Raw genomic sequence first — 57,671 nt, 5'->3', positions numbered from 1 at the left:
GTCCCGTACGGCCAGGGCGATGCAGAACGGCACCGAGGACGTGAAGGACGAGCCCGGGTTGCAGTCCGTGGAGAGGGCCACCGTCGCGCCCGCGTCCAGGAGGCGGCGGGCGTCGGGCCACTCGGCGCGGGTCGAGAACTCCGCGCCGGGGAGGAGCGTCGCGACCGTGTTGCCGTTCGCGAGGGCGTCGACGTCCGCGTCCGTCAGGTGCGTGCAGTGGTCCGCCGATGCGGCGTCCAGTTCTACCGCGAGTTGCACTCCCGGGCCGTAGGACAGCTGGTTCGCGTGGATGCGGGGGTGCAGGCCCTTCGCCTTGCCCGCCGTCAGGATCGCGCGGGCCTGGTCGCCGTCGAACGCGCCCTTCTCGCAGAAGACGTCGATCCAGCGGGCGTGGGGCGCGCAGGCCTCCAGCATCTCGCCCGTCACCAGGTCCACGTACGCCGCCGGGTCCTCCGCGTAGTCCGGGGAGACGATGTGCGCGCCGAGGAAGGTGACCTCGTCGGTGTGGCGTGCCGCGATGCGCAGGGCGCGGGACTCGTCCTCGGTGTTCAGGCCGTAGCCCGACTTCGTCTCGAACGTGGTCGTGCCCTGGCGGAGGGCCTCTGCGAGGTAGTGGGTGAGGTTCGCTTCGAGGGCCTCGTCCGTGGCGGCCCGGGTCGCCGCGACCGTTGTACGGATGCCTCCCGCGGAGTAGGCGCGGCCCGACATGCGGGCGTTGAACTCCTGGGTGCGGTCGCCCGCGAAGACGAGGTGGGAGTGGGAGTCGACGAAGCCGGGGATCGCGGCGCGGCCCTGCGCGTCGTGGGTCTCGTCCGCCGACGGGGCCTTGGCTGCCGGGCCCACCCAGGCGATGGTCTCGCCGTCCAGGACGACGGCGGCGTCCGTCAGGAGGCCCAGCGGGGTGCCGTCGCCCTGTTCCGGGTCGTTCGTGACGAGGCTGGTGATGTTGGTGATGAGGGTGGTGGGCATGGGGTCCTCTGCGAGTGAGTGGGGGGTGAGCGTCTTGCCTCCGGCGGTTCCTTCCCCGATCCCGCCCCTTCCCGAAGCCGGGGCTCCGCCCCGGACCCCGCTCCTCAAACGCCGGAGGGGCTGGATCTGTTGCCGGAAGGGCTGAAACAGATGGGCGGGGGCGGGGAAAGAGTCAGTCTCTTAGCGCCGCCACCGCCTCCGTCAGCGCCGCGGGGACGTCCGGGACCAGGGCGTGTTCTCCGTCTCGTACGACGTGTACGCCCCCGGCCACCGTATGGCGCACGTCCGCCGCCGTCGCCGCGAACACCGCCGTCTCCGCCGCCAGGCGCGGGACCGGGCCCGCCGTGCGGACGGAGTCCAGGGCGATCGTGGTGAGGTCCGCCAGGGCCCCCGGCTCGATGACGCCCGCGTCGGGCCAGCCCAGTGCCGCGTGGCCGTCCGCCGTCGCCGCGCGCAGCAGCGCCGCCGCGGTCCAGTGGCCGCGTGTGTGGGAGCGGAGGCGTTCGTTCAGCTCCATCGCGCGCGCCTCTTCGAGGATGTCGATCACCGCGTGGCTGTCGCTGCCCAGCGAGAGGGGGCTGCCCGCGCGCTGGAGGCGGACCGCGGGACCGATGCCGTCCGCCAGGTCGCGTTCCGTGGTCGGGCACATGCACGTGCCCGTCGTCGTGCCGCCGAGCAGCGCGATGTCCTGGTCCGTGAGGTGCGTGTTGTGGACGCCTGTCGTGCGTGGGCCGAGGACTCCGTGGTCCGAGAGGAGCTGCGTCGGTGTGCGGCCGTGGACCGCCCGGCACGCGTCGTTCTCCGCCGTCTGCTCGGAGAGGTGCACGTGGAGGGGGGAACGGCGGGCCGTCGCCCATTCCACCACCGTGCCCAGTTGCCGTGCCGGGACCGCTCGTACGGAGTGGATCGCCGCCCCGATCCGGGCGTGCGGGCGGTCCTTGAGGAGCGAGGCCCGCTCCGCCCACGCCTCCGTCGTGCCGTCGGAGAAGCGCAGCTGATGGCGGTCGGGCTGCTTGCCGCGCTCGGCGTCGAGCAACCCGGCGGCGACGTACGCCGTGTCGAGGAGCGTGATGCGCACGCCCGCGTCCGCCGCCGCCTGGATCAGCGCCTCGCCCATCGCGTTCGGGTCGGCGTACGGGGTGCCGCCGGGGCCGTGGTGGAGGTAGTGGAACTCGCCCACCGTGGTGATGCCCGCGAGGGCCATCTCCGCGTACACCGCCCGCGCCAGCGCGTGGTACGACTCCGGCGTCAAACGGTCCGCCACCGAGTACATGACCTCGCGCCACGTCCAGAACGTGCCGGAGCCGACCTGGACGGTGCCGCGCAGCGCGCGGTGGAAGGCGTGCGAGTGGGCGTTCGCGAGGCCGGGGAGCGTCAGGCCGCGCAGGACCGTCGCGCCCGGCGGGGGCGCGTCGACGCCCTTGCGGACGGCCGTGATCCGGTCGCCCGCCACGTCGACCGCGACCCCCGGCTCGACGTTCGTGTCCAGCCAGGCCTGCTCCAGCCAGTAGGTCTCCGTCGTCACCTGCACGCCAGCCCTTCCAGTACGTCGGCCAGTGCGGTCACCCCGGCCAGGCAGTCGTCCTCGGCGGCGTACTCGGCCGGGGAGTGCGAGACGCCCGTGGGGTTCCGTACGAACAGCATGGCGGTGGGGATCGAGCCGGACAAAATACCCGCGTCGTGTCCGGCACCCGTACCGAGGACGGGCAGGCTCCTCTCCTTGCCCGCGCCGAGGATCGCGCCCAGCTCGTCCCGGAGCGCGTCCTCGAACTCGACCACCGGCGTGAACGACTCGCGGACCACGTCGAGGTCGATGCCGTGCCGCTCCGCGTACTCGCGGGCCGCCTTCTCGATGCCCGTGACGACCGTGTCGAGGGTGGCCTGGTCGGCCGCCCGCGAGTCCAGCCAGCCGCGCACCAGCGACGGGATCGCGTTGACGCCGTTCGGTTCGACGGAGATCTTGCCGAAGGTGGCCACCGCGCCCGCGAGTTCGGCCTCGCGGCGCGCCGCGAGGACCGTCTCCGCGTACGACAGCATCGGGTCGCGGCGGTCGACGAGACGCGTGGTGCCCGCGTGGTTGGCCTCGCCGCGGAAGTCGAAGCGCCAGCGGCCGTGCGGCCAGATGGCGGACGCGATGCCGACGGGGTCGCCGGACAGGTCCAGGGCCCGGCCCTGTTCCACGTGCAGCTCGACGAACGCGCCGATGCGGGCCAGGCGTTCGGGGTCGGGGCCGATGCCGTACGGGTCGTAGCCCGCCGCCTCCATCGCCCGCGGCAGCGTCACGCCGTCGCCGTCCGTGAGCCGGTGCGCGGCCTCGACGGTCAGCTGTCCCGCGGTGAGCCGGGAGCCGACGCAGGCCAGGCCGAACCGGGCGCCCTCCTCGTCGCCGAAGTTGACGATGGCGAGGGGGCGGGTGAACTTCGCCTTGCGCGCCCGGAGTTCGTCCAGGGCGGCGAAGGAGGAGACGACGCCTAGCGGGCCGTCGAACGCGCCGCCGTCCGGGACCGAGTCCAGGTGGGAGCCGGTGACGACGGCGTCACCGGCCGCGGGGTCGCCGAGCCAGGCCCACTGGTTGCCGTTGCGGTCCAGTTCGTAGGCGAGCCCGCGGGTCTCCGCCTGCGCCTTGAACCAGGCGCGGCAGTCCGTGTCGGCGCCCGTCCAGGCGTAGCGGCGGTATCCGCGAGAACTGGCGTCCCGCCCGATGGGGGCCAGGTCGCGCCACATCTCCTGGAAGGACGGGGCCGAGGGCTCGGGGCTCCGCCCCGGACCCCGCTCCTCGAACGCCGGAGGGGCTGAATCTGTACCCGGAGAAACTGAACCTGTACCGGGAGAAGCTGGATTGCTCACGCCTCGCCCTCTCGCATGGGAACCCGCACACCCTTCTCGTCCGCCACCGACTCCGCGATGTCGTACCCGGCGTCGACGTGCCGGATGACGCCCATGCCGGGGTCGTTCGTGAGGACGCGGCGGATCTTCTCGCCCGCGAGCTGCGTGCCGTCGGCGACCGAGACCTGGCCCGCGTGGATGGAGCGGCCCATGCCGACGCCGCCGCCGTGGTGGATGGAGACCCAGGAGGCGCCCGACGCCACGTTGACCATGGCGTTCAGGAGCGGCCAGTCGGCGATCGCGTCGGAGCCGTCGAGCATGGCCTCCGTCTCGCGGTACGGGGAGGCGACGGAACCGCAGTCCAGGTGGTCGCGGCCGATCGCGAGCGGGGCGGCGAGGGTGCCGTTGCCGACCATGTCGTTGAACATGTCGCCCGCCTTGTCGCGCTCGCCCTGGCCGAGCCAGCAGATGCGGGCGGGCAGGCCCTGGAAGTGGACGCGCTCGCCCGCCATCTTGATCCAGCGGCGCAGGGACTCGTTCTCCGGGAAGAGCTCCAGGAGCGCCTTGTCCGTCTTGTGGATGTCGGAGGCCTCGCCGGAGAGCGCCGCCCAGCGGAACGGGCCCTTGCCCTCGCAGAAAAGCGGGCGGATGTAGGCGGGGACGAAGCCAGGGAAGGCGAAGGCGCGGTCGTAGCCCGCGAGTTGGGCCTCGCCGCGGATCGAGTTGCCGTAGTCGAAGACCTCGGCGCCCGCGTCCATGAAGCCGACCATGGCCTCGACGTGCTGGGCCATCGACTCGCGGGCGCGGGTGGTGAAGCCCGCCGGGTCCTTCGTCGCGTACGTCTGCATGTCGTCGAAGTCGACGCCCGTCGGCAGGTACGACAGCGGGTCGTGGGCGGAGGTCTGGTCCGTCACGATGTCGATGGGCGCGCCCTCGGCGAGCATGCGCGGGAGCAGGTCGGCGGCGTTGCCGAGGAGGCCGATGGAGAGGGGCTTCCTCGCGTCGCGGGCCTCGACCGCCAGCCGGAGCGCGTGCTCCAGGGAGTCCGCCTTCACGTCCAGGTACTTGTGCTCGATGCGGCGCTCGATGGCGCGCGGATCGACGTCGATACAGATCGCGACGCCGTCGTTCATGGTGACGGCGAGCGGCTGGGCGCCGCCCATGCCGCCGAGCCCGGCGGTGAGGGTGATCGTCCCGGCGAGCGTGCCGTTGAACCGCTTCGCGGCGACGGCGGCGAACGTCTCGTACGTGCCCTGGAGGATGCCCTGCGTGCCGATGTAGATCCAGGAGCCCGCGGTCATCTGCCCGTACATGGTGAGGCCGAGCTGCTCCAGGCGGCGGAACTCCTCCCAGTTCGCCCAGTCGCCCACCAGGTTGGAGTTGGCGATCAGGACACGCGGCGCCCACTCGTGGGTCTGCATGACGCCGACGGGGCGACCGGACTGGACGAGCATCGTCTCGTCCTGCTTGAGGGTCTTCAGCGTGCGGACCATCGCGTCGAAGGAGCGCCAGTCGCGGGCCGCCTTGCCCGTGCCGCCGTAGACGACGAGCTTGTCGGGGTGCTCGGCGACCTCGGGGTCGAGGTTGTTCTGCAGCATGCGGAGGGCGGCTTCCTGCTGCCATCCCAGGGCGCTCAGTTCCGTACCGCGCGGTGCCCGTACGGGGCGGGGTCCTGACATGGCGATGCCTCCTCGTTGCTGTGACCTCGTTGCTGTGACCTTGTTATTCACATCCTGGAGGCCTGAATAGAGCTAGTCAATAGCGAACGAATGCACGAGTACGCCAGCGGGGTCCCGCCTCGGATGATTGGCTGGATCGCATGGGCCACGACGAGGACAACGACAAGACCCAGGTGCTCCACGGGAACGCGGTACCGGGCTCCCCCCACGACACCGTGCCCGGCACCACCCCGAGCGTCACCCCGGGCGCCGACGCCGCCGCCCGCCGCGACCGGGCCGTCGCCGCCGCCGTCGAGCAGGGCGTCGTCGGCCCCGCCGCCCCCGTCGCGGGCCTGCTCGACGTCGACGGCATCCGCGCGAGCTGCGCCGCCCTGCACGCCGCCTTCCACGCCGTGACCCCGCCCGGCACCCCCGTCCTGCACGCCTTCGCGGTGAAGGCCACCCCGCTCGTCCCGGTCCTGCGGCTGCTGCGCGGGGCGGGGATCGGCGCCGAGGTGGCGAGCCCCGGCGAGCTGGCCCTGGCGCGGGCCGCCGGGATGCCGCCCGCCGAGACCGTCCTCGACTCGCCCGCCAAGACCCCGGCCGAGCTGCGCGAGGCCCTGGCCCTCGGCATCGCCGTGAACGCGGACAACCCGCAGGAGCTGGCCCGCATCGACGCCATGACCCGGTCGGCGCTGACCGGCTCCCCCATCGGCATCCGTGTGAACCCGCAGATCGGCGGCGGCGCGATCGGCGCCCTCTCGACGGCGACGGCCACCTCCAAGTTCGGGGTGCCGCTGCGCGACGAGGACGCCAGGGAGTGGGTGGTCCGGGCCTTCCTCGACCGCCCGTGGCTGACCCGCCTGCACGCGCACTCCGGGTCGCAGGGCATGCCCCTGGAGATGATGGTGCGGGGCGTCGCGGCGACGTACGAACTGGCCGAGGAGATCAACGAACGCGCCGGGCGGCACCAGGTCGACACCGTCGACATCGGCGGCGGCCTGCCCGTGAACTTCGGCTCGGACGACGAGACCCCGACCCACGCGCAGTACGCGCGCCGCCTCAAGGCCCGGGTGCCTGGACTGCTCGACGGGCGGTACGGCATCGTCACCGAGTTCGGCCGCTCGCTGCTCGCCAAGCACGGCACGATCCTCGCCCGCGTCGAGTACGCGAAGCGGGCGGGCGGGCGGCCCATCGCCGTGACGCACGCGGGCGTCCAGGTGGCGACCAGGACCGTGTACGCGCCCGCGTCATGGCCGCTGCGGATCGCCGCGTTCGACGCGAAGGGCCGGCCCAAGAGCGGGCCCACCGTCGGCCAGGACATCGCGGGCCCCGCCTGCTTCGCGGGCGACCTGCTCGCCGAGAACCGCCCGCTGCCGCTGCTCGAACCGGGCGACCACGTCGCCGCGCTGGACACCGGCGCCTACTACTTCGCCCAGCACTACTCGTACAACAGCCTGATCAGGCCGGGCGTCCACGGCTTCGCCGCGCACGGTGACGAGATGCGCTTCGCGGTGGTGCGCGAGCCGCAGACGCTGGACGAGATCGTGGCGGAGGCGGGCGGCGGCGCGGAACGCGACGCGCTGCGCAGCCTGTGAGCCACTGCCACTGCGACTGCGACTGCGACTGCGACTGCGACTGCGACTGCGACTGCCGGATGCTCTGACCTTCCTCAACTCCCGCATAGTGACCTGGATCACGGGCAGACCATCCCTCGACCCGTACCCGGTCTCGGGGGAGGCACCTGTGACGACGTCCGACACGTCCACCACCACATCACCACCCGTCGAAGAGGGCGCGCTGCACCGCGCCATCGGTCCCAGGCTGCTGATCCTCTTCGTGATCGGCGACATCCTCGGCACCGGCATCTACGCCACCACCGGCAAGGTCGCGGGGAAGGTCGGCGGCGCGCTGTGGGTGCCGTTCGCGATCGGCTTCGTGGTGGCGATCCTGACGGCGGCGTCGTACGTCGAACTGGTCGGCAAGTACCCGAAGGCGGCCGGTGCCGCGCTCTACACCCAGAAGGCGTTCAAGACGCCGTTCCTGACCTTCATCATCGCCTTCATGGTGATGTGCTCCGGGCTCTCGTCCGCCAGCGCCGCCGCCCGCGCCTTCAGCGGCGACTACCTCGCCGAGCTGACGGACGACGCGCTGCCGCCCACCCTGATCGCCATCACCTTCATCGTGCTGCTCGCGGCGCTGAACATGCGGGGCGTCTCGGAGTCGGTGAAGACGAACGTGGTGCTCACGCTGGTCGAGCTCACCGGTCTCGCGATCATCCTCGCGATCGGTGCGTACGCCGTGCTGACCGGGGACGGCGAACCCTCGCGGCTCACCCAGTTCGAGTCCGACGGCACGGGATACGCCCTGATGACCGGGGTGCTGGGGGCCACGGCCCTCGGCTTCTTCGCCTTCGTCGGCTTCGAGGACTCGGTCAACATGGCCGAGGAGACGAAGGATCCGGTGCGCACCTTCCCCCGCGCGATCTTCATCGGCGTCGCGGTGACCGGCACGATCTACGTCCTGGTCGCGCTCGTCTCGTCGCTCCTCGTCGACCACCGGACCCTGGAGGGTTCGAGCGGCCCGCTCCTGGAGGTCGTCAAGGCGGGCGGCGTCGACTTCCCGCACGAACTCTTCGCCCTCATCGCCCTGTTCGCGGTCACCAACTCGGCGCTGATCAACATCATGATGGCCTCCCGGCTCTGTTACGGCATGGCCAACGAACGCATCCTGCCGCGCGCCATGGGCCGGGTCCTCGCCGGACGCCGCACCCCGGTCGTCGGCATCGTCTTCGTCTCGCTCCTCGCGATCGGCCTGGTCTCCACGGGCGAGATCGAGGGCCTCGGCGACACCACGGCGTTCCTGCTGCTGTGCGTGTTCGCGGTGGTCAACGTGGCGGTCCTGGTGCTGCGCCGCGACCCCGTCGAGCACCGGCACTTCCGCGCGCCGACCGTCCTCCCGGTGCTCGGCGCGATCAGCGCCCTGATCCTCGCGAGCCCGCTCGCGGACCGCCCCGCCGAGGTGTACATCCGCGCCGGCGTACTCATCGCCATCGGCATCGCGCTCTGGGGCGTGAACAAGGTGGCACTCAAGGCCCGCTCCGAGGACTGACACCGCCTGACACCGCGGCTGACACCTTCCCGGGGGATGCCTCGATCGCGTGACCGGCACATTCGGTCAGCGATGGGCCGCCCCCGGCCATGACCGAACGCGTCCCGTCGACCTCGGACGCCTTCCCGCGGAATATGCCCATTCACCGCGGAACTCCGGCTTCCCTGCGTACTTTCCTCTGCACCAGGTGGCGTGAGCCGCCCGGTCGGGTGGTGGGGACCACCCGGTTCCACCTTGGGGAAGGGGAGGCCGCGTGCCCGGAATCGACGAGTGTCTGTACGAAGCCATGACACTGCCCGGTGCCCGTGGAGCCGCGATCGTCGACTGGACCAGCGGGCTCGCCCTCGGCTCGGTCGGCGATTCCCCCAACGGTGACTACGAAGCGACCGCCGCCGAGACCGCCGAGGTGGCCCGCGCAGCCGCCGAGTACCAGGCCTTCGCCCCGGTAGAGGATCCGGACGCCGACGGCCTCGGCCTCGGCCTCGACGGAGCCGCCGACGCCGACGAAGACGCCGAGGGCCTGGACCACAAAGGGCTCCCCGTCGAGGACCTCATGCTCACCACGCGCACCGGATTCCATCTGATCCGGTACGTGGAGACGACCTTCGACAGCAGCGTCTTCCTCTATCTCTGGCTCGACCGGCACTCCGGGAACCTCGCCATGGCGCGAATACGGCTGCGCAGCCTGGCCGAACGTCTGGTGCTGGTGTGAACACCCTGCGGGCCGCGGAGCCCGCCGTCGTCCCGCAGGCCATCAGCGCGCCCGCCATCTCGCCCCTGCTCACGCGGCTCGCCACCGAGCGGGCCACCGGCGCCTTCCTGCGCGCCCAGGGCACCCTCTACCTCGTGGAGGGGCGCGTCGTGCACGCCGAGAGTCCCGCGGCGCCCGGCATCGACGTCCTGCTCACGGCGGGCGGCGCCCTGGCCGCGCAGGGCTGGCAGGACGCCCTCTCGTCGGCGGGGAGGCGCCACGAGGTGGGGCGGGAGCTGGTCGCCACCGGCCGGGTCACCACGGGCGAGCTGGAGATGTGCCACCTCGGCGCGCTCTTCGACGCCGCGTTCTTCGTCCTCGGGGCGGCCAGCGGACCCACCCGGTTCCGCTACGGCGTCGCGCACTGGCTCGGCCGGGTCCGCCCGGTGCCCGCCGCGGCGGTCGAGCGCGAGACCCTGCGCCGCCGGGCCCTCCTGGACAGCATCTGGCCCCGCCCGGAGGTCGACACCGCACCGGTCGTGCCCCGGCAGCCCGCGCGGGGGCAGGCGGTCACCGTGCGCCAGCGCGCGCTGCTGCGGCTCGCGGACGGCGTCCGGACGCCGACGGCCATCGCCTGGGCGCTGGGCCGCCCGTCGTTCCACACCCTGATCGAGGTCAGGCGGCTGGCGGCCGCCGGTCTCGTGGAGGCCCCCGGGACACCGGAAGGGGAACCGGGGTCATCCACCAGACCGACAGCCCTTCCCTTTCCGGACCCGGCGGACTGCGCCGAGCCCGACATCGCCCTGCTGCGCCGGGTCCGCGACGCGCTGGAGGCGCTGTGAATCTCCCTGCCGCCCCCTGGGCCGGGACCTCGTCCACATGAAGTTCTTCGCGCCCTGGAGGCGCGCAGGGAGGAGAGAGCTGGTGGCTGCCGAAGCCGACGTACTCGGCGAACTGAAACGGCTGCGGACCCGGATGCCCCAGCTCCGCGGCGCCCTGACGGCCAGCGTCGACGGGCTCCTGCTGGCGCAGGACGCCACGGACGTGGAGGCGGAGGGCGTCTGCGCGCTCACCGCGGCGGCGCTCGGCGTGGCCCTGCGGCTCTCCGACGCCACGCACCAGGGCGGCTTCCGCGAACTGCTCATCCGCGGCGAACAGGGCTATGTGGCCACCTATGCGGCCGGCTCGTCCGCCGTGCTCACGCTGCTCGCCGAGCCCCGCATCAACGTGGGCCGGCTGCACCTGGAGGCCCGCCGTTCCAGCGCGCTCATCGGACAGCTGGTCGACGCCGCCGTCGATCGAGCGGAGGAAACCTGACCCATGCCCCCCACCACACCCTCGTCGTCCTCTTCAGCACGGACGCCCGGCAGACGGAAAGGAAGCACGAAGCACATGACCGACACGGAGACCGCACTCAAGGAAGCCACCACCACGATCGAGGGCGTCATCGGCGCCGCTCTGGTCGACTACACGAGCGGAATGGCCCTCGGCACCATCGGGGGCGGGAAGGACCTGGACCTGTCGGTGGCGGCGGCCGGGAACACGGACGTCGTGCGCGCCAAGCTGCGCACGATGGAGATGCTCGGGCTCAAGGACGAGATCGAGGACATCCTGATCTCGCTGGGCTCGCAGTACCACCTGATCCGGCTGATGAAGGGGCGCAACAACAACGGCCTCTTCCTCTACCTGGCCCTCGACAAGGACCGCGCCAATCTGGCGATGGCCCGCCACCAGCTGAAACGCATCGAGACGGGCCTGGACGTCTGACGTCCGGCCGACCGACCGGCGGCGCCGCGCTCCCCCCGGGCGTGGCGTCGCCTTCGTGTCCGTCCGCTCCGGGCACCGGCCTACTCCACGAACAGCCCCCGCGCCGCCGCCCGCACGTCGAACTCCTCCAGGCGGGCCTGGGCGTCCGGCAGGTTGTCGCACATGGCCTCCAGGAGGACACGGCCGAGCAGCATCGGGGCGCAGGCCGTGTCGAAGGCGAGGCCGGTGCCGACGGCCGCCGGGAGGAGGAGGTCGGAGTGGGCGGCGACCGGGGCGAAGGCCGAGTCGGCGACGGTGACCACGGTCAGGCCCGCCGACTGCGCGTAGGCGAGGGCGTCGACGACCTCGCGGGGGTGGCGGGGCAGCGCGAAGCAGAGGAGGGCCGTGGCACCGGCCCGGACCGCGGCGTCGACGCGGTCGGCCAGCATGGTGCCGCCCTCGTCGAGGAGGCGTACGTCGGGATGGACCTTCGCGGCGAAGTACGAGAAGCCGTACGCCTGGGAGGCGGCGGCCCGCAGTCCGAGGACGGGGAGGGGCCGGGACGCGGCGAGGACCCGTCCCGCGCGCTCGACCGGCGCCGGGTCGGCGAGGACCTCCGCCAGGTGCCGGAGGTTCTCGATCTCCGCGTCGACCGCCTGCTGGTACTCGTTGGCGGCCGTCGCCCCCGACTCCTCGGCGGGCGCCACGTCCCGCAGGTGCCTGCGCAGCGCCGGATAGCCGTCGAAGCCGAGGGCGACCGCGAAACGGGTGACCGAGGGCTGGCTGACGCCGGCGAGTTCGGCCAGCTCCACGCTGGAGAGGAAGGGCGCGTCGGCGGCCCTGCGCACCATGCAGTGCGCGATGCGCCGCTGGGTGGGCGTGAGCCGGTGGCCCTCGAAGAGCACTTGCAGTCGCGCGGCAGGGCTGTCACTCATGCCGTCCCCCTCAGGATGTCCGTACCCGCTGTCGTTCCGGCGCCGAGCTCCGACCACAGGATGGTGAACCGGTCGAGCAGCCCCGCCGCCGCCGTCACATCATCCGTCAGCGGCCGGTCCGCGAGCTCCGCTTCGAGGACGGAGTCGGCGAGTTCGAAGGCCCGCGCGAGCGGTGTGTCCGGATCGAGACGCATGTCCCGCTGCCGCAACGCCCTGACCGCGGCGACCAGTTCGCATCCGACCACCATGCGGAACGCCTCGCAGGCGCGCAGGGTCTGGCGGGCGGCGAGCGAGGCGAAGCTGGCCTGTTCCTCGACGCCGCGGGAGAGCACCGCGTGGCCGAGGGAGGCGGGCGCGGAGAAGGCCCGCAGGTCACCCAGGGCGGCCCCGGCGGCGTATTCGAGGATCATGACGCCGGACGAGGCGGGTTCGCCGTCCGCGAGGAAGGGCCGCAGGCGGGTGAAGGCCGGTTCGTTGAGGGTGGAGAGGCGGGAGGTGGACAGCCGCGCCGCCTGGGTCACGGCCAGCCTGAAGTGGTCGAGCGCCAGGGCGAGTTGAGCCAGGTAGAAGCCGCCGTGGTGGTACGCGGCCAGATCGTCGGGCGAGATCAGGGGGTTCTCGGCGGCCGCGTTGATCTCGACGGCGAGGACCCCTTCCAGGGCGTCCGCCGCGTCGTGCGCGGGACCGTGGATCTGCGGCACGCAGCGGAAGCCGTAGGGGTCCTGGATGCGGCCGAGGGGCGGGGTGGGGCGGTCGGGGGCGCCCAGCAGACGGCGCATGCGCTCGGCGACCGCGTACGAGCCCGGGTGGCGCCGCGCCTCGTGCACGGGCAGCGCGTACGCCTCGTACGAACCGTCGACCGCCATCAGTGACAGCGCGGCGACCACCTGCGTGGCGCCGATCAGTCCGCGCAGCTCGTGCAGGGCGAGCGCGGACTGGCCAAGGGTGAGGGCGTTGCTGCTGATCAGGGCGAGGGCGTCGTTGTTGTCGAGGGGCTGCGACTCGGGCGGGCGACCGGGGCCCTGCCAGGGGTGTTCACCGGCGAGCGCGAGGCCCATCTGGGAGAGGGCGGCGATGTCGCCGGTGCCGACCGAGCCGAATTCGTTGACGGTGGGGTACGCGCCGGTCTCCAGGGCCTCGCAGAGCGCGGTGACGACGGTGGGGCGCAGTCCGGCGCCGCCCGCGAGGAGCTGGTTGGCGCGGACCGCGAGCATCGCGCGGACCTGGGTGGCGGGGAGTTCGGCGCCGATGGCTCCGGCGTGCGAGCGCAGCAGTCTGAGGCCGTGGTCGGCGGCGGCCTCGGTGGGCACGTTCTCGTTCCGGTTGGCGCCGACGCCGGTGGAGCGGCCGTACACGCGGCCCCAGGCGGCGATCTCCCTGGCGGCGTTCCAGGAGTCCTCGGCGCGCTTCATTCCGTCGGTCGCGGGCACCGGCCGGGCATGCGATTCGGCCAACCGTACGACGTCTGCGACCATCAGTCCCCGGCCGTCGAGGACGACGACCGATTTCCTGTCGCCGGTCGCCCTGTCCGCGATACGAGACGACTTCACTCGCATTCCTCCTCAATCGGACGCCCTGTCTTGCCTGTCGGCCGGTAATCGCGAGCGATTTCCACTGAAGCGGCGACCAACTATTGACAACCTATTCAGACAACGAGAACTCTGCATGACGATATACAGCCGGGCAAGGGACTCCTCATGATCCAGTTCGACACGGTCCACAAACGCTTCCCGAACGGCACGACAGCAGTCCACGACCTCACCCTGGAGATGCCCGAAGGCGGCGTGACCGTCCTCGTCGGATCTTCCGGTTGTGGCAAGACGACGACCCTCCGCATGATCAACCGGATGGTCGACCCGAGCTCGGGAACCATCCGGGTCGGCGGCCGCGACATCCTGGAGCAGGACGCGGCGGAACTGCGCCGCTCCATCGGCTACGTGATCCAGCAGGCCGGTCTCTTCCCGCACCGCACGGTCCTCGACAACGTCGCCACGGTGCCGCTGCTGCTCGGCTGGGGCCGCAGGAAGGCGCGGGCGCGGGCGGCGGAGCTCCTGGAGACGGTCGGCCTCGCCCCGGACGCGGGACGCCGCTATCCCCACCAGCTCTCCGGCGGTCAGCAGCAGCGCGTCGGCGTGGCCCGCGCGCTCGCCGCGGACCCGCCGGTCCTCCTCATGGACGAGCCGTTCGGCGCGGTCGACCCGGTGGTCCGCACCCAACTGCAGGACGAACTGCTGCGACTGCAAAGGGAGTTGAGCAAGACCATCGTCTTCGTCACGCACGACATCGACGAGGCGGTGCGGCTCGGCGACCGGATAGCCGTCTTCCGCACCGGCGGGCATCTCGTGCAGTGCGCCGAGCCCGCCGAACTCCTCGCCCGCCCCGCGGACGACTTCGTCGCGGACTTCCTGGGCGCGGAGCGCGGCCTGAAGCTGCTTTCCCTTGCCACGCTCTCGGGCGTTCCGCTGGGGCCCGCGCCGGAGGGCGGCGCGTGGACGCTCCGCCTGGACGCGGCGGGGGCTCCCCTGGCCTGGCGGCACAAGGACGGGGAGTCCGCGGACGTCCCCGTACGGCCGCTGCGCGACTCCGACTCGCTGCTTTCCGCCCTCAACGAGTCGATATCCGCTCCGACGGGGCTGGTGGTCCGCGTCGACGCGGAGGGCCGCCTGACGGGGGTCTCGTCCCGGGAGGACATCCACGACGGCGCGGGCGCCGCCCACGAGAGAGGCCGTTCCGTCCGCGGGCCGGTGGGGGCTGATCGCGCGGTTCCGCGCGCCCCTGAGTCGTCCACCTCGACCCGCACCGAGGCGTCCCCGGAAGGGGCGCGGGGAACCGCGCGACAAGCCCCCACCGGGCCGCGGGCACAGGACGACCTCACCGGCCCCGCGGAGCGCACCTCATGACCGTCGACTGGTCGTGGATCGGCGACCACACCGACGATCTCACCCGCCTCACCCTCTCCCACCTCCAGGCCGCCCTCTCCGCCGTCGCCCTGGGACTGCTGATCTCACTGCCGCTGGCCGTCGTCGCGCACCGCGTCCGGCCCCTGCGCGGGCTCCTCCTCGGGCTGTCGAACGTCCTCTTCACCATTCCTTCCATCGCCGTCTTCGTGCTGCTCCTGCCGGTCAGCGGGCTCACCCGCACCACCACCGTCATCGGCCTGACGATCTACACGCTCGTGGTGCTCCTGCGGAACACCGTCGAGGGCCTGGACTCCGTGCCCGCGAAGACGAAGGAAGCGGCCAAGGCCATGGGCACCCGGCCGCTGCGCACGCTGCTCACCGTCGAACTCCCCCTCGCCCTGCCGGTGATCATGGCGGGCGTACGGATCGCGACGGTCATGTCGATCTCCCTGGTCTCCGTCGCGACGTACATCGGCGACGGCGGTCTGGGACAGCTCTTCACCGACGGCTTCCAGCGCAACTTCCCCACCCCCGTGATCGTCGGCGTGGTCCTCACGCTGCTCCTCGCGCTCGTCGCGGACGCGCTGCTCGTCACGCTCCAGTACGTCCTGACGCCCTGGACCCGTCGCCAAAGGAGCGCCTGACATGTACGAACTCTTCAAGGACCTCGGCGCCTGGCTGGTCAGCGGCGAACAGTGGACCGGGCCCGACGGCATCGGGCACCGCCTCGTCGAGCACCTCCAGTACTCGCTGCTCGCGACGCTCATCGCCGCCGTCATCGCGCTGCCGGTCGGCCTGCTCATCGGGCACACCGGACGCGGCGCCTTCGTCGCGATCAACCTCTCCTCCTTCGGCCGGGCGCTGCCCACCGTCGGACTCGTCGTGCTGGTCTTCCTGGCCAGCGGCCTGTCGATGTGGCCCGTCTACATCGCGCTCGTCGCGCTCGCCGTGCCCTCCATCGTCACCAACACGTACGCGGGCATGACCGCCGTCGACCCCGAGGTGCGGGACGCGGCGCGCGGCCAGGGCATGCGGGCCCACCAGGTGCTCCTCCAGGTCGAGTTGCCGCTCGCGCTGCCGCTGATCATGACCGGGCTCCGGCTCGCGCTGATCCAGGTCGTCGCGACGGCGACCATCGCCGCCTACGTCTCGTTCGGCGGCCTCGGCCGGTACGTCTTCGACGGACTCGCCCAGCGCGACCTCGTCCAGGTGCTCGGCGGCGCCGTGCTCGTGGCCGTCGTCGCCGTCGTCCTCGACCTGGCGCTGTCCGGCCTCCAGCGCGCCCTCTTCAGCCACCGTCCGGCCAAGCAGGCCTAGGAGCGATCCCCATGAACCGCAGAACTCTCCTCGGCGGACTCCTCGCCACCGCGTCCGTGCCCACGCTCGCCGCCTGCAGCGGCGGCATCACCTCCCTCGACGGCGGGGGCTCCGGCGGCGGTGGAGGGGGCTCCAGCAAGAACGGCGTCACCATCGGCACCGCCAACTTCACCGAGAACCAGGTCCTCGGATACCTGTACGCGGCCGCCCTGGAGGCGGCAGGCGTGAAGACGAGCGTCCGGCCCAACCTCGGCACCCGCGAGATCCTCATCCCCGCGCTCAAGGGCGGCGACATCGACCTGCTCCCCGAGTACCAGGGCGCGCTCCTGCACTACCTGGACCCCAAGGCGAAGGCCACGGAGGAGGGCGAGATGCAGAACGCCCTCGCCGTGGCGCTCCCGCGCGGGCTGCAGATCCTGCCGTACGGGCGGGCCGAGGACTCCGACGCGTTCGTCGTCACGCGCGACACCGCCGAGGAGTACGGCCTCAAGTCCCTCGCCGACCTGGCGAAGCACAACGGCAAGCTGGTCATCGGCGCCGCCGCCGAGGTGAAGAAGCGCACGGTGGGAGCGGTCGGCCTCAAGGACGTCTACGGAGTCGAGTTCAAGGAGTTCAAGTCGCTCGACTCGTCCGGGCCGCTGGTCAAGGGCGCCCTGCGCAAGGGCGACGTCGACGTCGCGAACCTCTTCACCACCGACACCGACATCGCCGCCGAGGGCTGGGTCGTCCTCACCGACCCCAAGAACCTCGTCCCCGGCCAGCACGTCGTCCCGCTCATCGCCGACCGCAAGGCCGACTCGACGGTGCGCAAGGCGCTCGCCCGCCTGGGCGCGCTCCTGACGACGGCCCAGCTCACCGAGCTCAACCGCCTGGTGGACAAGGACAAGAAGGACCCGGAGGACGTCGCGCAGGACTGGGCGGAACAGCACGGACTGGCGAAGAAGGACGCGTAACAAGACGTGTGACAAGAGGGGGTTTCGATCGGCATGGCAGCTGAAGACCTGGTGGAGCGGCGCTCCATCGACGTCGTCCCGGACGACGAACGGCACGGCACGGCGTTCAGCCAGTTCACGCTCTGGCTCGGCGCCAATCTGCAGATCACCGCGGTCGTGACGGGCGCGCTCGCCGTCGTCTTCGGCGGCGACGTGGTGTGGTCGCTGGTCGGCCTCGTCCTCGGCAACCTCCTCGGCGGCGCCGTCATGGCGCTGCACTCGGCGCAGGGGCCGAAGCTGGGGCTGCCGCAGATGATCCAGTCGCGGGCCCAGTTCGGGGTGAAGGGTGCGGTCGTCCCGCTGCTCCTCGTCATCCTCATGTACGTCGGCTTCTTCGCGAGCGGCAGCGTCCTTGCCGGACAGGCCACGGCCGAGCTGACGCACACGAACGACACCACCGGCATCGTCGTCTTCGCCGTCGTCACGGCGGTCATGGCGGCGGTCGGCTACCGCGTCATCCATGTGCTCGGCCGGGTGGCCAGCGTGATCTGCGCGCTCGCCTTCGTCTATCTGGGCATCCGGCTCCTGGACCGCGTGGATCTGTCGGCGCTGCTCGGCGACGCCCGCTTCGACCTGCCGATGTTCCTGCTCGCCGTCTCCCTGTCGGCGTCCTGGCAGCTCGCCTTCGGTCCGTACGTCGCCGACTACTCGCGCTATCTGCCGCGCACCACGTCGGCGAAGGCCACGTTCTGGTGGACGCTGTCGGGGTCGGCGATCGGCTCGCAGTGGTCGATGACGTTCGGGGTGCTCGTGGCGGCGAGCGCGGGGGACGCCTTCCTCGCCAACCAGGTCGGCTACGTCGTGGGCCTCGGCGGCACCGGCCTGATCGCCTCCTTCCTGTACTTCGTGATCGCGCTCGGCAAGCTGACCATCAACGTCCTCAACACCTACGGCGGCTTCATGTCGATGGTCACGAGCATCAGCGGCTTCCGCGGCCAGAAGGTGCTCGGGCCGCGCGGGCGGGCCGCGTACATCGCCGTGATCATGGTGGCGGGCACGGCGGTCGCGCTGCTCGGCAAGGACAGCTTCCTGTCGTCCTTCAAGGACTTCCTGCTGTTCCTGCTGACGTTCTTCACGCCCTGGTCGGCCATCAACCTGGTCGACTACTACCTGATCTCCCGCGAGCGCTACGACATCCCCGCGCTCTTCGACCCGCACGGCCGCTACGGCGCCTGGCGCTGGGACGCCCTGGTCGTCTACGGCGTGGGACTCCTCGCCCAGCTGCCCTTCCTGGTCACCCACTTCTACACGGGCCCGCTGGTCGATCCGCTGGGCGGCGCCGACATCTCCTGGATCGTGGGGCTCGTGGTGCCCGCGGTGCTGTACTGGGCGCTGGCCCGCCGGAACCCGCCCGGCCCTGGGGATGGGCCCCGGGCGGAAAGGGGGGTTAGCCCCACCGCCGAAGAGGCGCCGGCACCGTAACGTACACGGGTATGGAAGCCCGTGACGCCGAACTCAAGAAGGAACTCGACGCCACTCTGCACGCCCGCAGAGAACTCGGCGAAGAGTACGACTCCGCCTTGGTCGACTCGTTCCTCGGGAAGATCGAGCAGCGCCTGGACGGCACGATCGACCGCCGCATGCGCCGCCACCTCGCCGAGCAGCAGATGGTGGTCGCCCGCGGCGCCCGCTCCCCCGCGAGCGGGGTCGACTCCTGGGGCGAGCGCTTCGGGTTCGGCGTCGTCTCGCTGATCCTCGCGGTCCCGCTCTCCGCCATCGCCGTGGTCAACGCGGGCCTGACCGGGCTCTTCGTGTCCTGGGCGGGCATCGTCGGCGTGAACGTGGCGGCCGCCCACCGCGGGTCGCCCTTCGGGCGGCGGCGCGACGAGCGCAGGTCGGAGTGGGACGACTGACCCCGTCCCCCTCCGGGGCGGCTCACGCCTGGCGCGTGGGCAGCACGATGAGCTGGCGCAGGTTGACGTGGCGCGGACGGCTCGTCGCGTAGGCGATCAGGTCCGCGACGTCCTCCGATTCCAGTGAGCCGACCGCGCCGAACATGCCTTCCAGCTGCCCGCTCAGCTCACCGTTGTCGATGTGCCCGCGCAGCTCGGTGTCCGTGAAGCCCGGCTCGACGTTGGTGACGCGCACGTCACGCGGGCCGAGCTCGGTGCGCAGGGACTCCGACAGGTGTGTCAGCGCGGCCTTCGTCGCCCCGTACACCGCGTAGTTGGTGAACGCGAGGTGCGCGCCGATCGAGGAGATGTTGACCAGGTCCGCCGCCCCGCCCGCCGCGGCCGCCTCGATCAGGTCCGGCGTGAAGGCGCCGATGATGCGCAGCGCCCCCGCCACGTTCGTGTCCAGCATCCGCTGCCACTCGTCGGTGCGGGCCTCGGTGACCGGGTTGGGCAGCATCACACCCGCCGAGTTCACCACCAGGTCCACGCGCCCGTAGGCGGCGCGGACCCGCTCGGCGGCGGCGTCCACCGACGCCTGGTCGGTGACGTCGGCGGTGACGGCGAGCGCCCGGCCGCCGTCCGCCCCGATCTTGGCGGCCAGCTCTTCGAGCCGGTCCGTGCGGCGGGCGAGGAGGACGACCCGCGCCCCGCGGGCGGCGAGCAGCCGGGCCGTGGCCTCTCCGATGCCGCTGGCCGCGCCGGTGACGAGGGCGGTGCGGTCCTGAAGCGTCTCGTACGACATGAGTGAACTCCCTGACGATCCTTGCCGTCCCGGGCTCCCCGGCGGCGAGAACCACTCTCATCGGCCCGCTCCACGCCACCCAGGGCTGTGCTTTTCCTGGGTCCGGCAGTACCAGGATGGAATCGGTCCGCCCGCCTAGGATCGAACGCATGGACGGCGACCTCGGAGACTTCCTGCGCTCACGGCGTGCCCGCATACAACCCGCCGACGTGGGCCTCACCGCCTACGGCCGGCGCCGCGTGCCCGGCCTGCGCCGCGAGGAGGTCGCACAGCTGGCGGGCGTGAGCGTGGACTACTACATCCGCCTCGAACAGGGCCGCGGCCCCTCGGTGTCCGACGCCGTGCTCGACGCCGTCGCCCGCGTGCTGCGCCTGGACGAGACCGAGCACGCCTACCTGCGCACGGTGGCCCGTCCCAGGCCCCGCCCCCGCAGGGCCGGGACCACGGCGCAGCAGGTCCGCCCCGGGCTGCGGCTGCTGCTCGACAGCATCGACCGGGCCCCGGCGTTCATCTTCGGCCGCCGCATGGACGTCCTCGCCTGGAACGCCCTCGCCGACGCCCTCAACGGCTTCTCCCGCCTCTCCCCCGCCGAGCGCAACATCCCCCGCCAGGTCTTCCTCGAAGGCCCCGGCCGGGACTGCTATCCGGAGTGGGAGTCGGTGGCCGCGGAGACGGTCGCGTATCTGCGCCTGGACGCCGCGCGCTTCCCCTCGGACGCCGAACTGTGCGCGCTGGTCGGCGAGTTGTCCGTCAAGAGCGAGGACTTCCGCCGTCTGTGGGCGGACCACCAGGTCAAGGAGAAGACGCACGGCGTCAAGCGCATCAACCACGCGGTCGTGGGGGAACTGGTCCTGCCGTACGAGACGCTGACCCTGCCCGGCGACCCGGACCAGCTCCTGGTCGTCTACACGGCGGAACCCGGCACCGAAAGCGCGGACCGCCTGGCTCTCCTGGGCAGTTGGACGGCCCCCGCGGCGAAGCCGAGCCCCACGACCTCCTGACCGTGCGGGGCCTCATCCCTTCTCGCCTGCGGGCGGTGGGGGCTTGTCGCGCAGTTCCCCGCGCCCCTAAAACGTCCCCCGCACCCTTCCCCGGACGCCCAAGGGCTGCAGCGTCGGGTGTCTCTTCTCGACCGCGGGCCCGTCGTGGCTTGTCGCGCAGTTCCCCGCGCCCCTGACTGGTCCACCTCGTCCCGAGCCGCTTGCGGGGGGCTTCTCCGTGCCGGGTGCGGGGGTCGAGTCAGGGGCGCGGGGAACTGCGCGATCAGCCCCCACCGGCCCGCAGCCGAGAACCGCCCGACCCAGCGGAGCGCAGGGCGCGCCATCGCGAGGACCGCCGCACCCCCGGGGATCCCCCAGGGGGCGGGACGACGGCGGTCCTCGCGCAGGACGCCTGACGGGTCAGAGCCGTCCGCGTCCAGGCGTCCACGGATCCGGGAGCCGCTCCGGAGTTCCTGACGCCGACAACCACCAATGTGCCCGAGCCGTGTTAAGCGTGTGCTGCGTACACATGTCGTGCTCGTACCGCTTCCGCGAAGTTCCCTCGCGGCACGCTTGCCACGGGACCCGGACCGCGGAGGTCACTGGGACTGCTGCTCCGCGAGGAAGGCCAGGAGGTCCTGCCGGCTCACGACACCCGTCGGCTTGCCCTCGACCAGCACGATCGCCGCATCCGCACCGCCGAGCACCGACATCAGGTCCGCCACCGGCTCACCGGAGCCGACCTGCGGCAGCGGGTCCGACATGTGCTTCTCCAGCGGGTCGGAGAGCGAGGCGCGCTGCGCGAACAGGGCGTCCAGGAGCTCGCGTTCGACGACCGAGCCGATGACCTCCGCGGCCATGACGTCGGGATGCCCCGCGCCCGGCTTGACGATCGGCATCTGCGAGACGCCGTACTCCCGCAGGACCTCGATCGCCTCCCCCACCGTCTCCTCGGGGTGCATGTGGACCAGCGAGGGCAGCTCGCCGCCCTCCTTGCGGCTCAGCACGTCGCCGACGCGCGGCTGGTCACCGGCCTCCTCCAGGAAGCCGTAGTCGTTCATCCACTCGTCGCTGAAGATCTTGCTCATGTAGCCGCGCCCGCTGTCCGGCAGCAGCACGACCACCACATCGTCCGGACCGAGCCGCTCCGCGACCCGCAGCGCCGCCACGACGGCCATGCCGCAGGAGCCGCCGACGAGGAGGCCCTCCTCCTTGGCGAGCCGCCGCGTCATCTGGAAGGAGTCCTTGTCGGACACCGCGACGATCTCGTCGGTCACGTTGCGGTCGTACGCGGTCGGCCAGAAGTCCTCACCGACGCCCTCGACGAGGTAGGGCCGCCCGGACCCGCCGGAGTACACGGACCCCTCGGGGTCGGCGCCGACGACGGTCACGGAGCCCTTGGAGATCTCCTTCAGATAGCCGCCCGTCCCGGAGATCGTGCCGCCGGTCCCGATGCCCGCCACGAAATGGGTGATCTTCCCTTCCGTCTGCTCCCAGAGCTCGGGGCCCGTGGAGTGGTAGTGCGAAAGGGGGTTGTTCGGGTTGCTGTACTGGTCGGGCTTCCAGGCGCCGGGCGTCTCGCGCACGAGCCGGTCGGAGACGTTGTAGTACGAATCCGGGTGCTCCGGGTCGACGGCGGTCGGGCAGACCACCACATCGGCGCCGTACGCGCGCAGCACATTGATCTTGTCGAGGGACACCTTGTCGGGGCAGACGAAGATGCACTTATAGCCCTTCTGCTGGGCCACGATGGCGAGGCCGACCCCGGTGTTGCCGGAGGTGGGCTCGACGATGGTGCCGCCGGGCTTCAGCTCCCCGCTCTGCTCGGCCGCCTCGATCATGCGCAGCGCGATGCGGTCCTTCACGGAACCGCCGGGGTTGAAGTACTCGACCTTGGCCAGGACGGTCGCCTGGATGCCCGCGGTCACGTTGTTGAGCCTCACCAGCGGGGTATTGCCGACGAGACTGATCATCGAGTCGTGGAATTGCACCGTTGTCTCCGGGCTGCGATGTAGTGCGACGAATTGGTGCGGTCAGCCTAAGGGTCCGGCTCATCCGTTCACCTCTGCTTGCGATTGGCCGACCGTGCTTACGGGGCAATGAGTGGATGTGCGGCCGTACGCAGCGGTACGGCACGAGGAGGTGGCTGCAGGGCATGTCGAGGGCGAGGGTGGCGCGGCGGATCGCCGCGGGCGCGGCGTACGGCGGCGGAGGCATCGGGCTGCTCGGGGCTGCCACGGTGGGCGTGGTGCTCGCCGAGGTACAGCTGGCGAAGCGGAACGTGGGCAACGGGCACGTGGATCCACCGCGGGCCGACGGGCGCTACGGCGGGGCGTTCGCCGCGGCGGCCGCCCGTCCCACGCACGCCGAACCGGTGCGGTTCGCGATGCTCGGGGACTCCACGGCCGCGGGGCAGGGCGTCCACCGGGCCAGGCAGACCCCGGCGGCGCTGCTCGCCTCCGGGCTGGCCGCGGTCGCCGAGCGGCCCGTGGACCTGCGGAACGTGGCGCTGCCGGGCGCGCAGTCGGACGACCTGGACCGCCAGGTGACGCTGATCCTGTCCGACCCCTCCTGGGTGCCGGACGTCTGCGTCGTCATGATCGGCGCGAACGACGTGACGCACCGGATGCCGCCGACCCGGTCGGTGCGCCATCTCTCCGCCGCGGTACGCAGGCTGCGTACGGCCGGTTCGGAGGTGGTGGTCGGCACCTGTCCCGACCTGGGCACGGTCGAGAACGTCTACCAGCCGCTGCGCTGGCTGGCCCGCCGCGTCTCGCGGCAGCTGGCCGCGGCCCAGACGATCGGCGTGGTCGAGCAGGGCGGGCGGACGGTGTCACTGGGCGATCTGCTCGGCCCCGAGTTCGCGGCACACCCGCGCGAACTGTTCGGCCCCGACCGCTACCACCCGTCCGCGGAGGGGTACGCGACGGCGGCGATGGCGGTACTCCCCACGCTGTGCGCGGCGCTCGGCCTGTGGCCGGAGGAGGAGCGCCCCGACGTCTCGCGGCGCGAGGGCTTCCTGCCGGTGGCGCGGGCGGCGGCGCGAGCGGCTTCGGAGGGCGGCACGGAGGTCACCGCGGCGATGCCCACGGGCCCCCGGGGACCGTGGGCACTCCTCAAACGCCGACGCCGCCGCCGCATCCACACTCCGGACCCGTCCCCGCTGCCCCACTGAGGCCGCGGCGCGGAAATGGCGCGTCCGGTGCGGCGGGCCGCCTTGTTCCCGGCGGAACGAACTGCGCAGCAGGCCAGAGGGAGCCGAAACACGCCCGGATTTGCTCTCCGGGACGGTCGCCCGCTTCTCGAGTCGTGGCGGTGCGCGACGCATACGAGCCAAGAGTGATCAGAGGTGACTCAAACTCTGCTGGTATGCGCCTATATATGCCGTTGACCAGCGACCCTGCCGCTGGTGTCCCCCACCCCTCCTGGATAGCTTGGTTCACTCCAGAGAACCCTCGCCCCCAGGAGCTGACCGTGAACCGCCGCCGCCCCACCCTGCTCGCAGCAGCAGCCATGACTGCCGCCGCGGCCCTCTCGCTCTCGGCGTGCGGAGGAGGCGACGGCGACTCCTCCAAGGACAAGATCGCGGGCGCCGACACGGACTCGGGCGGCAAGAAGGAGTCGCCGGCTCCGAAGGCGTCGGAGGACGGGGTCGACCGTCCGGAGATCAAGCTGCCGAAGGACGTGAAGAACGTCTTCGAGGGGGGCGGGACCGGGGATCCGAAGAAGGATGCGGTGCTCGCCGACAACGAGCGTCGGATCAACTCGATCGACGAAGCGATCACGGTCGACGCGAAGACGCACCGGGCACTGAAGTTCTACTCGTCCGGCGAAGCCCTGCTCACGGCTGCCGACTACATCCAGGGCTTCCGCAAGGAGGGCAAGAGCTTCATCGGGACCACCCGCTACTACGACCGTAAGGTCACCTTCCTCAAGGAAGGCGTCGCAGCAGTCGCGTACTGCCAAGACGGCACCAAGACTTATCCCAAGGACCTCAAGACCGGGAAGGTCGACCGGTCCATCCCGGAGTCGGCGGACGATTACGGCTTCTACAACACACGGTTGAGGAAGAACTCCAAGGGCGTCTGGCAGACAGAATCCGTCACGTACGTGGAAGACGCGACCAAGAAGTGCATGAAGTGACTCGGCTGCATCTGAGTCGCTGGGTGACCACGTCCCTGGCCCTGGCCATCGCCTCGACTCCCTGCGCCGCGTACGCCGCCGGAGGCAAGACGACGGGTGAGCGGAAGGAGGCGCAGCAGACCACGGCCACCCGCCAGGACAACAACCTGGGCGTGCAGACGAAGGTCCAGACGACCGTCGAGGGCAGTCCGAAGTCAACGAAGACGGGCACGCTCACCCCGGCCAACAGCAACTGGGACCCCCCGGCCTGCTGGTACGAGCCCGCGTACTCCCCCAAGCAGATCGAGGCCACGGTCAAGGCCATCCGGTCGTTCAAGGCCTTCAGCATCGGCGACCTCGTGGGCGGAGTCTTCGACTCGTACTTCAAGGAGGGCCACCCCTACAAGAACTACAACCTCGACAAGCAGGGCGAGGGACAGTTCTGGGCGGCGGCGGTCGACGAGAAGCGCAAGGACGAACCAGAGGCCCAGGCCTGCGACAAGATGCCGTTCTGGGTGGCCAAGGGCGAGCCGCCCAAGGAGCGCCTCGCGGTCTCCCCCAGGATCCTCGCCGAGTACGCCTACGGCCAGATCCCGGTCCCCGACACGGAGATCAAGATGGCGCCCGAGGGCGAGACGAAGGTCAATCTGCCGACCTGGATGTGGTTGGACAAGGCCAAGTTCAAGAAGATCTCGGTGACCGCGAGCCTGCCGGGAACGGGCCTCTCCGCGACGACGACCGCCGAGCCCGTCTCCCTGAAGCTCGAACCGGGAACGTCGGACGCCGAGACGTACCCGTCGTCCGGCGAGTGCCCGATCGGGGACGACGGCCGGATCGGCAAGCCCCGCGCCAAGGGAACCCCGGCGGACACGGACCCGCCGTGCGGCGTGCGCTACCTGCGCTCTTCCGGCGACGCCTCGTACGAGCTCGGGGCCACCATCACGTGGCGGGTCACCTGGAAGAGCACCACGGAACCGGGCGGCGAGCTGCCCCCCGGCGAGTTCGGTGCGACGCAGGACGTCGTCGTACGCGAGATCCAGTCCGTCAACCGCTGAACCACGGCCACGGCCACACAGTCTGCACCGGCAAGCTCCCCCTTCCCAACCGCATCGGGAAGATGACATGTCCCGGTGATCGTCTCCAAGAATCCGCGGCAGCACACCGAGAAGGGCTTGAGGAGTGTGGACTGGTATCCGCCTCGGGACGAGGAATTGTTGATGCGGGGCAACGCGTCTTTCGCCACAGGGAGCGCCCCGAAGGTCGCAGGGTTGCGCTCTTTCCGGGACACCGACAGGCATGACATCGAGGGCGAGTTGACCACTGCCTCGGGCTGGCCGCAGGGCCCCGGCTTCACACCACGCGGGCAGACGGACAGGGCAGGAGTGCGCGCTTTAGACGTGGTTCTGCTGGGGATCCCGCGACTGCTCAACATGATCGCGAACTCTCCCCTGGAAGTTGGATCCCGCACGGCGTTCCAAGGGATACCGAACCGATCTCGTACTGACCGATCGCCGTCTCGTCATCCTCGGTGTTGAGGCCAGGGCCGGGGGCTGGCACCCGCCGAGGAGCTCTGGTCCTTGCCGAGGAAGGACGTGGTCGGCGCCGAGCGGATGAAGTTCTCCGAAGGCACAGCCGATGTCAGGCTCCGTTTCGCGGATGGCTCCTGGGCCCGCTTGAAAGTCAGCGACGCCGCCAAGCTGAGCGGGCCGAGACTCCCTGTCAGCGAGGCATGACGTCCGCCTCGCTGACAGGGCGTACGAACGGGTCGCAGCCGCCAGGCCTCGGTCGGCTGGTTCCGGGGCCTTCGCCACGTAGGAGGGGCACGCATATGGACATCTGGCTCACCGACCCGGACGAGACGTTCCTCGCCCGTGGTCCGGTCGCATTCGCCACCGGCGCCGCCGGGCACGTCAAAGACAAACGCTGGTTTCGTGACACCGAGCGCGCGGACATCCAGGGGGAGCTTCCGGGCTGGCCCGCACGGCCGGTCGACACCCCGAATTCCGTGAGTGGCTCACTCGCGCGGAAAGCCGGAAAGGGCGTTGTTGTCGGGCTCGGTGTGGCGGTCATGGTTGTTCTCAGTGCCGCCGGCGGCAACCTCAGTGGCGGCAGCTCTGGCCCGGGCTCCGGTTCAGACACGCCGGACGACCCCGCCGACGAGGTCGAGGACTTCCCCGTCATGTGGGCCGCTCCGGGCACGCTCGCCCGCACGCTGCCCTGGCAGCTGGACCCGGGGCGCTCGGACGACAAGCGTTACCGCACGCATGCGATCGTGACCGACCGCCGATTGGTCGTCGTGGGCTTTCCCCTTTCCAAGAAAAATGAGTCGCGGATCGAGGACGAGGTCCTCTGGGAGGTCCCACGCTCCGCGATCGACACGGTCGAGCGCCGTGACTTCAAGTACGGAAACGATGTACGGATCGTGTTCACGGACGGCTCTTGGTGCAGGCTCCGCTCCCTCACCCGGGAGGAACTCACCTGGCCTCTGATAGCGCCCCGCGACTACATCCCCCTGGACTCGCTCACGTCGGCCCAGCGGGCCACCGTCGAGGCCTTCGTCGCCACCAGGCACCCGGACGTCGAGCCTCCACTGGTCACGCGGAACGCCTGTGGCTGCTACCGGGTCCTCGTGGTGGACCAGCTCACGGTCGACGCGGACTTCGGCACCACCGAATGGGACATGACCATGGACGCCGACGGCGTGGAGGTCGAGCCGGTCGCGTACCACCCAGAAGACTTCGCCAGCTGATTCACCTGATCCCGCACCCGAACGCGAAGCCGACCAGGACAGCCCCCATGTGGTTCCTCGCCCCAGAGGGCCTCTTCCCGAACCGGACGAAGGCACTCAAGGAGAAATGACGTACTGATGCACTGGCTCACCGACCCCGAAGAAGACGTCCTCACCCATTCCGCAGCCACCTTCGCCACCGGCACGGCCCCCTCCGTCTCCGGACACCGTTGGTTCCGCGACGCCGAACGCAACGACATTCAAGGAGAGTTGGTGAGCGCGGGCTGGCCGTCCGGGCCCGCCTACGCGCCTCGCACCGCCGGGAACAAGGCATCCCGTCGCGTCGGCAGCGCACTGACCTCCGCCCTCGCCCTGGTCACGAACCTCGTCCTCAACGAGAACAACGTCGGCTCGGGTGACGGCAAACCCGAGGATCCGGAGAACGAGGTCGACGACTTCCCCGTCATGTGGGCCGCCCCCGGTACCCTCGCCCGCACCCTGCCGTGGCAACTGGACCCCGCACGCCGCCCCAAGGGCTGCACCACGGACCTGGTCATCACCAATCGCCGCCTCCTCTTCGTCGGTTCGGAGCTCGGCCTGCTGGAACACGCCGACGTGCTCTGCGAGCTCCCGCTCGACGCCCTCACCGACGTCCGTCACATGAAGTTCAGCAGGCTCGAAGCGGATGTCCGGCTGACCTTCGCGGACCGGTCCTGGGTACGGCTCTTCACCGGCGCCCGCAACAGCGCCGAGCGCCTTGAGCAAATGCACGACGGAATGGTGCGCATGCTGTCGGCGAACGCGCTCACCCCAGGTCAGCGGCAGGAAGCGGCCCGCTTCTGCGCCGCGATGCCGAAGAGGCCGTATCCCCCGACGTACGCCATGCTGCCGAGCGGCACCGTCCTGATGGAGGTTCGCTCGCCGTCCAAGTTCGCGGCCGGGTGCTTCGACATGGCCGTCAACTTGATGGACGAGACGGGCGAACGAACCGGGCCCCGGCCAGGAGATCCGTCCGTCGCGTAGCCTGCCGGGCCCTCTACCGGCCGGAGCCCGGCGTCACCTCGGCCCACAACAGCTTCCCCGCCTGCCCCGTCCCCATCGAACAGGACCCCCACCTGTCCGCGCACTCCCGCACGATGTGCAGCCCCCGCCCGCTCTCCGCCGTCCCCGGCGGCCGGAGGTCGACGTCACGGCCGTCCTCCCCGAACCCGTGCGGGATCTGCGGATCGGAGTCCCACACGGCCACGCGGATCCCCTCCGGGGACGACGAGTGGAGGCGGAGCGCGTAGGGGCCGCCTGTGTGGCAGTGCGCGTTGTTGAGCAGTTCGCCTGCGAGGAGCTCCGCGGTGGGGGCGAGTTCCCCGAGACCGTACGTCTTGAGCACCGCGCGGAGGGTGGCTCGGGCGACCCCCGGGGCGCGGGGGTCGTGCGGGAGTTGGAGGGTGTACGTCCAGGGCGGGGATACGGTTGCGTGCATGGAAGTCTCCGTCGCGAGTGGGTAGTTGCCGATTGGACCCAGTGACGTTGTCGCTCCGTCGAGCGAGGTTCTTCTGGGCAGTGGCGCCACTCAGAAGGTAGCGATGCAGAGTTAAGGTGTTAACCGAAACTCAATAAAGCCCTACACAACCACTCATGTGAGTGACGGGATATGAGGAGAGGCGAACGCGCCCGTGAGAAGCAATCCGACGGGACGCCAACTCCGGTTGGGCAACGAGCTGCGCAAGCTCCGTGAACGTGCCGGCCTGACATCGACGGAGGCCGGGAAGCTCCTCGGCGTCAAGCAGAACCAGATCAGCAACATAGAGTCCGGGCGGCTCGGCGTGAGCTCGGCGCGGGTGCGCGCACTGGCCTGCCACTACGACTGCTCCGACAAGCCCCTCGTCGACGCGCTGTCCGGCATGACCGGCGAACGTACGCGCGGATGGTGGGAGGACTATCGCGAGATCCTGTCCGCAGGACTGCTGGACCTCGCCGAGATCGAACACCACGCCACATCGCTGCGCACCGCTGTGACGGTGCACATCCCCGGCCTCCTCCAGACCACGGACTACGCCCGCGAGATCTTCCGTCAAAGCGTTCCCGAGCTGTCGCCACCGGACATCGAGCACCGCATCTCGTACCGCATCAAGCGGCAGGCCGTGCTCTTCCGGGAGTCGCCGACACCCCACCGGGCAACCGTCCACGAGGCCGCCCTGCGGATGCGGTTCGGCGGCGTCACCGTGGCCCGGGCGCAGCTCAAGCACCTCGTCGACATGAGCGAGCGGGAGCACATCTCCGTCCACGTGATCCCGTTCGCCGCCGGAACCTTTCCGGGCTCGGGCCAGTCGATCTACTACTCCGCAGGTCCCGTGCCCCAGCTCGACACGGTCAACCTCGACCAGTCGCACGGCCCGGTGTTCCTGGACGCCGAAGCCCAACTCGACAAGTACCGCGTCCTCCTCGACCGCATGGAAGCCATCGCACTCCCACCCACGAAGTCACGCGACTTCATCCACAACATCATCCAGGATCTGTGAAGGAATCCCACGATGCCCGAGCTCACCTGGCAGAAGTCCTCCTACTGCCAAGAAGGCAACTCCTGCATACACATCGCCACCGAGCCCACCGGCACAGTTCACCTCACCGAGAGCAGCGACCCCACCGCCGCGATACTCAGCACCACCCCCACGGCCTTCGCCGCGCTGCTGCGCGCCACGAAGCGGCCCGCAGGCGCCGAGACGGCCTGAGGGGACGTGGAGGTATGTGCGCCCGGAGCACGGTGAGCCACGCTCCGAGGTGCCCGGACCGAGGCCCCGCACCGGGATGGCGAGGACGTACATACCTCCGCGGCCCCGCCCCGCAGACGGAGAAGAGGCGCAGACCCCAGCCATGACCGAGACGCCCCGCATCCCCACCGACCTCGACTGGACCCGCGCCGCCCCCGAGGACGACCACGGCCCGGGCCCCTGGATCGAGATCGCCTTCGGCACGGACGACGACGCCGTCTACCTCCGCGAGACCAGCGACCCGGACAACATCGTCACGACCACCCGCAAGAAGTGGGACGCCTTCGTGCTCGGCGCGCAGGCAGGCGAGTTCGATCACTTCGTAGAAGGCGCGGAGGACCACTGACCGCTACGGAAAACCAGTACCGGTCCCCCGCACACCCACTGCTACGGTCCCGTCATGTCCGGACCCAGAGAACCCGTTGCACCCGTCCAACCCGTCACCCCCGCAGACGTCACCCGCGCCGTCCGCCTCGCCGTAGCCGCACTCCGCCAGGCCCCGCCCGACGCCGACTGGAGCGTCAAGGCGGGCGGCATCGACTGGGACTGCTGGGAAACCGTCGAGCACCTCGCCGACGACCTCTTCGCCTACGCCGCCCAGCTGGGCCCGGAGCACCCGCCCCAGCACACCGAGGTGCCGTTCCTCTGGTACCGGCGCAGGGACGGAGGCCCCTCCAACGTCACCTTCGCCGACCGCGGCTCCGGCATCGCCGGGCTGCTCCAGGTCCTGGAGTCCTGCGGAGCCCTCCTGACCGGCATGGTCGCCACCACCGCGCCCACGGTCCGGGCCCACCACACGTGGGGCGCCTCCGACCCGGAGGGCTTCGCCGCGATGGGAATCGTGGAGACCCTCGTCCACACGTACGACATCGCGGGCGGCCTCGGCATCGACGCCACCTGGCACCCGCCCGCCGACCTCTGCGCACGCGTCCTGCACCGCCTCTTCCCGGACGCCCCCACCGACACGGTCCCCTGGCCGACCCTCCTGTGGGCGACAGGGCGCGGCGAGCTCCCGGGGCGCGCCCGGCTCACCACGTGGCGCTGGCACGGGGAGCCGAGGGAGGCCAGGGGCTGAGACGGTGCCGGGCGCCTTCAGGGGCGCGGGGAACTGCGCGACCAGCCACGACGGACCCGCGGCCGGAAACGGACCCCGCCCGCCGAGGCCGCACCCGCTTCCGCCCAGGGCCCCGCGGCCTGAGCGCCCGCTTAGAAATGCGGTCGGAGTCACATCCTCCAGCCGATGACCGATAGCAATACGTGCAGGTAACTTCCCAGTGAGTCCTGCCCCTTCGCCACTGGAGCGTCCTGATGCCCGAAGCCGTGATCGTCTCTGCCGCCCGCACCCCGATCGGCCGCGCCTTCAAGGGGTCGCTGAAGGATCTGCGGCCGGACGACCTGACCGCCACCATCATCGAGGCCGCCCTCGCCAAGGTCCCCGAGCTGGACCCGAAGGACATCGACGACCTGATGCTGGGCTGTGGTCTGCCCGGCGGCGAGCAGGGGCACAACCTGGGCCGCATCGTGGCCGTGCAGATGGGCATGGACCACCTCCCGGGCTGCACCATCACCCGGTACTGCTCCTCGTCCCTGCAGACGAGCCGCATGGCCCTGCACGCCATCAAGGCGGGCGAGGGCGACGTCTTCATCTCGGCGGGCGTCGAGATGGTGTCGCGGTCCGTCAAGGGCACGTCCGACGGCCTGCCCGACACCCACAACCCCCTCTTCGCCGACGCGGAGGCCCGCACCGAGGCCGTCGCCAAGACCGAGGGCTCCACCTGGCACGACCCGCGCGAGGACGGCCTGGTCCCGGACGCGTACATCGCGATGGGCCAGACCGCCGAGAACCTGGCCCGCGCCAAGGGCGTCACCCGTCAGGACATGGACGAGTTCGGCGTCCGCTCGCAGAACCTCGCCGAGGAAGCCATCAAGAACGGCTTCTGGGAGCGGGAGATCACCCCCGTCACCACCCCCGACGGCACCGTCGTCAGCAAGGACGACGGGCCGCGCGCCGGGGTCACCCTGGAGGGCGTCCAGGGCCTGAAGCCCGTCTTCCGCCCCGACGGCCTGGTCACCGCCGGCAACTGCTGCCCGCTCAACGACGGCGCCGCCGCCCTCGTGATCATGAGCGACACCAAGGCGCGCGAGCTCGGCCTGACCCCGCTCGCCCGCATCGTCTCCACCGGCGTCACCGGCCTCTCCCCCGAGATCATGGGCCTCGGCCCGGTCGAGGCGAGCAAGCAGGCGCTGCGGCGTGCCGGTCTCACCATCGACGACATCGACCTGGTCGAGATCAACGAGGCGTTCGCCGCCCAGGTGATCCCGAGCTACCGCGACCTGGGCATCGACATCGACAAGCTCAACGTCAACGGCGGCGGCATCGCCGTCGGCCACCCCTTCGGCATGACCGGCGCCCGCATCACCGGCACGCTCATCAACTCCCTCCAGTTCCACGACAAGCAGTTCGGCCTGGAGACGATGTGCGTCGGCGGCGGCCAGGGCATGGCGATGGTTATCGAACGCCTCAGCTAATAACTGCTGACGCAGAGTTCGCAGTGCTGACGCTCAGTCCCTGCATCACTTCGTGACCCAATCTCCCCCAGGATGTGACCTATCTCCTGGGGGAGATGGATATGCCCAGCTCAGAGCGGATCCAGAGGTAAACCTCGGGCCCAAAGTCCTGTCCCATTCGTGACGTAATGCACTGACAGGTGGATCGTGCAGGCTTCAAGCTGATGTAGGAAGTCGGGGGTCGACTTGAAACCGGGAGTACGTCAGTGAGCGCCTTGCCTCTTGCCCTGCTGCTCTCCACGGCCGCTGCCACGGCCGTGGGCGTCGCTGCCCTGCACGCGGTGCACGGCCTGCGGAAGCAGCTCGCCGAGATCACAGCCCTGCACACCGAACTGGCCGACAGCCGTGCCACGAGCGCCCCGCACCCCACGGTGCCGGGCGCCCGCACCACGGTGGACACCGACGAGATACGCGCGGCGGTGACCGAGGCGCTCGCCGAGGAGCGCGAGCGGGAGCTCGCCGAGGCCCGCGCCTTCTGGGCCGCCCAGGAGGCCCGCGAGGGCTCCGACGGGCCCTCGCTGCTCAGCGGGCTGCCCGGCATTCCGGACGGCATCGCCGACGAGCTGTTCCTGCCCCGCCAGGCCGACTTCGCGGGCATCGAGTCCGACAGCCTGGAGCCGGTGACGGAGCCGTTCGCCGACTCCGCGGGCACCGACGAGTACGCCGCGGACTCCCCCGAGCTGGCCGCCGCCCGCCGCCGCCACCCCTCGCACCCGGACTTCGTGCCGGTGCAGACGCCGACGCCCGAGGGGCACGGCGACCACGAGCGCACGGTGGCGTGCCTAGAGGAGCTCGCCGACGCCCGCACCGCCCTCGCCGACGTCCGCCCCGGCCCGCTGGGCACGCTGGACGTGTACGTCTTCGCGGACGGCACGACGCTGTGCATGACGCCCGGACACCGCGAGACCGCGGAGCTCCTGGCGACCGCGCTGCGGGAGGGCAGGACCCCGTTCCTGCTCGGCGGCTCCGGCATCTCCGGTGCGTACGCCCTGACCTTCGAGTGCGGCGCCGAGAACATCTACATCCTGGCCGACCGCGTCATCGCCTCGGTCTGACCACCCACCGGGCCGGGCCCTAGACCCCGGCCCGTTTCTGCGCCTCCTCCACGAGCTCCAGCGCCCGCGCGAGCTCATCGGGGTCCGTCAGGACAAGGGCGAGATCACGCCCCGCGACGGTGATCTGGTCGGCCGCGGCGAACATCCCCGCGTCCGGCATCTCCCGCGGCCGCGCCTCCGGTTCCTCGATGCGCTGGGTGCGGGCCGCCAACTCCCTGGCCAGAGCGAGCGCTTCGGCCGCCGCTCCCCGCTGCAGGCGGCTCTGCGGGGCGGCCCGCAGACGGTCGGCGAAATGGTCCACTGCGGCTGTCAAAGGCGTCGTATCGAGCACCCAGCGACCTTATGCGCCTTCCCGGGACTGTTGCCAACGCCCCAACCCTCAGGCACGGTGGCGTGAAGGACGGAACACATCGCGACGCGTCCGGAGGCGCCGATGTCCCAAGTCTTCTCCGAGGAGACCCACCGCAACCTGCTCGCCCGAATCCCCCACTGCACCGGTCGTGAAATCTCCGACTGGCTGCGCGCCGTGGACGAAGGCCCCTCTCTCTTCCGCTTCGAGGAGAAGGTCAGCTGGCTCCGCACCGAACACAACCTCGCGTACGGGCACGCGAAGGCAATCATCCACGAGTACGACCTCAGGCGGGCTGCCCGCAAACTCCTCTGACCGGCTCCCCAGAAGACACGACTCCACTGCTCACACCCTCACGAGCACACGGCGAAGGGCCCGCGGACCGTCTCCGGTCCGCGGGCCCTTCGGTGCTGTGCGCCTCAGTGATGGGGCGCCTCAGCCATGCGTCTAGTCGTTGCCCGAGAAGATCGCGATCAGGCGCAGGAACTCCATGTAGATCCAGACGAGCGTCATCGTCAGACCGAACGCGGCGAGCCAGGCCTCTTCCTTCGGCGCGCCATAGGCGATGCCGTCCTCGACCTGCTTGAAGTCCAGGGCGAGGAAGCAGGCGCCGAGCAGGATGCCGACGATGCCGAACACGATGCCGAGGCCACCGCTGCGGAAGCCGAGCCCGTCACCGCCGCCGAAGACCATGAACAGCAGGTTCACGGCGGTCAGCAGCAGGAAGCCCATCGCGGCGGCCATCACGAAGCCGTAGAAGCGACGGTTGACGCGGATCCAGCCCGCCTTGTACGCCACGAGGACGCCGATGAAGACGGCCATCGTGCCGAGCACGGCCTGCATGGCCGCACCGCTGGCGATGCGGTTGTCGACGACGCTGGAGACGACGCCGAGGAAGACGCCTTCCAGGGCGGCGTACGTCAGGATCAGCGCGGGCGAGGCCTTGCGCTTGAAGGCCTGGACGAGGCCCAGGACCATCGCGATGAGACCGGCGCCGATGGCGATGCCGTACGACTTGCTGATGTTGGCGTCGTCCACCGGCAGCAGCGCCCAGGCGAGCGCGGCCGTCACCACGAGGGTGCCGAGCGTGGTCGCGGTACGCATGACGACGTCGTCCATCGTCATGCGGCCCGCGGTGGTCACGGGCGCCTGGGGCGCGCCGTGCTGCAGGTCCTGCTGGGCGTACGGGTTGGTGGCGTAGGGGTTGCCCGCGGGGGCCTGCTGGCCGGCGTACGGATTGCCCTGCGCGTACGGGTTGCCCTGTTGGGTCTGGGTCGCGCCCGCGGGTCCCCCGGCCTGCGGCTGCTGGCCGAAGCCGGCGAAGCCGTTGTCGCGGCTGAACCCCCGTCGCGAGAAGACCGGGTTACTGCTCCTCATTTCACTCCTCCATGGCCACCGTGTGTGGCTTTGCCTCAAGAGTAATGCGTAGGCAAAGGGATGAGCCTAGTGCTTGGGGAGGATCTTTCCCTCACTGTGACGGAGAACGCTCGACGAGGGGCCCACTGTTCCCGGATCGGTACCGTTACGCCGCTCGGGTGACTCCACGTGCCGCACATGGCGGTCCGCGCGCAGTAACCGTCCGTATTGATGCCGCCACGGTCCACCGCGGCCGCGCCGATCGCAGACCCGCACCGTGGCCGTCAACACCGTTGCGCACCACTTGAAGTGACGTGCCATCAGAAGGATCCGGACGATCTTCGGCGCAGAAGGGTGGACGATCATGATCGAGGGGGCGCCCAGAACCTTCACAAAGCACCCACAAAGCCGCACGCGAAGGTCAACGGCAGTGCAGCGGATGTGCCCGGAGCCGGACTCGAACCGGCACGCCCCCGAGGGGCAGCGAGGTTTAAGCTCGCCGTGTCTGCATTCCACCATCCGGGCAGGCCATGGGCTCCGCGTCGAGGCTTCGACCCTATCGGGAGGCATCCCCCGAACAGCGGAAGGGCAGCCCGATGTTGTCTTATTTTATTGACGTCTGAGGGTGCATCAGTCGCGGTCACGGTCTGTTGGTACATGCCGGAGGCCTTTCCCCGGGCCCAGCCGGTCTCGTGGGCCTCTGCACGGAATGACGGAATTTAGCCGCCCGGACGCTCACGGTCCCGCTTTCTCCCTCTTCTTCTGCTTCTCCTCCTCCCCGCATCAGGGATACGTGTCATCCCCAGGTATGACAGGCCGACCTCAAGTCCGACTGGAGAGGGCCCCGGGAACCGGAACAGCGGCTGACTACAGGGCAGTGATCGGCCAGGACGATGGAGTACGTCCCCACTCGTCGTCCGACAGGAGCACCGTCCCGTGACCACCACCCCCTTCGCCGCCCGCGCCACCGCCGTGGCAGCGCGCGCCACGGATCTCTCCAAGGTGTACGGACAGGGCGAGACCCAGGTGGTCGCCCTGGACCATGTCTCCGTCGACTTCGGGCAGGGCGAGTTCACCGCGATCATGGGCCCCTCCGGCTCCGGCAAGTCGACGCTGATGCACTGCGTCGCCGGTCTGGACAGCTTCAGCTCCGGCTCCGTGCGCATCGGCGAGACCGAGCTGTCCACCCTCAAGGACAAGCAGCTCACCAAGCTCCGCCGGGACAAGATCGGCTTCATCTTCCAGGCGTTCAACCTGCTGCCGACCCTGACGGCGCTGGAGAACATCACGCTGCCCATGGACATCGCGGGCCGCAAGCCGAACAAGCAGTGGCTGGAGCAGGTCATCGAGATGGTCGGCCTCTCCGGGCGGCTGAGCCACCGGCCCACCGAGCTCTCGGGCGGCCAGCAGCAGCGCGTGGCCGTCGCCCGCGCGCTCGCCTCCCAGCCGGAGATCATCTTCGGTGACGAGCCGACCGGAAACCTCGACTCGCGCTCCGGCGCCGAGGTCCTCGGCTTCCTGCGCAACTCCGTGCGCGACCTCGGCCAGACCGTCGTGATGGTCACCCACGACCCGGTGGCGGCGTCGTACGCGGACCGCGTGATCTTCCTCGCGGACGGGCGGGTCGTCGACGAGATGCACCGGCCGACCGCGGACGGCGTGCTCGACCGGATGAAGCACTTCGACGCCAAGGGCCGCACGAGCTAGTGGCCGCTTGGCCTCGGGCGGTTCCTCCCTACCGCCGTCGAGGCCGGGCTTTCGTCGGGACTGCGGGCCGTCCGTGGCTCGTCGCGCAGTTCCCCGCGCCCCTGGGAGGCCCCTGCGGGGCCCTCCCCCCACTCACTTGACCCAGGACTCACACCCATGTTCCGTACCGCCCTGCGCAACGTGCTCGCGCACAAGGCCAGACTGCTGATGACCGTGCTCGCCGTCATGCTCGGCGTCGCCTTCGTCTCCGGCACCCTGGTCTTCACCGACACCTTCGGCAACGCCTACAAGAACAAGTCGGCGAAGAGCTTCGACCACGTCTCCGTCGCCATCCGGTCCGACGGCGGCTCCTCCACCGAGGACGGTGAACGCAAGGAGCCCGCCCGCCTCACCGACGGCCTCCTGAAGAAGGCCGAGTCCCTGCCCGGCGCCGAGTCCGCCATCGGCTCCGTCAACGGGTTCACCGCGCTCGCCGACAAGAAGGGGAAGCTGGTCGGCGGCGAGTGGGGCACCACCGGCACCAACTTCTACCCGGCCAAGGACGGCAAGGACCCCCGGTACGACTTCGTGAAGGGCAGCGCCCCGAAGTCCGCCGCCGACATCGCGCTGGACTCCCGCACCGCCGAGCGCACCGGCTTCGAGGTGGGCGACACCGTCCGCTACTCCACCGACGGCCCCGTGCGCACCGCCAAGGTCAGCGGCGTCTTCGACACCGACGACGGCAGCGTCGTCGCGGGCGGCAGCCTGGTCGTCCTCGACAACAAGACCGCGCTGAAGGCGCTGAACAAGACCGAGTACGACGAGATCGACGTCAAGGCCGCCGCGGGCACCTCCGAGTCGGCGCTGAAGAGCTCGGTCGAGAAGATCCTGCCGAAGGACACGGACGCCGTCACGGGCGGTCAGCTCTCGGCCGACCAGGACCGGATGATCGAACAGCAGACCAGCTCCATGAGCCAGGTCCTGCTGATCTTCGCCGGGATCGCGCTCTTCGTCGGCATCTTCATCATCGCCAACACCTTCACCATGCTGGTCGCCCAGCGCACCAAGGAGCTCGCGCTCATGCGCGCCGTCGGCGCCTCGCGCCGCCAGGTGACGCGCTCCGTGCTCATCGAAGCGTTCCTCGTCGGCCTGGTCGCCGCCGTGGCCGGATTCGGGCTCGGCCTCGGTGTCTCCGTCGGCCTGGAGTCCCTGATGAACGCCGGCGGCGCCTCGCTGCCGGACGGTCCCCTCGTCATCGCCCCGACGACGATCGTGGCGGCGCTCCTGATCGGCGTGGTCGTGACCATGCTGGCCGCCTGGCTGCCGGGCCGCCGCGCCGCGAAGATCCCGCCGGTCGCCGCGATGAACAGCGTCCACGCGACGCCCACCACGCGCGGCCTGGTCGTCCGCAACACCCTCGGCTCGCTCATCGTGGCGCTCGGCGCGGTCATGATGTTCATGGACGACAACTACGTGATGGCGGGTGGCGCGGCCACCATCCTCGTCGGCGTCATCGTCCTCACCCCGCTGCTCTCCCGGCCCTTCATCGCCGCCTCCGCGCCGCTCCTGAAGCCGTTCGGCGTCACCGGCAAGCTGTCGCGCCTCAACTCGGTGCGCAACCCGCGCCGCACCGCCTCCACCGCCTCGGCCCTGATGATCGGCCTCACCCTCATCACCGCGATGACGGTCATCGCGGTGTCCATGGGCAGCGCCATCAACAAGATGGCCGCGGACTCCATGAAGGCCGACTACAGCGTCTCCATGGCGAACTTCGAGGCGCTGACCCCCGAGGTCCGCGAGAAGCTGGACAAGGTTCCCGACGTCGAGGCGAGCACCCCGCTGCGCACCGCCTACGGCGAGGTGGACGGCAGCTACTCCGTCGTCAACGGCGTCGACCCGAAGACGTTCGGCAAGCTGGTCAGCCCCCGCTTCACCAGCGGCTCGATCGACGGCCTGAAGGCCGGCACCGCGCTGGTCGACGCGGACACGGCAAAGGACAAGGGCCTCAAGGCCGGCGACACCTTCCCGCTGAAGTTCGACGCCGACGACAAGACCGTCCAGCTGAAGGTCGCGGGCGTCTACGAGGGCAACGAGATGCTCAACGGCCTCTTCGCGCCGACGTCCGTCGTCGACCCGCACCTCTCCAAGCTGGTCGACAAGCAGGTCCTGGTGAAGATGAAGGGCGGCACGTCGGACCGGGCCGAGGACGCCATCATCAAGGCCCTCGGCGACAACCCGGCCATCACCGTCCAGGACAAGGACGACGTCAGCAACGCGGTGGCGGGCGGCATCAACATGCTCCTGAACATGCTGTACGGCCTCCTCGGCATGGCCGTCCTGATCGCGGTGCTCGGCGTCATCAACACCCTCGCGATGTCGGTCTTCGAGCGCAAGCACGAGATCGGCATGCTGCGGGCCATCGGTCTGGACCGTGCGAAGGTCAAGCAGATGGTGCGCCTGGAGTCGGTCGTGATCTCGCTGTTCGGCGCGGTGCTCGGCATCGGTCTCGGCCTCTTCATGGGCTGGGCCGTGGGCGGCAGCATCGCCGAGAAGGTCGCCACGTACTCCATGGAGATCCCGGTCGGCCGGATCGTGATCTTCCTGGTCATCGCGGCCGTGGTCGGTGTCATGGCCGCGGTGTGGCCGGCCCGCAGCGCGGCGCGGCTGAACCCGCTGATGGCGATCAAGAGCGAGTAGCCCCTTCGGGGAACCGCGGAACGCCCGGCCGGGTTCTCCCGGCCGGGCGTTCCGCGTGGGCGGCCGGGACGCCGCCGCCCGCCCGTCAGCCGAAGGTGACCGGCAGCTGGTGCAGGCCGCGCAGCATCAGGCTGGGGCGCCAGGAGAGGCTGTCGGGGTCGGCGTCCAGCGCGAGGCCGGGGCAGCGCTCCAGGAGGGTGCGGAAGGCCACCGCGCCCTGCATGCGGGCCAGGGGCGCGCCCAGGCAGTGGTGGATGCCGTAGCCGAACGCCATGTGGCCGCGGGCGTCCCTGCGGATGTCGAAGCGGTCGGGCTCGGCGAACTTCCTGGGGTCGCGCGAGGCGGCGGCCAGCACCACGGCCACCGACTCGCCGCGGTCCACGGTCACCCCGCCGATCTCCACCGGCTCCTTGGTGTAGCGGAACGCGGTCGTCTCCACCGCGCCCTCGTAGCGGAGCATCTCCTCCACGGCGTTCTCCAGCAGCGACCAGTCGGCGCGCAGGGCCGCCAGCTGCTCGGGGTGGCGCAGCAGCGCGAGCGTGCCGCTGGAGAGCAGGTTGGCCGCCGTCTCGTAACCGGCCACCAGCAGCAGGAAGGCCATGCCCAGCATCTCCTCGGAGGAGAGCCGGTCGTCGTCGGCGTGCAGGTCGCCGGCGAGCGCGCTGAGCAGGTCGGCGCCCGGCTCCTGCCGCTTGGCGGCGATGAGTTCGGCGAGATAGCCGGTCATCGCCTGCGCCGCGGCCCCGGCCACCTCGGGCCGGGTGAAGTCGGTGCTCTCCAGATACCAGTCGTGGAACATCTTGCGGTCACCGGCCGGCACCCCGAGCAGTTCGCAGATCACCGCAAGGGGCAGCGGCAGCGCGAACGCCTCCAGCAGGTCGGCCCGGCCCAGCGGCAGCATGGCGTCCACCAGCTCGTCCGCGATCCGCTGGATGCGGGGCCGCAGCTCCGCTATCCGGCGCGGGGTGAAGTCCTTGGCGACCAGCTTGCGCAGCCGGGTGTGCTGCGGGGGGTCCGTCTGCACCATGTTCAGGCCGATGGAGTTGCCGCCGTCGTCCTGCCACGCGGCCGAGTGCCGGATGTCGTTGGACAGGCGCGGGTCGGTCAGGGCGGCGCGGGCCTGCTCGTGGCCCACGACGAGCCAGAACTCGCCCGAAGCGGCGGTCCGCACCCGGTGCACCGGGCCCTGGGAACGCATCCGCTCGTAGACCGGGTACGGATCGTCGACGAAGCCCTGGCCGAGCCCGGTCAAGTCCTCGAAGTCTGTTGCTGCCAAGGCGTTTTCCTCACTTAGAGACGGGGGGGCGGGGGTCAGCTCGTCGGCCAGGTCACCGGCAGGGCCAGCAGACCGTTGATGACGAGGCCGCCCGGCAGGTGCTGCGGTGCGAAGCCGGGCGCGAGTTCCATCTCCGGCACCGCTTCGACCAGCGCTTCCAGCGCCACCCGGCCCTGCAGCCGCGCCAGGTCGGCGCCGAGGCAGGAATGGGGTCCGTGGCCGAACGCGAAGTGCCGCGGCGGATCCGTCCGGTCGAGCGAGAAGGTCTCCGGGTCATCGGCCGTGCCGGGGTCCCGGCCCGCAGCCGCGACCATCGCGTGCACCTTCGCGCCCGCGGGAACGGCCACCCCGCCCAGCGTCACGTCCTCGGTGACCACGCGGGGCGCGCCCTGCACCGAGGTGTTGAAGCGGAGCCCCTCCTCAACGGCCGCGGGGATCAGCCCGGGATCGGCGACGAGCCTCTCCCACTGCTTCCGGTCCCCCAGCAGCCGGTGGACGGTGTTGGTGATGAGGTGGGTCGTCGTCTCGTGACCGGAGGCCAGCAGGACCAGGAGGGCGAGCACGGCGTCGTCGACGGTGCACACCGGATCGCGCTGGGCGGCCGCGTCGGCGAGCACGGTGAGCAGGTCGTCCGCCGGCTGCCGCCGCCGCTCCGCGAGCAGGCCGCGGACGTACTCCTCGTACGCGAGCACGCTCTTCGCACAGCGGAGCTGGTCCTCCGGGGGCAGCGGGAGCACCTGCATGAGGAGCCAGTCGCCCAGCCATCCCTTGACCGTGGCGCGGTCCTCGGCGGGTACGCCGATGATGTCGCAGAGCACGGTCAGCGGCAGCGGGTACGCGAACCCGGCGAGGAGGTCGACGCTGCCGCTGTCCTTGAACTCCGCCACCAGCGCGCCTGCCGCCGCCCGGACGGCGGGCTCGCGCCGCCGCAGGGCGGTCGGCGAGAACGCCTCGTCGACGAGCGAGCGGAACCTGCCGTGGTCCTCGGGGTCGGCGTTGAACGGCGCGATGCGGTAGAAGACCGAGCCGGAGAGCAGTTCCCGGCACTCGTCGGTGAACCCGTACGTCCCGTGGGTGTTCGTGCGGCTGGTGAACCGCGTCGGATCCCGCAGGACGGCGGCCATCTCCTCCCGGCCCGTGACGATCCACGGGCCGTCCGCCGCCATCGGGCAGACGGGCGCCTTCTCGCGGGCGACGCGATAGGCGTCGTACGGACTCGCCATGTACTGCGGGTTCAGGAGGTCGAACAGCTTCGCCGGGTCGATCTCGCCCTGTTCTCGGAGGTGCTCACTCATACGGCGTTCCCTTCGTCCTTCCTTGTGCGGACCGGCAGGTGCAGGAGGCCGCGCATCAGGCTGGGCCGCCAGGCCAGGGCGGCCGGATCCGTGTCGAGGGCCAGGTCCGGGCAGCGCTCCAGCAGCGCGCGCAGGGCGATCGTGGCTTCCAGCCGGGCGAGCGGCGCGCCCAGGCAGTGGTGGACGCCGTGGCTGAAGCCGAGGTGGCCGCGGGCGTCGCGGGTGATGTCGAAGCGGTCGGGGTCGGGGAAGCGGTCCGGGTCCCGGTTCGCCGCCGCGAGGAGGACGAGGACGGGGTCACCGGCGGGGATCACCGTGCCCGCGATCTCCACGTCCTCGGCGGCGAAGCGGTGCGCGGTGGAGTGCGACGGGCCGTCGTAGCGGAGCATCTCCTCGACGGCGTCGTCGATCAGCGCGGGGTCGGCCCGCAGGGCGGCGAGCTGCTCGGGGTGGCGCAGCAGCGCGCACGTGCCGTTCGAGATGAGGTTGACGGTGGTCTCGTGCCCCGCGACGAGCAGCAGGAAGGCCATGCCGAGCATCTCTTCCGGCGAGAGGCTGTCGCCGTCCTCGTCCATGGTGCGCACGAGGGCGCCGAGCAGGTCCTCGTCGGCCGAGTTCCGCTTGCCCTCGATGAGTTGGGCCAGATAGCCGGTCATGCCGTGGACCGCGGCGCCCGCGGCCTCGGCGCTGCTGGGGAAGACGATCTCTCCGGACCAGATGCGGAACTGGTCCCTGTCGGCCGCGGGCACGCCGAGGAGTTCGCAGATGACCGCCATCGGCAGCGGCATCGCGAACGCCTCGACGAGGTCGGCCTTGCCCAGCGGCAGCATGGCGTCGAGGAGCTCGTTCGTGAGCTGCTCGATGCGCGGGCGCAGCGCCTCGATGCGGCGCGCGGTGAACTCCCTGGCCACGAGGCGCCGCAGCCGGGTGTGGTGCGGCGGGTCGGTCTGCAGCATGTTCAGGCCGATGGCGTTGCCGCCGTCGTCCTGCCAGGAGGACGAGTGGCGGATGTCGTTGCGCAGGCGCGGGTCCGTGAGGGCGGCGCGGGCCTCGGCGTGTCCGACGATCAGCCAGACGTCGCCTGCGTCGTGGGTCGGGACGCGGTGAACGGGTCTCTGCTCGCGCAGGTGGGCGTAGACGGAGTACGGGTCCGACACGGCGTCGATGCCGGGCGGGGCGACCTTTTCGAAGGCGGGCATGGTCATGAGGGGGTTCCTCTCGCATGGTCGTTCGGGGCGTCGGCGCGCGTGGCGTCGGCGCTCGGGATGTCGGCGCTCAGGGTGTCGGCGCTCGGCGGGTGGTCACAGGCCACGGTCGGTGAGCCAGCTCTCGATGGCGCCGGTGGTCAGCGGCAGGTTGTGCTCCATGATCGTGAAGTGGTCTCCGGGGGTCTCCTGAGCGGTGTGCGGCAGGGGCCAGACCGCGCGCCAGCCCTCGTCCTCGAAGCCCTCGTCCTGGTGGGGCATGGGGTCGGCGGCGCTGAGGAAGAGCGTCGGTGCCTTGATCGGGCGCAGCACGCACTGCTGCATGAAGAGGGCGTTGTAGCGGCCCATGGCCGTCAGCTTCACGCCGTTCAGGGCGAGGGGGCCGAGTAGCCGTTCACGGGAGTCGAGGCCCTCGTTCATCGCGAGGGTCGTCTTCTCCGCGAACTGGTGGGTCGCCTGGAACGTGTCCAGCAGGACCACCGCGTCGGGCGCAAGACCCGCCTCCTCGGCCCGCATCGCCAGGGTGTGGGCGATGAGACCGCCCATGGAGTGCCCGAGCAGGACGAACGGCTCGCTCCCCGCGGTCTCGCGCAGCTGCACGAGGTGCGTCTCGACCAGCGCGTCGAAGGTGTCCGCCACCAGCTCGCCCTCGGCGTAGCCGGGGTTGACCAGCGACAGGACGTCCCTCTTGCCCTCGAAGTGCTGCGCCATCATGGCGTACTGGATCGGCCCGGCGGTGGCCGTGATGGCGGGCAGGCACACCAGCTTGGCGCGGCTGCCGTCACCGGTGGCCATCCGGACCGGTGGCAGGACCTGATCGGCGGCGCTGTCGATGGTGAAGGACGGGCGGAGCCATCCGGCGGCCTGGATGAGGTCCATGCCGGACGATCCGGTCCTGCCCATGGCGTAGGCCTGGTGGTAGAGGGCCGTGATGCTGTCGAGGGGTTCGGAGGGCGTGGTGGCGGCGGGTTCTGTTTCCGCCGCAGGTTCTGTCGCCGGTTCCGTTGCCACCTCTGCGGGGGCTGCTTCCGCCTCCGCGGGTGCCGGTTCCGTCGCCGTGCTCCGCCCGGGCTCGGTGCGGCCGCCCAGGAGTTCGGCGAGGCGTCCTGCGAGCAGGGACGTGGTCGAGTACTCGAACGTCGTCGTCGCGGGGAGCCGCAGGTCGAGCAGGGTGCCGAGCCGGTCCCGCAGGGTGATGCCCCCGATCGAGTCCATCCCGAGGTCCAGGAACGCGACGTCCCCGCCGATGTCCGTGGCGTCCAGGCGCAGTACGGCGGTGAGTTGGTCCCTGACGAGGCGCGCCAGCAGTTCGGGGCGCTCCTCCGGCGCGGCGTCCCGCACGAGGCGGGCGGCGGCGCTGTCCACGGGCGCGTGACGGGGCCGCTCGTCCGGTACGGGCCGGGCCGCGGTGGCCCCCTCGAACCGCGCGCGGTCGACGGCGCGCAGGCTCAACTCCGCGACGGACGCGACCGGTTGACCGATGCTGCCCGCGAGGTGGACGCCGATGGCCTCGCCGCCGGTGGCGGAGAGCCGCACGCGGAGGGTGGTGGTGGGCGCCGAGTGCAGTCGGATCCCGGACCAGGCGAACGGTATCCGGACCTGTCCCGCGCCCCCTTCCGCCCCGTCGCCGTCGCTCGCGGCCGCCCCCGCCGCGTGCAGGGACGCGTCCAGGAGGGCGGGGTGCAGGGCGAAGCCGTCCGCGGAGGCGGTGGCCTCTTCGCTCAGGGACACCTCGGCGAAGATCTCCGCACCGCGCCGCCAGGCGGCACGCAGGCCGCGGAAGGCGGGCCCGTACGCGAATCCGCGGTCGGCCAGTCCTTCGTAGAAATCCGGGAGTCGAACGGCCGACGCGTCCGGCGGCGGCCAGGCTCCCGAGAGTTCCGCGAAGGCGACGGCGTCGGCATCGGCGTTGCCGTTGCCGTTGGCGCCGGTGTCCGCCGCGGCGGGGGCCACGGTCGCCGTGGCGTGCCGTGTCCAGCCGGACGCCGTGTCCGCACCGGTGGTCTCGACACGGGAGTGGACGGTCAGGACGCGCTGCCCGGTCCCGTCGGGCCGCCCCACCTCGACCTGGACGTGCACCGCGGCGGAGGCGTCCAGGAACAGCGGCTCCTCAACGGTGAGTTCGACGATCCGCGGGCAGCCGGACTCGCCGCCCGCGAACAGCGCCCAGTCGACGAACACGCTGCCGGGCAGTATCACCGTGCCGAGCACCTCGTGGTCGGCGAGCCAGGGGTGGGTCGTACGGGACAGCCTGCCCGTACAGACGAGCGTGTCGCTGCCGACCGGGGTGACCGCGCCCGCCAGCAGCGGGTGGTCCGGCACCGTCAGTCCGACGCCGCTCGCGTCGCCGGAGCGCTCGGGCGCGTCCAGCCAGTACCGCTGCCTGCGGAAGGCGTAGGTCGGCAGGTCCACCGCGCGGCCGCCCCGGAAGGTGTCCGTCCAGTCCACCGCGGTACCGCTCACGAACACGTCCGCGAGGGCCGCGAGCATCCGCTCCTGCCCGTCCTCACCGCGCCGCAGCGTCCCGGCGACGACGGTGTCCGTGCCCCGGTCCGTGTCGCTCTCAAGCGTGTGCTCGATCGCGTTGGTGAGCACCGGGTGCGGGCTGACCTCGACGAACACGTGGTGGCCCGCGGCGGCCAGGGCGCGCGTCGCGGAGTCGAACCGTACGGGCTCCCGCAGGTTGCGGTACCAGTACTCGGCTCCGGCCGTGCTGCCGTCCAGCAGTTCTCCGGTCACCGCGGAGTACATCGGTACGTCGCCGGGGCCGGGCACGACCGGCGCGGCCAGGTCGAGCAGTTCGGTGCGCAGGCGCTCGACCTGGGGCGTGTGCGAGGCGTAGTCCACCGGGACCCGGCGCGCCTGCACCCCCTCGCGCTCGCACGCCGCCATCAGCTCGTCCAGCGCGGCCGCGTCCCCGGCCACCACCGTGGCACCCGGCCCGTTCACCGCCGCGACAGAGATCCGCTCGCCCCACGGGACCAGCAGCTCCACCACCTCACCCACCGGCCGAGCGACCGACACCATGCCGCCCAGCCCCGACAGCTCACCGCCGATCAACCGACTCCGCAGAGCCACGATCCGCGCACCATCCTCCAGCGACAACACACCCGCCACACACGCCGCAGCAATCTCACCTTGCGAATGCCCCACCGCGGCCGAAGGCACCACGCCGCGCGCCCGCCACACCTCGGCCAGCGACACCATCACCGCCCACAACACCGGCTGCACCACATCGACCCGCTCCAACGACGGCGCCCCCGGAGCCGAACGCAGCACATCCGTCAGAGACCAGTCGACGTACGGCGCCAACGCCTCGCCACACCGGTCGACGGACGCGGCGAACACCGGTTCCGCATCGAGCAGTTCGACCGCCATACCGGCCCACTGCGAACCCTGGCCCGGGAAGACGAACACCGTCCCCCCGGACCGGTCGGCGGACACGCCCCGGGCCACGCCCGCGGCGGGTTCGCCGCCGCTCACCGCCGCCAGCCTGGTCAGCAGTTCCTCCCGGGTCCGTCCGACCACCACGGCGCGGTGGTCGAACAGCGCCCGGGTGGAGAGCAGCGAGCGGGCGACGTCGGCCGGTTCCAGGACGGGGTCCCCGCTCACCCGCTCGTGCAGGCGGCGAGCCTGCTCGCGCAGGCTGTCGGCGTTCTTCGCCGAGATCACCCAGGGCACCGGGCGGCCGGACGCCGCAGGCTCCTCGGGCAGTTCGGCCGGGGCCTCCTCGATGATCACGTGTGCGTTGGTGCCGCTGATGCCGAACGACGACACGGCGCCGCGCCGCGGGCGGCCGGACGGCGTCCACGGCACGTCCTTCTCGGCCAGGCGCACCGCCCCGGCCGTCCAGTCGATGTGCTCGGCGGGCCGCTCGACGTGCAGGGTGCGCGGCACGACACCGTGGCGCAGGGCCAGCACCATCTTGATGACACCGGCCACGCCCGCCGCGGCCTGCGTGTGACCGATGTTGGACTTCACCGAGCCGAGCAGCACAGGACGGTCGGCGGGGCGGTGCTGCCCGTACGTCGCCTGGAGGGCCTGCGCCTCGATCGGATCGCCCAGCGGGGTGCCGGTGCCGTGCGCCTCGACCACGTCCACCTCGGACGCCGCCACACCCGCGTTCGCCAGCGCCTGCGTGATCACCCGCTGCTGGGCGGGACCGCTGGGCGCGGTGAGGCCGTTGGACGCGCCGTCCTGGTTGAGCGCGGAGCCGCGGAGCACCGCGAGCACCCGGTGCCCGTTGCGCCGGGCGTCGGACAGCCGCTCCACCACCAGCATGCCGACGCCCTCGGCGAATCCCATGCCGTCGGCGTCGGCGGAGAACGCCTTGGACCGCCCGTCGGGGGCCAGGCCGCCGACCCGGCTGAACTCGACCATGGGCCGCGGCGTCGACATCGCGGTCGCCCCACCGGCGACCGCGAGCGTGCAGTCGCCCTGCCGCAGGGCCTGCGCGGCCAGGTGCAGTGCGACGAGCGACGACGAGCAGGCGGTGTCCACCGTGATCGCCGGTCCCTCCAGGCCGAGGGTGTACGCGATCCGGCCGGACGCCACGCTGGGGGCGCTGCCGTTGCCGAGGTATCCCTCGAACCCGCTGGGCAGGTCGGGGAAGCGCGAGGCGTAGTCGTTGTAGATCAGTCCGGCGAAGACGCCGGTCGGCGTGGAACGCAGCGTGGTGGGATCGATTCCGGCGCGTTCGAACGCCTCCCAGGTGGACTCCAGCAGCAGCCGCTGCTGCGGATCGGTGGCGAGCGCCTCGCGCGGGGAGATCCCGAAGAACTCCGGGTCGAAGTCGGCCATGTCGTGCAGGAACCCGCCGACCTGGGCGAAGCGGTCGGCCGACGGATCGGCGGTGTCGCCCAGTTCGACGTGCCAGCCGCGGTCGTCGGGATAGTCGCCCATGGCGTCCCGCCCGTCGGTCAGCAGTTGCCACAGGTCCTCGGGCGAGCGCACGCCGCCGGGGAACCGGCAGCTCATCCCGACGACGGCGATCGGTTCGTCGTCGACCGCGTCGTGCGCGCCGTCGGCGGCCGCGACGGCGGCCCGGCCACCGTCCGTGCCGTCGTCCGGCACGAGCCGGGCGAGCAGCTCCGCCGCCAGTGCGGTCGGCGTCGGACGGTCGAAGACGAGGGTCACCGGGAGCCGCAGTCCGGTCGCGGTGCTGAGGCGGTTCCGCAGCTCGACCGCCGTCAGCGAGTCGAAGCCCAGGTCCTTGAAGGCCCGGTCGGCGGCCACGGTGTCGGCGTGCTCGTGTCCGAGCACCACGGCGGCCTGGGCGCGCACGAGTTCGGTCAGCGTCCGGCCGCGGTCCGCCGGGGAAAGACCGGTGAGGCGCTCCCGCAGTCCGCCGCCGACGGCCGCGTTCACCGCCGAGCGCCTGACCTGCGTACGCACCAGGCCGCGCAGCACCGCGGCGGGGTCCTCCTGCCTGCGCAGGGCCGCCACGTCCAGGGCGGCGGGCACGCTCAGGGCGCGCGGCGCGCGTATCGCCGCGTCGAAGAGGGCGAGGCCCTGGTCCGCGGTGAGCGGCCGCACGCCGATGCGGCGCATCCGGTCGAGGTCGGTGGCCGTCAAGTCACCGGTGAGCGCGCTGCGTTCGGCCCACAGGCCCCACGCGAGCGAGTGGGCGGGCAGCCCCTGGGTGCGCCGGTGCCGGGCGAGCGCGTCCAGGAACGCGTTGGCCGCGGCGTAGTTGCCCTGTCCGGCCGAGCCGAGCACACCGGCGGCGGAGGAGAACAGGACGAAGAGCGACAGGTCGCGGTCCCGGGTCAGCTCGTGCAGGTGCCAGGCCGCGTCCGCCTTGGCCCGCAGCACGGTGTCCAGGCGTTCCGGGGTCAGCGCGGAGACCACGCCGTCGTCCACCGTGCCCGCGGCGTGCACCACGCCCCGCAGGTCGGGCAGCCCGGCCAGCAGCGCGCCCAGCGCGTCCCGGTCGGACACGTCGCACCGCACGACCCGCACCGAGGCGCCCGACGCGGTCAGCTCCGCGACGAGTTCCGCGGCTCCGGGGGCCTCGTCGCCCCGGCGTCCGGCCAGGACGAGGTCGGTGGCCGCGCCGTCGGCGACCAGGTGGCGGGCGACCGCCGAGCCGATGACACCGGTACCGCCGGTGATCAGCACCGTGCCCCCGACGGCGTCCGGCGGAGTGGTCAGCACCGCCTTCCCCGTGAGCCGGGCCTGGCTCAGCTGCCGGAACGCCTCGGGCGCCGCACGCGTGTCCCACGCGGTGACCGGCAGCGGGGACAGCACGCCCCGCCCGAAGAGCTCCGCGAGCTCGGCGAGCAGGGTCCCCAGACGCTCCGCACCGGCCTCGGCCAGGTCGAACGCCCGGTACCGCACCCCCGGCCGGCGCGCGGCCACGTCCTCGGCGTCGCGGATGTCCGTCTTGCCCATCTCGATGAACCGGCCGCCGCGCGGCAGCAGCTTCAGCGAGGCGTCCACGAACTCACCGGCCAGGGAGTTCAGTACGACATCGACGCCCCGGCCCCCGCTCTCCCCGAGGAACCGCTCGGCGAACTCCTGGGTGCGCGACGACGCCACGCGGGCGGCCGGGACACCGGTCCCCCGCACCACGGGCCACTTGGGCTCGCTGGCGGTCGCATAGACCTCCGCGCCGAGGTGCCGCGCCAACTGCACGGCCGCCATGCCCACGCCACCGGCGGCGGCGTGGACCAGCAGCGATTCACCGGCCTGGAGGCCGGCGAGGTCCGTCAGCGCGTAGGAGGCGGTCAGGAAGACCGCGGGCACGCCGGCCGCCTGGGCGAAGGACCAGCCGTGCGGCATCGGTACGACGAGGCGGCTGTCGGCCACCGCCACCGGTCCCGCGTACGACCCGGACAGCAGCCCCATGACCCGGTCGCCCACCGCGAGGCCGGTGACGCCGGAGCCGACCTCCAGCACCACGCCCGCGCCCTCGCTGCCGAAGAGCGCTTCCCGGTCAGGGACGACCCCCAACGACACCAGTACGTCACGGAAGTTGACGCCGGTCGCGCGCACCGCGACCCGCACCTCGTCCGGGCCCAGCGGCTCCTCGGCAGCCGGGCGCGGGGTCAGCCGCAGATCGTCCGGGGTGTCACCGGCGCCGAGGTCCAGGCCCCATGCGCCGCTCCCTGCGGGCACGGCGAGCACCTTCGGGTCCGACGGCGAGATCCGGCCCAGCCGCGGCACGGAGAGCGCCCCGGCGCGCACGGCGAGCTCGGGCTCCCCGGCGACCAGCGCCGCGGCCCGCACCGCCGCCGCGGGCGACGCGGCATCCACGTCGAGCTGCCCGAACCGCTCCGGGTGCTCCGAGCACACCGACCGCCACAGTCCGCGTACGGCGGCCACCGCCACGTCGACCTGCTCGCCGGGGGCCACCGCGACGGCGCCCCGGGTCACCAACACCAGCTTCACGGAATCCAGTTCGGCACGGGCCAGCCACTCCTGCACCGGGCCCAGCGCCGCGGCCAGCCGCTCCCGGGTCGCTCCCGGGACGTCGGCTCCCGGCCCGGAAGGGGATGCGTGGCCGGTCGGCGGGCACGGCAGCAGCACCGCACGCGGCGCCTCCGCGCCGGCGCGGAGGGCGGCGACGAGCGAGGCGACGTCCGGGTACGCCGGTGCGTCGTCGAACCCCGGCAGGCCTTCGCCGACCACGGCGATGCGGGCCGCGGCGGCTTCCTGCCGACCGCTCTCCGGCTCGGGCGAACCGCCGTTGTACGCAACCCAGTTCAGCTCGAACAGCGAGTCCGGCGGCAGAGCGGCCGTCGCCGCGCCGACGGCAGGCGGTCGCACGGCGACCTCCTCGATCGTGACCACCGGCAGGCCCGCGAGGTCGCTCAGCACCAGCGAGAAGGCGTCCGGACCGGTCCGCGACACCCGCACCCGTGCGGAGGTCGCACCGGTGGCGTGGATCCGTGCGCCGGTGAACGAGAACGGCATCATCCGTTCCGCCGACCCGTCGAGCAACTCCACGAGGCGGGTCTGCAGGGCCGCGTCGAGCAGCGCCGGGTGCACGCCGAACCGGCCGGTGTCGCCGCCGGACCCGGGAAGAGAGACCTCGGCGAACATCTCGTCGCCGCGCCGCCACACGGCACGTACGCCCTGGAACACCGGCCCGTAGGCGTAGCCGTGCCCGGCCAGACGCTCGTAGAACCCGTCGAGGCCGACCGGCTCCGCGCCCGCGGGCGGCCACTGGGCCGCGGCGGCGAGCTCGCCGTCCGTCGGAGTCGGCTCGTCCTGGGGCGGCAGCGCGGTCAGGGAGCCCGTGGCGTGGCAGTCCCAGGCGTGCACGTCGTCGTCGAGGTCGGGGACGTGCGGCCGGGAGTGCAGGCGTACGGCCCGCATGCCGTGGCCGTCGGGGGCGTCGACGCCCACCTGTATGTCGACGGCGGTGCCGTCGGCCGGGACGACGAGCGGCGCGTGCAGGACGAGCTCGTCCAGCCGGTCCGCGCCCGCGTACTGCCCGGCCCGGAGCGCCAGTTCCGTGAGGGCGGCACCCGGCACCACGATCCGGCCGAGCACCGCGTGATCGGCGAGCCACGGATGCGACCCCGTGGACAGCCTGCCGGTGAACAGGAAACCGCCGCCCTCGGCCACGCTCACCCCGGCCGCGAGCAGCGGATGCCCGGTGCCCGACATACCGGCGCCCCGCATGTCGCCGACGCCGTCGGACGTGAGCCAGTAGTGCTGGTGCTGGAAGGCGTAGGTGGGCAGGTCGACCGGGTCGCCGCTCGGGGCGGGCAGCACGGTGGACCAGTCGGGGGCCACACCATGGACCCAGAGCGTGGCGAGGGAGGCGAGGAACTGACTGTCGCCTCCGTGGTCGCGGCGCAGGGTTCCGGTGACCGTCAGCGTCCTGTCCGCCGCGTGCCCGGCCTCCTCGATCGCACCGGTCAGGACGGGGTGCGCGCTGACCTCCACGAAGGTCGTGTGACCCTCGGCGACGAGCGCCTCCACGGTCTCCTGGAACCGCACCTGCTCCCGCAGATTCCGGTACCAGTACTCGGCGTTCAGCTCCTCGCCCGCGACGAGCCCGCCCGTCACCGTCGAGTACACCGGCACCTGGCCCGCACCGGCCACGACCGGCGCCGCCACCTCCATCAACCGATCACGCACCGCCTCCACATGAGGCGTGTGCGAGGCGTAGTCCACCGGGATCAGCCGGGTGCGCAGCCCGGCCGCCTCCGCGTCGGCGGCCACCCGCTCCAGCTCTGCCAGGCCACCGGCCACCACCGTCGCCGCGGGCCCGTTCACGGTGGCGACCCACACCCCGTCCCGGCCCGCCAGAAGTTCACGCACCCGCACGGCCGACGCCGCGACCGACAGCATTCCGCCGCGGCCCGCCAGCTCCTCCGCGATCACCGCACTGCGCAACGCGACCAGCCGTGCGCCGTCCTCCAGCGACAATGCCCCGGCCACGCACGCCGCGGCGATCTCACCCTGCGAGTGCCCCACCACGGCCGCGGGCTCCACGCCGCGCGCCCGCCACACCTCGGCCAGCGACACCATCACCGCCCACAACACCGGCTGCACCACATCGACCCGCTCCAACGACGGCGCACCCGGAGCCGAACGCAGCACATCCGTCAGAGACCAGTCGACGTACGGCGCCAACACCCCGGCACACCGGTCAATGGACGCGGCGAACACCGGTTCCGCATCGAGCAGTTCGACCGCCATACCGGCCCACTGGGAGCCCTGGCCCGGGAAGACGAACACCACGCCTTCGTCGGACGCCCCGCTCCGGGCCGTGCCGCTGACCACGTCGCCCGTCGGCTCGCCCGAGGCGATCGCGTCCAGGCCCGCCAGAAGCTCCTCCCGATCCCCGGCCACGACCACCGCACGGTGCTCAAGCGCCGCACGCCGCATCGCCAGCGACCACCCGACCTCCGCATCCGAGGCATCACTGTCGGCGGCGAACTCACGCAACCGCGCCGCCTGCCCCCGCAACCCCTCCGCGGACCGCCCGGACACCAGCCACGGCACCACGCTCCCGCCGGAGTGCAGCAGCGCGGGACCGGACTCGCCCTCGGCCGCCGGGGCCGTCTCGGCGACCGGAGCCGCCTCGACGATCACGTGCGCGTTCGTGCCGCTCACGCCGAACGACGACACAGCCGCCCGCCGCGCCCGGTCCGACTCCGGCCACGCCGCGTTCCGGGTGGCCAGCTCCACGGCACCGGACGACCAGTCCACATGCGGGCTCGGCTCGTCGACGTGCAGGGTGCGCGGGACGACACCGTGGCGCAGGGCCAGCACCATCTTGATGACACCGGCCACACCCGCCGCGGCCTGCGTGTGACCGATGTTCGACTTCACCGAACCCAGCAGCACCGGACGGCCGTCGGACGGCCGCTCCTGGCCGTACGTCGCCAGCAGCGCCTGCGCCTCGATCGGATCGCCGAGCGCCGTACCGGTCCCGTGCGCCTCGACCACGTCCACCCCGGACGCCGCCACACCCGCATCCGCCAACGCGTCGCGAATCACCCGCTCCTGAGCCGGACCGTTCGGCGCGGTGAGGCCGCTGGAGGCGCCGTCCTGGTTCACCGCCGAACCCCGGATCACCGCAAGGACCTGGTGCCCGTTCCGCCGGGCGTCCGACAACCGCTCCACCAGCAGCATCCCGACGCCCTCGGCGGCACCCATGCCGTCCGCCGCCGCCGCGAACGCCTTGCACCGGCCGTCACGGGCGAGGCCCTGCTGCCTGCTGAACTCGGTGAAGAGATCGGGGGTGGACATCACCGCGACGCCGCCCGCCAGGGCGAGCGAGGACTCGCCACGGCGCAGCGACTGCACCGCGAGGTGCAGCGCGACCAGGGACGACGAGCATGCGGTGTCCACCGTGAGGGCCGGACCCGTCAGGCCGAAGGTGTAGGCGATACGACCCGACGCGACGCTTCCGGCGACGCCGGTCATGGCGTGGCCCTCGACCTCCTCCGGGATCGCGGCCAGCCTGCTTCCGTAGTCGCGGAAGCTGGCGCCGACGAAGACACCCGTGCGGCTGCCCCGCAGCGACGCCGGGTCGACACCCGACCGCTCGAAGAGCTCCCAGGAGGTCTCCAGGAGAAGCCGCTGCTGCGGGTCCATCGCGAGGGCCTCACGCGGCGAGATCCCGAAGAAGCCCGCGTCGAACTCGCCCGCGTCGTGCAGGAACCCGCCCTCGGCCGTGTACGAGGTGCCCGGCCGTTCGCCGTCGGGGTCGACGAGCGAGGCCAGGTCCCAGCCTCGGTCCCGGGGGAACCCGGAGATGCCGTCGCCGCCCTCCGCCACCAGTTCCCACAGCCCTTCGGGCGAGGACACGCCACCGGGGTAGCGGCAGCTCATCCCGACGATCGCCACCGGCTCGTCGGCGGCCGATTCCACCACCCGGAGTCGTGCTCGCGTCTCCTGGAGTTCGGCGGTGACCCGCGTCAGGAAATGGCGGAGCTTCTCGACGTCGTCCATTACTTGCTCCATGCGGTGAGTCAGCAGTCGGTCGGTCGAACTGTCGAACTGTGGGTCTGTCGGTCGATCAGGAGGCGTGCCACGGCTGGGCGGCGCGCTTTCGGTGATCAGGAGCTCCCGGAGGTCAGGAGATTCCGAATTCCTTCTCGATGAAGTCGAAGAGCTCGTCGTTGGTGGCGGCTGCGAGGTCCTCGCCGTTCGCGGAGCCGTCCGCGGCCCGGTCGGCGCCCACGGCCGACCGGAGCAGGCGGCTCAGCCTGTCGGCGATCACGTTCCTGGCGGGGTCGTCGTCCGCCATCGCCGCCAGCAGGCTGTCCAGTCGGTCCAGGTCGGCGGCGCCCGCCGTTTCCGCGTCGTCGGCGCCGTCGTCGAACAGCTGCGCCCCGAGGTGGCCGACGAGGCCGTTCACCGTGGGATGGTCGAAGATCACGGTGACCGGCAGCCGGAGCCCGGTGACGCCGTTCAGCCGGTTGCGCAGCTCCACAGCGGTGACGGAGTCGAGCCCCATGTCCAGGAACTGCCGGTCGATGACGACGGCTTCGGCCGAGTCGTGTCCGAGGACGGCGGCCACCTGGGTGCGTACGGCGTCGAGCAGCATCCGCTTGCGGTCCCTTGGATCCGCGTCCGCCAGCCGGTCGCGGAGGGTGGTGCTCGTACCCCCGGCGTTCCCACCGGCTCCACCGCCCGCGCCCGCTCCGCCGCCACCCGGTCCTGCGCCGGGTTCGCCGAGCGCCCGCCGGGCCTCGGGGATCCCGTCGAACAGACTGCTCGGCCTGACGGCGGTGTACGCGTGGGTGAACCTCTCCCAGTCGACGTCCGCCACGACGACGTTCGTCTCGCCGTGTTCCAGGGCCGCTTCCAGGCCGAGCACCGCCGCGTCCGGACGCAGCAGCGGCAGACCGTGCCGCAGTCGCAGCCCGGCCACCGCGTCGGCGTCGGCCATGCCGCCCTCCGCCCAGGGACCCCAGGCGACGGAGGTCGCCGTCAGCCCCTGCGAGCGGCGGTACCGGGCCAGCGCGTCCACGTACGCGTTGGCCGGAGCGTAGTTGCCCTGGCCCGCCATGCCGACGCCGCCGGCCACGGAGGAGAACAGGACGAAGGCGGACAGCTCCAGGCCGAGGGTGAGTTCGTGCAGGCGCCACGCGGCACCGGCCTTGACCCGCAGTACGTCGGCCACCTGCCCGGACGTCAGGGTCTCGACGGCCGCGTCGTCCAGTACGGCCGCCGTGTGGAACACCGAGGTGAGGGGGCAGTCGGCCGGGACCGATGCCAGGAGACCCCGGAGTGCGTCGTCGTCCGCGATGTCGCACGCCGCCACCGTCACCCTGGCTCCGGCCCGGGTGAGCTCGGCCTCCAGGTCGGCCGCGCCCGGCGCGGCGCTCCCCCGGCGGCTGACGAGCAGGAGGTGTTCGGCGCCCCGGGCCGCGAGCCGACGGGCGACCTGGCTGCCGAGCGCCCCGGTGCCGCCGGTGATCAGTACCGTGCCGCTGCCCGGCTTCCAGTCGGTGCCGGACGCGTCGCCGAGCGGGGCCCGGACGATCCGCCGTCCGAGGATCCCGGCGGGGCGCAGCGCGACCTGGTCCTCGTGGCCCTCGGCCGCCAGGACCGCGCACAGCCTGCTCATGGTCCGCCGGTCCGGGTCCGCGGGCAGGTCGACCAAACCGCCCCACAGCGTGGGGAGTTCCTGTGCCGCGACGCGCCCCAGACCCCATACCGTCGCCTGTGCCGGGCTGGTCAGCGGGTCGTGGTCGCCGACGGTCACCGCTCCTTGGGTGACGCACCAGACGGGCGGGGCGAGCCGGGCGGACTGGGTCGACTGGGCGGACTGGGCGGACTGGGCCGATGCCAGCCCCTGCAGCAGCAGGAGCGTCTGCCGGAGTCCGCTCGGGAACGCCGTCTCGCCCGGAACGGGCCTCTCGTCGAGAGCGAGCAGTGAGACCACGCCGTCCGCGGCGGGCTGCGCCGCGGACCGTGCCGCGAGCATGTCGGACCACTGCCGTGGATCGTCGGGCGCCACGAGCGTCTCCACCGTGGCCCCGTGCTCGCGCAGACCGTCGACGGTCGCCTCGTGCACCGGACCGCCGACCTGGTCGGGCGCGACCGCCACGAGCCAGGTGCCGGTGAGCCGGGGGGCTCCGCCGGGCAGCGGCGTCCACTCCTCCCGGTAGCGCCAGGAGTCCAGCGCGGACGCGGCGCTGTGCCGCCGGTGCCATGCCGACAGGGCGGGCAGCACTGCCGTCAGCTCGGTGCGGTTGCCGTCCCACTCCAGGGTCCGGCCCAGTTCTTCCAGGTCCTCGCGCTCCACGGCTGCCCAGAAGTCGGCGTGCGTGTCCGGTGCGGTGGTGCCGACCGGGGCTTCGGCGGGGGTGGTGGGGGCGAGCCAGTAGCG

General features: G+C 71.6%; 43 protein-coding genes and 1 tRNA gene (1 of these 44 running past the window's edge). 27 read left to right on the top strand and 17 right to left on the bottom strand.

The window, feature by feature from the left end:
* The 4 genes from hutI to hutU form a co-directional block, all read right to left on the bottom strand.
* On the bottom strand, positions 1–969 hold the 5' portion of the coding sequence (hutI, locus tag AOK03_RS25625) for an imidazolonepropionase (RefSeq protein ID WP_055567699.1). Its footprint begins 204 nt before the window's first position; 969 of the gene's 1,173 nt are visible here — the first part of the coding sequence; it begins with the start codon at positions 967–969; its stop codon lies off the left edge, out of view.
* Between the two features lie 172 nt (positions 970–1,141).
* The gene (locus AOK03_RS25620; RefSeq protein ID WP_055567714.1) at positions 1,142–2,494 is read right to left on the bottom strand and encodes a formimidoylglutamate deiminase; all 1,353 of its coding nucleotides are present in this window, start codon (positions 2,492–2,494) and stop codon (positions 1,142–1,144) included.
* Positions 2,491–3,693 (bottom strand): allantoate amidohydrolase, encoded by a 1,203-nt coding sequence (locus AOK03_RS25615; protein WP_055567698.1) that lies wholly within the window; start codon positions 3,691–3,693, stop codon positions 2,491–2,493. Before AOK03_RS25615 ends, AOK03_RS25620 begins: the two co-directional genes overlap by 4 nt.
* Before the next feature lie 119 nt (positions 3,694–3,812).
* Positions 3,813–5,474, bottom strand: a complete 1,662-nt coding sequence (hutU, locus tag AOK03_RS25610; protein WP_055567697.1) for a urocanate hydratase — start codon at positions 5,472–5,474, stop codon at positions 3,813–3,815.
* A 140-nt stretch (positions 5,475–5,614) separates the two neighbouring features.
* On the opposite strand from hutU, the gene AOK03_RS25605 reads away from it, so the two are divergent.
* The 6 genes from AOK03_RS25605 to AOK03_RS25580 all read left to right on the top strand — a co-directional run bounded on the left by AOK03_RS25605 (position 5,615) and on the right by AOK03_RS25580 (position 11,022).
* Positions 5,615–7,051 carry a type III PLP-dependent enzyme domain-containing protein gene (locus AOK03_RS25605; protein WP_079074957.1) on the top strand — a complete coding sequence of 479 codons (1,437 nt, stop codon included), beginning with the start codon at positions 5,615–5,617 and terminating at the stop codon, positions 7,049–7,051.
* A gap of 148 nt (positions 7,052–7,199) precedes the next feature.
* Positions 7,200–8,564 (top strand): APC family permease, encoded by a 1,365-nt coding sequence (locus tag AOK03_RS25600; protein WP_055567696.1) that lies wholly within the window; start codon positions 7,200–7,202, stop codon positions 8,562–8,564.
* Positions 8,565–8,817: 253 nt separating this feature from the next.
* Complete coding sequence (locus tag AOK03_RS25595) at positions 8,818–9,276, top strand: hypothetical protein (protein ID WP_055567695.1); 459 nt, start codon at positions 8,818–8,820, stop codon at positions 9,274–9,276.
* Between the two features lie 5 nt (positions 9,277–9,281).
* Positions 9,282–10,097 carry a hypothetical protein gene (locus tag AOK03_RS25590; protein ID WP_055567712.1) on the top strand — a complete coding sequence of 272 codons (816 nt, stop codon included), beginning with the start codon at positions 9,282–9,284 and terminating at the stop codon, positions 10,095–10,097.
* Positions 10,098–10,134: 37 nt separating this feature from the next.
* Positions 10,135–10,572 carry a roadblock/LC7 domain-containing protein gene (locus AOK03_RS25585; RefSeq protein WP_079074956.1) on the top strand — a complete coding sequence of 146 codons (438 nt, stop codon included), beginning with the start codon at positions 10,135–10,137 and terminating at the stop codon, positions 10,570–10,572.
* Positions 10,573–10,647: 75 nt separating this feature from the next.
* Positions 10,648–11,022 carry a hypothetical protein gene (locus AOK03_RS25580; protein WP_055567693.1) on the top strand — a complete coding sequence of 125 codons (375 nt, stop codon included), beginning with the start codon at positions 10,648–10,650 and terminating at the stop codon, positions 11,020–11,022.
* A gap of 80 nt (positions 11,023–11,102) precedes the next feature.
* Here the strand turns inward: AOK03_RS25580 and AOK03_RS25575 are convergent, their stop codons facing one another.
* Both AOK03_RS25575 and AOK03_RS25570 read right to left on the bottom strand, forming a co-directional pair.
* Positions 11,103–11,936, bottom strand: coding sequence for a MurR/RpiR family transcriptional regulator (locus tag AOK03_RS25575; RefSeq protein ID WP_055567692.1), 834 nt, complete (start codon positions 11,934–11,936; stop codon positions 11,103–11,105).
* Positions 11,933–13,492, bottom strand: coding sequence for an aromatic amino acid ammonia-lyase (locus tag AOK03_RS25570; RefSeq protein WP_055567691.1), 1,560 nt, complete (start codon positions 13,490–13,492; stop codon positions 11,933–11,935). The genes AOK03_RS25575 and AOK03_RS25570 overlap by 4 nt, the downstream gene beginning before the upstream one ends.
* Before the next feature lie 141 nt (positions 13,493–13,633).
* Between AOK03_RS25570 and AOK03_RS25565 the strand changes: the two genes are divergently transcribed.
* Genes AOK03_RS25565 through AOK03_RS25540 form a run of 6 tightly spaced genes read left to right on the top strand, consistent with a single transcriptional unit; the run spans position 13,634 to position 18,998 of the window.
* On the top strand, positions 13,634–14,836 hold the full coding sequence (locus AOK03_RS25565; protein ID WP_079074955.1) for an ABC transporter ATP-binding protein: 1,203 nt from the start codon (positions 13,634–13,636) through the stop codon (positions 14,834–14,836).
* Positions 14,833–15,480, top strand: coding sequence for an ABC transporter permease (locus AOK03_RS25560; protein ID WP_055567690.1), 648 nt, complete (start codon positions 14,833–14,835; stop codon positions 15,478–15,480). The genes AOK03_RS25565 and AOK03_RS25560 overlap by 4 nt, the downstream gene beginning before the upstream one ends.
* Before the next feature lies 1 nt (position 15,481).
* Positions 15,482–16,153, top strand: a complete 672-nt coding sequence (locus AOK03_RS25555) for an ABC transporter permease (protein WP_055567689.1) — start codon at positions 15,482–15,484, stop codon at positions 16,151–16,153.
* Positions 16,154–16,164: 11 nt separating this feature from the next.
* Complete coding sequence (locus AOK03_RS25550) at positions 16,165–17,106, top strand: ABC transporter substrate-binding protein (RefSeq protein ID WP_055567688.1); 942 nt, start codon at positions 16,165–16,167, stop codon at positions 17,104–17,106.
* Between the two features lie 33 nt (positions 17,107–17,139).
* Complete coding sequence (locus AOK03_RS25545; protein ID WP_055567687.1) at positions 17,140–18,567, top strand: purine-cytosine permease family protein; 1,428 nt, start codon at positions 17,140–17,142, stop codon at positions 18,565–18,567.
* A gap of 11 nt (positions 18,568–18,578) precedes the next feature.
* A complete protein-coding gene (locus tag AOK03_RS25540; protein WP_055567686.1) occupies positions 18,579–18,998 on the top strand; it encodes a hypothetical protein in 420 nt (139 codons plus the stop codon).
* A 22-nt stretch (positions 18,999–19,020) separates the two neighbouring features.
* Here AOK03_RS25540 and AOK03_RS25535 read toward each other — a convergent pair whose 3' ends face one another.
* Positions 19,021–19,782 (bottom strand): SDR family oxidoreductase, encoded by a 762-nt coding sequence (locus AOK03_RS25535; RefSeq protein WP_055567685.1) that lies wholly within the window; start codon positions 19,780–19,782, stop codon positions 19,021–19,023.
* A 149-nt stretch (positions 19,783–19,931) separates the two neighbouring features.
* Between AOK03_RS25535 and AOK03_RS25530 the strand changes: the two genes are divergently transcribed.
* The gene (locus tag AOK03_RS25530; protein WP_055567684.1) at positions 19,932–20,783 is read left to right on the top strand and encodes a helix-turn-helix transcriptional regulator; all 852 of its coding nucleotides are present in this window, start codon (positions 19,932–19,934) and stop codon (positions 20,781–20,783) included.
* 578 nt (positions 20,784–21,361) lie between these two features.
* Here the strand turns inward: AOK03_RS25530 and AOK03_RS25525 are convergent.
* A complete protein-coding gene (locus AOK03_RS25525) occupies positions 21,362–22,753 on the bottom strand; it encodes a cystathionine beta-synthase (RefSeq protein ID WP_055567683.1) in 1,392 nt (463 codons plus the stop codon).
* A 164-nt stretch (positions 22,754–22,917) separates the two neighbouring features.
* Between AOK03_RS25525 and AOK03_RS25520 the strand changes: the two genes are divergently transcribed.
* The 5 genes from AOK03_RS25520 to AOK03_RS25500 all read left to right on the top strand — a co-directional run bounded on the left by AOK03_RS25520 (position 22,918) and on the right by AOK03_RS25500 (position 28,635).
* Positions 22,918–23,937, top strand: a complete 1,020-nt coding sequence (locus tag AOK03_RS25520) for an SGNH/GDSL hydrolase family protein (protein WP_079074954.1) — start codon at positions 22,918–22,920, stop codon at positions 23,935–23,937.
* 299 nt (positions 23,938–24,236) lie between these two features.
* Entirely contained in the window at positions 24,237–24,905 is a 669-nt protein-coding gene (locus tag AOK03_RS25515; RefSeq protein WP_244177744.1) for a hypothetical protein, read from the top strand.
* 23 nt (positions 24,906–24,928) lie between these two features.
* Positions 24,929–25,939, top strand: coding sequence for a hypothetical protein (locus AOK03_RS25510; protein ID WP_244177743.1), 1,011 nt, complete (start codon positions 24,929–24,931; stop codon positions 25,937–25,939).
* A 773-nt stretch (positions 25,940–26,712) separates the two neighbouring features.
* Positions 26,713–27,633: a hypothetical protein gene (locus AOK03_RS43210; RefSeq protein ID WP_055567681.1), complete on the top strand. Its 921-nt coding sequence runs from the start codon at positions 26,713–26,715 to the stop codon at positions 27,631–27,633.
* A gap of 117 nt (positions 27,634–27,750) precedes the next feature.
* Entirely contained in the window at positions 27,751–28,635 is an 885-nt protein-coding gene (locus AOK03_RS25500; RefSeq protein ID WP_055567680.1) for a hypothetical protein, read from the top strand.
* Positions 28,636–28,648: 13 nt separating this feature from the next.
* On the opposite strand, the gene AOK03_RS25495 is transcribed toward AOK03_RS25500, so the two are convergent.
* On the bottom strand, positions 28,649–29,089 hold the full coding sequence (locus tag AOK03_RS25495) for an ATP-binding protein (protein WP_055567679.1): 441 nt from the start codon (positions 29,087–29,089) through the stop codon (positions 28,649–28,651).
* A gap of 193 nt (positions 29,090–29,282) precedes the next feature.
* Here AOK03_RS25495 and AOK03_RS25490 point away from each other — a divergent pair, with 193 nt between their 5' ends.
* The 6 genes from AOK03_RS25490 (at position 29,283) to AOK03_RS25465 (ending at position 34,000) form a co-directional block, all read left to right on the top strand.
* Positions 29,283–30,128, top strand: a complete 846-nt coding sequence (locus tag AOK03_RS25490) for a helix-turn-helix domain-containing protein (protein WP_055567678.1) — start codon at positions 29,283–29,285, stop codon at positions 30,126–30,128.
* Between the two features lie 12 nt (positions 30,129–30,140).
* Positions 30,141–30,338, top strand: a complete 198-nt coding sequence (locus AOK03_RS25485) for a DUF397 domain-containing protein (RefSeq protein ID WP_055567677.1) — start codon at positions 30,141–30,143, stop codon at positions 30,336–30,338.
* A gap of 142 nt (positions 30,339–30,480) precedes the next feature.
* Entirely contained in the window at positions 30,481–30,723 is a 243-nt protein-coding gene (locus AOK03_RS25480; RefSeq protein WP_055567676.1) for a DUF397 domain-containing protein, read from the top strand.
* Positions 30,724–30,777: 54 nt separating this feature from the next.
* Positions 30,778–31,452 (top strand): hypothetical protein, encoded by a 675-nt coding sequence (locus tag AOK03_RS25475; RefSeq protein ID WP_055567675.1) that lies wholly within the window; start codon positions 30,778–30,780, stop codon positions 31,450–31,452.
* 233 nt (positions 31,453–31,685) lie between these two features.
* Entirely contained in the window at positions 31,686–32,906 is a 1,221-nt protein-coding gene (locus AOK03_RS25470; RefSeq protein WP_055567674.1) for an acetyl-CoA C-acetyltransferase, read from the top strand.
* 245 nt (positions 32,907–33,151) lie between these two features.
* Positions 33,152–34,000 carry a hypothetical protein gene (locus tag AOK03_RS25465; RefSeq protein ID WP_244177742.1) on the top strand — a complete coding sequence of 283 codons (849 nt, stop codon included), beginning with the start codon at positions 33,152–33,154 and terminating at the stop codon, positions 33,998–34,000.
* Positions 34,001–34,019: 19 nt separating this feature from the next.
* Here the strand turns inward: AOK03_RS25465 and AOK03_RS25460 are convergent, their stop codons facing one another.
* Positions 34,020–34,301 (bottom strand): hypothetical protein, encoded by a 282-nt coding sequence (locus tag AOK03_RS25460; protein WP_055567673.1) that lies wholly within the window; start codon positions 34,299–34,301, stop codon positions 34,020–34,022.
* 132 nt (positions 34,302–34,433) lie between these two features.
* On the opposite strand from AOK03_RS25460, the gene AOK03_RS25455 reads away from it, so the two are divergent.
* The gene (locus AOK03_RS25455) at positions 34,434–34,664 is read left to right on the top strand and encodes a DUF4287 domain-containing protein (RefSeq protein ID WP_055567672.1); all 231 of its coding nucleotides are present in this window, start codon (positions 34,434–34,436) and stop codon (positions 34,662–34,664) included.
* A gap of 132 nt (positions 34,665–34,796) precedes the next feature.
* On the opposite strand, the gene AOK03_RS25450 is transcribed toward AOK03_RS25455, so the two are convergent.
* A complete protein-coding gene (locus tag AOK03_RS25450; RefSeq protein WP_055567671.1) occupies positions 34,797–35,726 on the bottom strand; it encodes a Bax inhibitor-1/YccA family protein in 930 nt (309 codons plus the stop codon).
* A 421-nt stretch (positions 35,727–36,147) separates the two neighbouring features.
* Positions 36,148–36,230, bottom strand: a tRNA-Leu gene (locus tag AOK03_RS25445).
* A 411-nt stretch (positions 36,231–36,641) separates the two neighbouring features.
* Between AOK03_RS25445 and AOK03_RS25440 the strand changes: the two genes are divergently transcribed.
* Positions 36,642–37,412, top strand: a complete 771-nt coding sequence (locus AOK03_RS25440; protein WP_055567670.1) for an ABC transporter ATP-binding protein — start codon at positions 36,642–36,644, stop codon at positions 37,410–37,412.
* A gap of 156 nt (positions 37,413–37,568) precedes the next feature.
* Positions 37,569–40,088, top strand: a complete 2,520-nt coding sequence (locus AOK03_RS25435) for an ABC transporter permease (RefSeq protein ID WP_055567669.1) — start codon at positions 37,569–37,571, stop codon at positions 40,086–40,088.
* 85 nt (positions 40,089–40,173) lie between these two features.
* Here AOK03_RS25435 and AOK03_RS25430 read toward each other — a convergent pair whose 3' ends face one another.
* The 5 genes from AOK03_RS25430 to AOK03_RS25410 form a co-directional block, all read right to left on the bottom strand.
* A complete protein-coding gene (locus AOK03_RS25430; protein ID WP_055567668.1) occupies positions 40,174–41,364 on the bottom strand; it encodes a cytochrome P450 family protein in 1,191 nt (396 codons plus the stop codon).
* Between the two features lie 35 nt (positions 41,365–41,399).
* On the bottom strand, positions 41,400–42,659 hold the full coding sequence (locus AOK03_RS25425) for a cytochrome P450 (protein WP_055567667.1): 1,260 nt from the start codon (positions 42,657–42,659) through the stop codon (positions 41,400–41,402).
* On the bottom strand, positions 42,656–43,864 hold the full coding sequence (locus AOK03_RS25420) for a cytochrome P450 family protein (RefSeq protein WP_055567666.1): 1,209 nt from the start codon (positions 43,862–43,864) through the stop codon (positions 42,656–42,658). Before AOK03_RS25420 ends, AOK03_RS25425 begins: the two co-directional genes overlap by 4 nt.
* A gap of 96 nt (positions 43,865–43,960) precedes the next feature.
* A complete protein-coding gene (locus tag AOK03_RS44260; protein ID WP_055567665.1) occupies positions 43,961–55,282 on the bottom strand; it encodes a type I polyketide synthase in 11,322 nt (3,773 codons plus the stop codon).
* A 124-nt stretch (positions 55,283–55,406) separates the two neighbouring features.
* A partial coding sequence (locus AOK03_RS25410) for an SDR family NAD(P)-dependent oxidoreductase (protein ID WP_157869078.1) occupies positions 55,407–57,671 on the bottom strand: 2,265 nt, incomplete at its 5' end.

The sequence above is a fragment of the Streptomyces atriruber genome, assembly GCF_001418325.1.
In the GTDB taxonomy this organism is placed as follows: Bacteria; Actinomycetota; Actinomycetes; order Streptomycetales; family Streptomycetaceae; genus Streptomyces; species Streptomyces atriruber.
The sequence above is the reverse complement of the archived record's forward strand: the minus strand, read 5'-3'. Positions and strand labels throughout refer to the sequence as shown.

Excerpts from the sequence above, each read along its gene's own strand:
- AOK03_RS25615 (WP_055567698.1), bottom strand. The coding sequence starts at position 3,693 with ATGTGGCGCGACCTGGCCCCCATCGGGCGGGACGCCAGTTCTCGCGGA.
- hutU (WP_055567697.1), bottom strand. The coding sequence starts at position 5,474 with ATGTCAGGACCCCGCCCCGTACGGGCACCGCGCGGTACGGAACTGAGC.
- AOK03_RS25605 (WP_079074957.1), top strand. The coding sequence starts at position 5,615 with ATGGGCCACGACGAGGACAACGACAAGACCCAGGTGCTCCACGGGAAC.
- AOK03_RS25585 (WP_079074956.1), top strand. The coding sequence starts at position 10,135 with ATGAAGTTCTTCGCGCCCTGGAGGCGCGCAGGGAGGAGAGAGCTGGTG.
- AOK03_RS25580 (WP_055567693.1), top strand. The coding sequence starts at position 10,648 with ATGACCGACACGGAGACCGCACTCAAGGAAGCCACCACCACGATCGAG.
- AOK03_RS25575 (WP_055567692.1), bottom strand. The coding sequence starts at position 11,936 with ATGAGTGACAGCCCTGCCGCGCGACTGCAAGTGCTCTTCGAGGGCCAC.
- AOK03_RS25570 (WP_055567691.1), bottom strand. The coding sequence starts at position 13,492 with ATGCGAGTGAAGTCGTCTCGTATCGCGGACAGGGCGACCGGCGACAGG.
- AOK03_RS25565 (WP_079074955.1), top strand. The coding sequence starts at position 13,634 with ATGATCCAGTTCGACACGGTCCACAAACGCTTCCCGAACGGCACGACA.
- AOK03_RS25560 (WP_055567690.1), top strand. The coding sequence starts at position 14,833 with ATGACCGTCGACTGGTCGTGGATCGGCGACCACACCGACGATCTCACC.
- AOK03_RS25555 (WP_055567689.1), top strand. The coding sequence starts at position 15,482 with ATGTACGAACTCTTCAAGGACCTCGGCGCCTGGCTGGTCAGCGGCGAA.
- AOK03_RS25550 (WP_055567688.1), top strand. The coding sequence starts at position 16,165 with ATGAACCGCAGAACTCTCCTCGGCGGACTCCTCGCCACCGCGTCCGTG.
- AOK03_RS25545 (WP_055567687.1), top strand. The coding sequence starts at position 17,140 with ATGGCAGCTGAAGACCTGGTGGAGCGGCGCTCCATCGACGTCGTCCCG.
- AOK03_RS25540 (WP_055567686.1), top strand. The coding sequence starts at position 18,579 with ATGGAAGCCCGTGACGCCGAACTCAAGAAGGAACTCGACGCCACTCTG.
- AOK03_RS25535 (WP_055567685.1), bottom strand. The coding sequence starts at position 19,782 with ATGTCGTACGAGACGCTTCAGGACCGCACCGCCCTCGTCACCGGCGCG.
- AOK03_RS25530 (WP_055567684.1), top strand. The coding sequence starts at position 19,932 with ATGGACGGCGACCTCGGAGACTTCCTGCGCTCACGGCGTGCCCGCATA.
- AOK03_RS25520 (WP_079074954.1), top strand. The coding sequence starts at position 22,918 with ATGTCGAGGGCGAGGGTGGCGCGGCGGATCGCCGCGGGCGCGGCGTAC.
- AOK03_RS43210 (WP_055567681.1), top strand. The coding sequence starts at position 26,713 with ATGGACATCTGGCTCACCGACCCGGACGAGACGTTCCTCGCCCGTGGT.
- AOK03_RS25500 (WP_055567680.1), top strand. The coding sequence starts at position 27,751 with ATGCACTGGCTCACCGACCCCGAAGAAGACGTCCTCACCCATTCCGCA.
- AOK03_RS25495 (WP_055567679.1), bottom strand. The coding sequence starts at position 29,089 with ATGCACGCAACCGTATCCCCGCCCTGGACGTACACCCTCCAACTCCCG.
- AOK03_RS25485 (WP_055567677.1), top strand. The coding sequence starts at position 30,141 with ATGCCCGAGCTCACCTGGCAGAAGTCCTCCTACTGCCAAGAAGGCAAC.
- AOK03_RS25480 (WP_055567676.1), top strand. The coding sequence starts at position 30,481 with ATGACCGAGACGCCCCGCATCCCCACCGACCTCGACTGGACCCGCGCC.
- AOK03_RS25475 (WP_055567675.1), top strand. The coding sequence starts at position 30,778 with ATGTCCGGACCCAGAGAACCCGTTGCACCCGTCCAACCCGTCACCCCC.
- AOK03_RS25470 (WP_055567674.1), top strand. The coding sequence starts at position 31,686 with ATGCCCGAAGCCGTGATCGTCTCTGCCGCCCGCACCCCGATCGGCCGC.
- AOK03_RS25455 (WP_055567672.1), top strand. The coding sequence starts at position 34,434 with ATGTCCCAAGTCTTCTCCGAGGAGACCCACCGCAACCTGCTCGCCCGA.
- AOK03_RS25450 (WP_055567671.1), bottom strand. The coding sequence starts at position 35,726 with ATGAGGAGCAGTAACCCGGTCTTCTCGCGACGGGGGTTCAGCCGCGAC.
- AOK03_RS25435 (WP_055567669.1), top strand. The coding sequence starts at position 37,569 with ATGTTCCGTACCGCCCTGCGCAACGTGCTCGCGCACAAGGCCAGACTG.
- AOK03_RS25425 (WP_055567667.1), bottom strand. The coding sequence starts at position 42,659 with ATGAGTGAGCACCTCCGAGAACAGGGCGAGATCGACCCGGCGAAGCTG.
- AOK03_RS25420 (WP_055567666.1), bottom strand. The coding sequence starts at position 43,864 with ATGACCATGCCCGCCTTCGAAAAGGTCGCCCCGCCCGGCATCGACGCC.
- AOK03_RS44260 (WP_055567665.1), bottom strand. The coding sequence starts at position 55,282 with ATGGACGACGTCGAGAAGCTCCGCCATTTCCTGACGCGGGTCACCGCC.